This window comes from Azospirillum mesophilum, from assembly GCF_053470405.2.
The window spans coordinates 112030-167154 of sequence record NZ_JBPXMQ020000002.1; the positions used below are offsets into that span (position 1 = coordinate 112030).

Genomic DNA, 55125 nt, shown 5'->3' on the forward strand with positions numbered 1-55125 from the left:
TTGACCAGCGCCGGCTTGTCGAGCGTCAGCACGAAGGCCGCGTAGATCCCGCCGACCAGCAGCGCCAGCAGCGTGCGCAGCGTCAGCACATGGTCGGTCAGCTCCGCCACCCGGTCGCGGTCGCGCGCGATCTCCCGCACCGCGTAGGTGGACAGGCCGAGATTCACGAACAGCGCGGCGTAGGCCAGCATCGAGGTGCCGAATCCCAGCACGCCGAAGGAATCCGGCCCCAGCGCGCGCGCGGTCCAGGCGGTGGTGACGAGCCCGCTGAACAGCGTCGCCACGCGCGCCAGCCCCAGCGCGCGGATGTTCAGGAAAATGCGTCGTCCGGCGGTCATAAACGCCCATTTCTCCCTCTCCCCTCTGGGGAGAGGGTCGGGGTGAGGGGGATCACGGGGGACAAGGACGTCTGGCATCGGCCGGCCCCCCTCACCCTAACCCGGTCGCTCGCAAGTCTCGCGACCACTCTCCGCCTATGATCGCCTTCGGCGCTCATCCCGCTTCGCGGGCGGCTCCGAGCCCCGGAGGGGAGAGGGGATTGACCGATTTGTCAGTTCGCGTAGTACCGGCGGTAGCCGTGGTAGCGGCCGCTGTCGGGGAACTCGTACTGGGCGTGGCGGCGGATATCGACCTGGGAGAACAGGACGCCGACGACCTCGCCGCCCGCCTCTATGATCTCCTTCAGGCCGGCCATGGCGGTCTCCCGCTTGGTCTTGCCCCAGTGCACGATGAAGACCGTCTGGTCGGCCAGCGCCGCCAGCAGCTTGCCTTCCGACACGGCCAGCACCGGCGGGCTGTCCAGGATCACCCGGTCGTACTCCAGCGCCAGCCGGGAGATCAGCTGGTGCATGCGGCTGGACCCCAGCATGTCCTGCGGCAGGGCGGAGCCCCGGCCGGAGGCGATGAAGTGCAGCCCGGTGCGCGGGTCGGTCTGGATCACCTCCGACGGGGCGCATTCGCCGGACAGCACCTCGTGCAGGCCGCGCTGGTTGTTCATGCCCAGCATCTCGTGCAGGCCCTTGCGGCGCATGTCGCAGTCCAGAAGGATCGTCTTCTGGCCGGAGTTGGCGCAGATCCGCGCAAAGGCCGCGGCGATGGAGCTTTTGCCCTCCCCCGGCACGGAGGAGCCGAACAGGATCACCCGCTGGTGCCCGTCGGGGTTCGCCAGCAGCAGGGTGGTGCGCAGGTTCTGCATGGCCTCCGCGAAGGCCGACATCGGCTTGTCGATGGCGTAGGTCGCCGGCGAGGTGGAGAGGCGCCGCCGCCGGCTGATGGCCGGCACGATGCCGAGCGAGCGGATGCCCGTCGCCGTCTCGAACTGGTGCGGGCTGCGGAAGCCCTTTTCCGCCTGTTCGCGCAGCAGGGCCAGCAGGACGCCCAGCGTGGCCGAGGCGACCAGCGCCAGCAGCACGATCATCTTCTTGTTGGGCTGCGACGGGTTCAGGGGGATCGCCGCCTCCGACACGATGCGGGCATCGGGCTGCTGGATGTCGGTCTGGCCCGCGATCTCCTGGAAGCGGGTCAGCATCGCCTCGTACATGGTCTGCGAGGTCTCGGCGTCGCGCTCCAGCGTGCGCAGGGTCACGTTGGACTGCTGCTGCTGGTTGCGCTGCGTCTGGAGCTGGTCGAGGTTGGCCTTCAGGGACGCCTCGCGCCCGCGCTCCAGCTCCACGTCGTTGGCGAGGTTCTGGACGATGCGGCCGACGTCGGCCTTGATCTGGCCTTGCAGGTCGCGCAGCTCGCTTTGCAGGGCGGTCAGCGCCGGATGCTTGGCGCCGTACTTGTTGGAGGCGTCGGCGATCTTGCGCTGAAGCTCCACCTCCTGCTGGCGCAGCGCCTGGATCAGGGGGGAGCCCAGCACATCGCCGATGGCCGACACGCCACGCGGGCTGGCCGCCAGATTGGACACCTCGCGGTACTTGTTCTCCGCCTCCTGCCGCTTGGTGCGGGCCAGGACGTAGTTGGTGTTCAGCTCGGCCAGCTGCTGCGCCAGCACGGTGGTCTCACCGTTGGCGGAGGTCAGGCCGCTTTCGGCACGGTACTTCTCCGCCGCCTCGCCGGTGGTCTTGGCCTCGCGCCGCAGCTCGGCGATGCGCTCGTCCAGCCAGGCGGTGGCGCGCTTGGCGGCCTTGAACTTCTCGTCCAGCTGATCGACCAGATACAGCTCCGCGATGGTGTTGGCGATCAGGGACGCCTTGCGCGGGTCCTCGCTGTCGAAATTCACCGCGATCACGTAGGAGCGGCCCTGCGGCCGGACCGCCAGATTGTCGATGAAGGTGTTGACGACCGAGGTCTTCTCGTTGGCGAGCTTTTCCTCGGGGCTCAGCTGGATCTCGGCGCGGTCGCCGCGCGCCGTGTTCCACCAGGATTCCGGCACCCAGTTCTTCGGGTAGAGATAGGCCAGCCAGTCGGTGCGCGGCGGGCGGAGCGCCAGGTTGAATTCCGGGTCGTTCATCAGGTTGAGCTTGTCGACGACCTTCTCCGCGAAGGCCGGCGACTTCAGGATCGCCACCTCGCTCTGCAGGGCGCCCAGCTCGGTGGACAGGCTGGAGACCAACTCCTGGTACTTCATCACCTGGGCACGGCGATGCTCCACCATGATCAGCGTCTCGGCGGTGTAGAGCGGCGTCATGCGCAACGCAACCAAGGCCGCGAGCCCGGTGCCCAACACGATCACGGTGCCGATCAGGAGCTTGTGCCGCAGCAGCATGCCGGTCGTGCGGCGAACCGCGCTGGCGGCGGCGGCGGACAGGTCGAAGGAGATCGGGCCCGTCTGCCGCCGCGGGGATTGGTCGTGAACTTCCTGGGTGGCCAATGCGGGTCCTCCTCGCGTGCCGAACCGCGCCCCGTTCGGGGCGTTCCGGTGCCTAGAACGCCGCCGTCGTCCCTCCGTTTCACGATGCGCCGAGAGCATCCGGCGAGGAAGACGCGCGCAATGGGTAAGCTGTGCGGGTCGGTCCCTTCGGATAAGTTGGACCCGGCACGTCCCTTGACCGATAATGGCCATTGGAATCTGGTGGTTTTAAATCTGGCAATTTGCCGGGGGAGTGGCCCCGGGGGAGCGACCCATGTCGGCGGTAGGGGCGGTACAGGAGGATTGGCTGGGCGCCTTCCCGGCGCTCGCGGGGCTGGAGCCGGACGCGCTCGCCCTTCTGCGCTCCGCCGGGGCGCGGGTGGCGATGCCGCGCGGCACCGTCCTGTTCCGCATCGGCGACCTGTGCCGCAATTTCCTGATGTTGCTGGACGGAACGGTCCGCGTCCAGATGACGTCGGAGACGGGGCGGGAGATCGTGCTCTACCGCGTGGCGCGCGGGGAGACCTGCATCCTCACCACCGCCTGCCTGATGACGCGCGCCGACTACAACGCGGAGGGCGTGGCGGAAACCGACCTGGAGGCGGTGGCCCTGGGGGCATCCGCCTTCCACGATCTTCTGGCCCGCAGCGCCGTGTTCCGCGACTTCGTCTTCGCCTCCTTCGGCAACCGTCTGCTCGGCATGATGATGCTGGTGGAGGAGGTGGCCTTCGGCCGCATCGACCTGCGTCTCGCCCGCTTCCTGGTGGACCACCGCGACGGGCAGGGCGGGCTGGACACCACGCACCAGGCGCTGGCCGTCGAACTCGGCACCGCGCGCGAGGTGGTCAGCCGCCAGTTGAAGGAGTTCGAGCGGCGCGGCCTTGTCGAGCTGTCGCGCGGCCGCGTCGCCGTCCGCGACCCCGCCGCCCTGCTGGCGCTGGAGGACCGCGAGGCCGTGTGACGGAGTCACAGACGCCGGGCAGGGATCGGGCTTCAATCGGCGGCATAGCCCCGGCCAATCGGCCCCGCCAACCCGGTTTCAGAGGTGTTGCCATGCCCATCAACGTCGGCGCCATCGACCGCGCGCTGCGCGCCATCGTCGGCCTTGTCCTGATCTCCCTCGTCTTCGTCGGCCCGCAGACCCCCTGGGGCTGGGTCGGCCTGATCCCGCTGCTGACCGCGGTGATCGGTTTCTGCCCCGCCTACACGCTGCTGGGCGTCAAGACCTGCGCGATGAAGCGGTAAAATTGGAGTGTTGGGTTTCGCTCCGCTCAACCCAACCTACGGGGCCACAGAGTCCTTTCGTAGGTTGGGTTGAGCGAAGCGAAACCCAACGAACCTCGCAAACAAAAAGCCCCTGTCCGCAAGGCCAGGGGCTTTTTGTTCGTAGACGAACGAAGCGCTCACCCCCGCGGGGCGTGCTTGTTCAAGATGCGTTGCAAAGTGCGGCGGTGCATCTTCAGGCGGCGCGCGGTCTCGGAGACGTTGCGGTCGCACTGCTCGAAGACGCGCTGGATGTGCTCCCACCGGACGCGGTCGGCGGACATGGGGTTTTCCGGCGGGGTGGGCAGGGGGCGGCCATCGGCCAGAAGGGCGGATTCCACGGCGTCCGCGTCGGCGGGCTTGGGCAGGTAGTCCACGGCGCCGGCCTTCACCGCGGCCACCGCCGTGGCGATGTTGCCGTAGCCGGTCAGCATCACGATGCGGGCGTCGGGGCGGGCGTCGCGCAGTGTCTTGACCACGTCCAGGCCGCTGCCGTCGGCGAGCCGCAGATCCACCACCGCGTAGGCCGGGGCCGATTCCTGCGCGACCTCGATCCCAAGCTGCACGCTGTCCACGGCAACGACGTTGAAACCGCGCTTTTCCATGGCGCGCGCAAGGCGGATGCGGAAGGGCGCGTCGTCGTCGACGATGAGGAGGCTGCGGGTAACGTCACCCGTGAACGTCAGCTTGGCGGGTTCGCCCGTTGGACTCTCGTCCGTGGTCATAGCGCTATCCACCACTAGTCCTCTGGTTCTAAGACACCACGGTCCCAACGTACGACAACTCGCGCCCCGCCGCTACGGTTATTACTAAAAGCAACTATGGCGCCGGTTTTCTCTAACAACGTTTGTGCTATAAAGATTCCGAGCCCCATGTGCCCGGACCGTTCGCTGCGCGCGGACAGGTAGGGCTCGCCGATGCGGCCCAGCAGATGGGCCGGGAATCCGGGGCCGTCGTCCATCACCGTCACCGACACCGTGCGCGCGTCCCAGGCGGCCTGGACCGTCACGCGGCGGTTGGCGAACTGGTGCGCGTTCTGGATGAAGTTGCCGAGCCCGTGGATGATCTCCGGGCTGCGGCGGAAGATCGGTTCCTCCGTGTCGCCAGCCATATCGCCCGTGGCGGCGGCGCGCTCCACCGCGAACTGGATGTGGCCCAGCCGGTGCGGGGTGCCGGCGGCCTCGATCAGGGCGGTCAGGGGCAGCCGTTCGAACGGATCGCCGCCGTCGGCCTCCGGCTTGCGGGCGAGATCGGCGAGGATCTCCCGGCAGCGCATCACCTGGCTTTGCAGCAGCGCCACGTCCTCGCCATAGGGGCTGTCGGCCGGCAGGTCCCGCGACAGCTCCTTGGCGACCACCGCGATGGTGCCGAGCGGGGAGCCCAGCTCGTGCGCGGCGGCGGCGGCCAAGGCACCCAGCGACGACAGCCGCTGCTCCCGCGCCAAGGCCACCTGCGTGGCCGACAGCGCGTTGGCGAAGCGCCGCGCCTCCTCCGCCACGCGGAAGACGTAGCCGCTGATGAAGCTGGCCGACACCGACAGCGACAGCCAGATGCCGAAAGCGTAGAGCGGGGCGACGGCCGGCATCGGCTCCGGCCAGGGCAGGGGGAAGTGCCACATCGCCAGCACGGTCAGGCACAGCAGGTTCAGCCCTGTCAGCAGCACCACGCTGTAGCGCGACAGGATGGCGGCGGCCACCGTCATCGGGGCCAGCAGCAGGATGGCGAAGGGGTTGGCGAGGCCGCCGGTCAGGTACAGCAGCAGCGTCAGCTGCAGCATGTCGTAGCCGAGGTAGAGCGCGGCGTCCCGGTCGGCCAGCCGCAGCCGGCCGCCGCGCTGGGCCATCGCCACCATGTTCAGCAGCACCGACGCCCCGATCGCCGCCAGCACCGGCCCCAGCGGCAGCGGAAAGGCCAGGATGAACTGCACCATCGCCACCGTGGCCGACTGCCCGACCACGGCGATCCAGCGGATCAGGATCAGCGTGCGCAGCGTGACGCGCCCGTCCAGGTTGGTCCACTGCGCCGGCCCCAGCCCGGTGGCGTGGCGATGCCGTTGGCGGGGGGCGGGGTGGTCGGTGGTCGCGGCGGTCATGGGCACGGTCTTTCTGGCACACAGTCATTCTGACGGGGCCGCGAGGCTGCGGCCGGGCTGTTCTGCCCCCCAGGTGTTTTGCCCCGGGGTGTTTTGCCACGAGATGTTTTGCCACTCTGGCGATTGCGCGCCAAGCGGCCATATTCTCGCCCTATGACTCAGTATGCCATCAAGGCCGAGGGCCTGACCAAGCGTTTCGGAACCGCCCGCTCCGGCGAGGTCACCGCCGTGGACGCCATCTCCTTCACCGTCGCCAGGGGCTCGGTCACCGGCCTGCTGGGCGGCAACGGGGCGGGCAAGACGACGACCATCTCCATGCTGCTGGGGCTGCTGCTGCCCACGGCCGGCACGGTGGAGGTGCTGGGGGTGGACATGGTGCGCCACCGCCACGCCGTTCTGCCGCGCATGAACTTCTCCTCCCCCTATGTGGAGCTGCCGCACCGGCTGACCGTGCGCGAGAACCTGACCGTCTACGGGCATCTCTACGGCCTCGACGGCGTGAAGCGCCGGGTCGAGGAGCTGGCCGAGCATCTGGACCTGACCCGCTTCCTGAACCGCCCGTCCGGCGGGCTGTCGGCCGGGCAGAAGACGCGCGTGGCACTGGCCAAGGCGCTGCTCAACCGGCCGGAGGTGCTGCTGCTGGACGAGCCCACGGCCTCTCTCGACCCCGATACGGCGGACTGGATCCGCACCTATCTGGAGCGTTACCGCTACGAATCGGGCGCCACCATCCTGCTCGCCTCCCACAACATGCTGGAGGTGGAGCGGCTGTGCGACGACGTGCTGATGATGCGCCAGGGCCGTATCGTGGACCGTGGCGCCCCCTCCGCCCTGCTCGCCCGCTACGGCCGCGACACGCTGGAGGAGGTGTTCCTGGACATCGCGCGGGCGCGGACGGAGGGTGAAGCGATCGACCGGGAGCGCGCCGATGCCGCGGAGTGATGACGATGCTGAAGAACTGCGGCGGCAATCGCGGGCGCTGGCTGGCGATCCGCTGGAAAGAGAAATCCTTCTCTGGATTGAAGAGGTTGCGGACACCGATGAATGGACCGGGAATGTCCTGCCGGCGGCTGCCCTTGAGGCCCACGCGATTCCCTCTCGTCGTCATCCCCGCGAAGGCGGGGATCCAGGGCTTCCCGGCGAGCTTCCAAGTGGTCCTGGATCCCCGCCTTCGCGGGGATGACGGAAACGTTGAAGACATGAAGTGCGCAATCCCATGACCCTTTCCGCCAATCCTCCCATAGCCCCCACCTTCTCCACCCGCCGCGTGGGGGCCATGGTGCTGCGCTACTGGTACCTGCTGCGCGGGTCGTGGCCGCGGTTCCTGGAGCTGGCCTATTGGCCGACCATGCAGATGATCCTGTGGGGCTACATCAACCAGTTCATGGCCTCCTCCAGCGCCTGGGTGGCGCAGGGGGCGGGCGTGCTGGTCAGCGCCGTGCTGCTGTGGGACGTGCTGTTCCGCGGGCAGCTCGGCGTGTCGGTGTCCTTTCTGGAGGAGATGTGGTCGCGCAACCTCGGGCACCTGTTCGTCAGCCCCTTGCGGCCCAGCGAGTGGGTGGTGGCGCTGTTCGGCATGAGCCTGATCCGCACCATCATCGGCGTGGTGCCGGCGGCGCTGCTGGCGATCCCCTTCTTCGGCTATTCGGTATTCAGCCTGGGGCTGCCGCTGGCTGCCTTCTTCGCCAACCTGATCGTGCTGGGCTGGTCGCTGGGGCTGCTGATCGTGGCCTTGATCCTGCGCTACGGCATGGGGGCGGAGGGGCTGGCCTGGATCGTCGTCTTCATGCTGGCGCCGATCAGCGCCGTCTACTACCCGGTCAGCGTGCTGCCGGACTGGCTGCAATGGGTGGCGCTGTCCCTGCCGTCCGCCCACGTCTTCGAAGGCATGCGCGCCGTGCTGTTCGGTGGGGCGATGCGCTGGGACCATCTGGCCTGGGCGGTGGGGCTGAACGCCGTCTACATGGCGCTGTGCTCCGCGGTGTTCCTCTATTCCTTCCGGCAGGCGCGGGTGCGCGGCGCGCTGCTGCAGACCGGCGAGTAAAGCCGCTGAATCGGCGGGGGAGGGCTGAGCGGAAGGCCGCTCGCCTCCCTCCGCCATCCGTGGTAGCGTCCCGGCCTCTTTCGACCCAGAGTCCGAGCGCCGCCATGAAGCCCGTGTCCCTCGCCGAGATCGCCGCCGCCCTGAACGCCCAGCTGGAGGGCGACGGGTCCATCCGGATCGCCCGCGCCGTCCACCCGGCGGAGGCCGAGGGGCCGGACGATCTGGCGCTCGCCATGGAAAAGGGCCTGACGGAGGTTCTGGCGAACAGCCCGGTCCGCGCCGCCGTGCTGGCGGAAGGGGCGGAGGTGCCCGCCAACCTCCAGGGCTGGATCGTCGTGAAGCGCCCGCGCTACGCCATGGCCGGGCTGCTGGACATCTTCGAGAAGCCGGTCCATGCGGAGCCCGGCGTCCACCCCGCCGCCTTCGTGGCGCCGGACGCCGCCTTGGGCGAGGGCGTGTCGGTCGGTCCCTTCGCCTATGTCGGGCCGAAGGCGGTGCTGGGCGACGGTGTCATCGTCATGCCGCACGCCACGGTCGGCGCGGAGGCGGTGATCGGCAAGGACAGCCTGATCCACCCCGGTGCCCGCATCGGGGAGCGCGTGGTGATGGGCGAGCGCTGCATCATCCACCCCAACGCCGCGGTCGGCAACGACGGCTTCAGCTTCGTCACGCCGGAGCCGGGCAGCGTGGAGTCGGCCAAGTCCACGGGCCGCGTCGTCGGCACCAACGTGCTGATCCGCCGCGTGAACTCCATCGGCACGGTGGTGCTGGGCGACGACGTGGAGGTCGGCGCCAACGCCACCATCGACCGCGGCACGGTCACCGCGACCCGCATCGGCTCCGGCACCAAGATCGACAACCTCGTGCAGATCGGCCACAACGTGCAGATCGGCACCAACTGCATGCTGTGCGGCCATGTCGGCATCGCCGGCAGCACGGAGATCGGCGACCGCGTGGTGCTGGCCGGCAAGGTCGGCGTGGCCGACCATGTGAAGATCGGCAGCGACGCGGTGGTGGCCGCCAACTCCGGCGTCGGCACCGACATCCCGCCGAAGGCCGTCTACATGGGCTACCCGGCGGTGCCGCGCGACCGTGCCTTCGACCAGTACAAGGGGCTAGCCCGTCTGAAGCGCCTGTTCGCGGACGTGGCAGACCTGAAGAACCGGGTCCGGGCGCTCGATGACCGCGCTAACGTCTCTGGCGGAACCCCGCCGGAGAGCACGGATGGCCGATCTTAAGAACGACGTTCTGGCGATTGTCGCGGAAAAGGGCCGGGTGGAGCGCGACCGTCTCGCGCCCGACGCCCGGCTGGCGGACCTGGAGATCGCCTCGCTCGACGTGATCGAGATCGTTTTCGCCCTGGAAGAACGGTTCGGAATCGAGATCCCCTTCAACGCCAACGACGCCCGCAAGGAGTTCGAAACCGTCGGCGACGTGGTGCGGGCCGTGGAGGCCGTCGTCGCCAAGCCGGCGGCCTGAGCTTTGCCTGTGCGGCGCGTCGTCGTCACCGGCCTCGGGGTCGTGTCGCCCATCGGCGTGGGCGTGGCAGCGTTCGAGGAGGCGCTGTTCGCCGGCCGCTGTGGCATAGGCCCCCTCAGCCTCGTGCGCACCGATGGCCTGTCGGTCCGCATCGCCGCGGAGGTGCGCGGCTTCGACCCGGCGGCGCATTTCGACGCGCGGCGGATCGGCCTGCTCGACCGTGTCAGCCAGTTCGCCCTGGTCGCCGCCCGGCAGGCGGTGGAGTCCTCCGGCCTGAGCTTCGACGGCCCCCTGGCCGAGCGCACCGCGACCATCCTCGGCACCGGGGTCGGCGGCATCGGCACGCTGGACGACGGCTTCCACCGCCTCTACGCGGAGGGCGCGCAGCGGCTGCACCCCTTCACCATCCCGCGCCTGATGGTCAGCGCCCCGACCTCCCAGGTCTCCATGGAGTTCGGGCTGACCGGCCCCTCCTTCACGGCGGCGAGCGCCTGCGCGTCGGCCGCCCACGCCATCGGCCTCGCCTTCCAGATGGTGCGCGGCGGGATGGCCGACGCCGCCGTCACCGGCGGGGCGGAGGCCAGCCTGAGCTTCGGCGCGCTGAAGGGGTGGGAGGCCATGCGCATCACCAGTCCCGACGGCTGCCGCCCCTTCTGCGCCACCCGCAACGGCATGGTGCTGGGGGAGGGCGCGGCCGTGCTGGTGCTGGAGACGCTGGAAAACGCCACGGCGCGCGGGGCAACCATCCTGGGCGAGATCGCCGGCTTCGGCATGTCGGCCGACGCCAAGGACATCACCGCGCCGGACACCCACGGGGCGGCCCGGGCCATGCGCGCCGCGCTGGCGGACGCCGGCCTGTCGGGCGCCGCGGTGGATTACGTGAACGCCCACGGCACCGGTACGACAGCCAACGACGCGACGGAAGCGCAGGCCATCCACGCGGTGTTCGGCGACCACGCGCGGCGCCTCCCGGTGTCCTCGACCAAGTCGATGGTCGGGCACTCGCTGGGTGCGGCGGGGGCGGTGGAAGCGGCGGCGACGCTGCTGGCACTGAAACGGCAGGCGGTCCCGCCGACCGTGGGGGTGGTAACGCCCGATCCCGACTGCGCGCTGGACGTGGTGCCGGGAGCCGCTCGCGATGCGCGGGTGGAGGCGGCGCTGTCCAACTCGTTTGCGTTTGGTGGGCTGAACGCGGCGCTGGCGTTTCGGAGGGTGTAGGGGGGCGGATGCCCCCTCCCTCCCACGGCTTCGCCGTGGGTCCCTCCCTCCCCCGCTGCGCGGGAGAGGGGTGATTTGCAATGCGGCGGCAGTCCCCTCTCCCGCGCAGCGGGGGAGGGTTAGGGAGGGGGCAAGACGCTCACTGAAACGCGATCTTCACATTCTCGCCCGGATTCGGCGGCTCCCCGGTGATCTTCGCCTTCACATACCCATACGCATAGACCATGGCGCTGGACGGGCTGTCCCAATATTCGGCCTGATCGACGGTGATCTTCAGCAAGGCCACCTCCGGGTCGTCCGGACCCTGCGGGAACCAGGTGGACAGGATGTCCCGCCACAGGAAGCGGATCTTGTCCTTGTCGCGCACCAGCTCCGCCACGCCCGACACGGAGACGTAGTTCTCATCGCTCGGATCAGCGTAGGAGAGGTTGACGCGCCAGTGCTGCTTCAGTTCGTGCACCTTGGGCGAATCGGCCCTGGTGAAGAACCACAGGGTGCCGTCGTCGAATCCCGCGTGCGGCATCGTCGCCATCGGGCGGGAGCGCAGGTAACCGTTGTCGTCCAGCGTCGTCATCATGGCGATGCGGACGCCTTTGATCATATCCCAAAGCTTCTCGGCGGACTCGCGATCATTAGCACTTCTTGCCATGGTCTGCCCCTCGTTCGGTAGTAGCCCAACGGAGTCCGGTCAACGGGTTGCGCTGCAAAAAGTTCCGAGCGCGTTGAGGGCTCCGACCGACCAGGACTCGTCGCCGTAACGGTCGATGCGGGACAGGGACAGCGGGGCGACCGACAGGCGCAACGCGGCCTCCGGCGTGAGGTCGAGCGCCAGGGCCAGCGCGGCGCGGATGGAGCCGCCGTGGATCACCGCCACGATGTCCCGCCCGGCCTGCGCGGCGGTCAGGCGCTCCACCGCCCCGGCCACGCGGGCCATGACGGAGGCGAAGCTCTCCCCGCCGGGCGGGGCCTCGGTGGCCGGGGCGGTCCAGAAGCGGCGGGCCTCCTCGGGGTACAGCTCCGCCACCGCGTCGTGCGACAGGCCCTCCCACCGGCCGAAATGCTGCTCGGCGAGGTCGCGCTCCAGCAGCGCCATGTCGCTGCCGGGCAGGCGCAAGGCTGCCGCCGTCTGGCGCGTGCGGCGCAGGTGCGAGGTCACCCACACCGCCTGCCGGGGCAGATGGTCGGCGAGCGCGGCCAGCGCCGCCGCATCGGACGTGTCGGCGGACGGGTCATCCTGCCCGTAGATCAGCTTGTCCGGGTTCGGGACGGGGGCGTGGCGGATCAGCCACCAGCGGGTGACGATCATCACGCCACCGCCACGAGCGTGAGCAGGACGGCGGCCTCCGTCACTTGCTGCGCCGCCCCGAACACGTCGCCGGTGTGCCCGCCGATCTGCCGCCGCGCCTGCGCCGCCACCGTCCAGCCGGCCACAAGCGCGGCAAACAGCGCTACGGGTGCCGCATGCCCGAGGGCGACGAGCGCGATGCTAACCGCCAGGGCCAGCGACAGAGCGACCGTCGCCGGGGCCGGGCGCCCCTGCCGGGCGGCGAGGCCGTCGGCGCGGGCCGGGTCCATCCATCGGGCGATCACCGCCATCCCCCCGCGCGACAGGGCACCCGACGCGACGAGCGCCACAGCCACGGCCCTCGGCTCGGCCAGCGCCGCCAGGGCCGAGGCGCGGACGGCGACGGAAAAGACGATGGCGAGCACGCCGTAGCTGCCGACCCGGCTGTCGCGCATGATCTCCAGCTTGCGGGCCTTGTCGCGTCCGCCGCCGAAGCCGTCGGCGACGTCGGCCGCCCCGTCCTCGTGCAGGCCGCCGGTGATCCAGACCAGCGCGCCCAGCGCCAGCAGCGCCGCCGGCAGCGGCGGCAGGTGGGCCAGCGCCGCCAGCGCGTAGACCGCCCCGCCCCACAGCCCGACCCCGGCGCCGACCAGCGGGAACCAGCCCATGGCGCGGGCGTGCGCGTCGTCGGCCAGCGGACCGGACAGGCGCAGGGGCAGCCGCGTCATGAAGACGATGGCGAGCGCCAGATCGGCGGTCCAGCGGGGGCGGGGCGGGGTGGGGGAGGCTTCCAGCATGGTGCTTCGGAGTAAGCCAAGCTCCCCGGCCCCGCAATGGACAACCGCGGCATGACAGGTTCCCAAATGACGGGGTCCCGGTTGACTGGCTCCCGAATGACTGGCTCTTTGACACGCGCCCGCGTTTGGTCCAAGGTCGCGCCGCTTTTTCCGACGCCAGTGCCAGGACATTCAGCCATGAGCAACCCGCAGCCCGCCCTCACCTTCGAGGAAATCCGCGCGCTCGTCCGCAATCTTCCGGGGCCGGACCTGGACGCCGGCACGGCCGCCCTGCAGCGCGAACGGCAGCTCACCAAGCCGGCGGGCTCGCTCGGCCGGCTGGAGGAGATCGCGCAGTGGATGGCGACGTGGCAGGGCCAGCATCCGGCCGAGGTGCGCCGCCCGCGCGTCGCGGTTTTCGCCGGGAACCACGGCGTGGCCGCGCGCGGCGTTTCGGCCTACCCGGCGTCGGTGACCGCGCAGATGGTCGCCAACTTCCAGAACGGCGGCGCCGCCGTGAACCAGCTCTGCGAGGTGGCCGACGCCGACCTGCGCGTCTACGAGCTGGACCTGGAAAGCCCCACCGCCGACTTCACCCAGGGTCCGGCGATGGCCGAGGACGACTGCTGCCGCGCCATGGCCTACGGCATGATGGCGGTGGAGATGGGCGTCCATCTGCTGGCGCTGGGCGAGATGGGCATCGCCAACTCCACGGCGGCGGCGGCGATCTGCTGCGCCCTGTTCGGCGGCGAGGCCAAGGACTGGGTCGGTCGCGGCACCGGCGTGGATGACGAAGGGCTGGCCCGCAAGGTCGCCGCCATCGAGGCCGGGCTGGAGGCCAACCCGCAGGCCAAGGACGACCCGTTCGAGGCGCTGCGCCGCTTCGGCGGCTACGAGCTGGCGGCCATCGCCGGCGCCATCCTGGCGGCGCGCATGGCCCGCGTGCCGGTGCTGCTGGACGGCTACGCCTGCACGGCGGCGGCGGCGGTGCTGTTCAAGGCCGACCGCCGGGCGCTGGACCACTGCATGGTCGCCCACCGCTCGGTCGAGCCGGGCCACACCCGCCTGCTGGAGATCATCGGCAAGGAGCCGCTGCTCGACCTCGGCATGCGCCTGGGCGAGGGCTCCGGCGCCACGCTGGCGATCACCATCGTCAAGTCGGCCTGCGCCTGCCACGCCGGCATGGCCACCTTCGCCGAGGCCGGCGTCAGCACCCGCGAGGGCTGATCCGCTCAGGTCGCCTTTGCCGCCGTAGGTTGGGTTAAGCGAAGCGCAACCCAACACCCGCCGTTATGCCGGCGATGTTGGGTTGCGTTTGCACGCAACCCAACCTACGAGGCTCCATTCTTCGGCACGCCCGCCAGGCGGTGGATCAGGTCGTGGAGCGTGTCGGGCGGCACCGGCTTGCGCAGCAGGTGCGACCCGATGCGCCCGACCTCCAGCGCGCGTTCCGCCCCGGTGTCGCCGGTCAGCACGACGGACGGGACCGGGGCGTTGCAGTAGGTGCGAATCCGGCGGATCGCCTCGATTCCGGTGCCGTTGCCGGGCAGGTGGTAGTCGGCGATGATCACGTCCGGCCGGCGGCGGCGCTGGGCGATCCGCTCCAGCGCTTCCTCCGGGGTGGCGGCGGAGATCGTCTCGAACCCCCATTCCTCCAGCATCATGCCCAGCGCCGTCAGGATGGTCGCGTCGTCGTCCAGCATGACGGCGAGCGGCGGGCCATCGGTCCCGGCGGCGACCAGCAGGGGCGGTGGTGGCAGGCTGACGGAGCCGTCGGCGGCGAGAGGCACCATGACGGAGAAGACCGTCCCCCGTCCGGGGCGGGAGCGCAGCATCAACTCGTGCCCCAGCAGGGTGGCGAGCCGCCGCACGATGGACAGGCCGAGGCCGAGGCCCTTGCCCGGCCCCCGGTTGTGGTCCAACCCGGTGGGGCCGAGCTGGACGAACTCCTCGAACACGGCGTCGTGGTGCTCCGGCGCGATGCCGGGACCGGTGTCCCACACCTCGATCCGCACATGGTCGCCGCGCCGGCGGCAGGACAGCAGGACGCCGCCGTGGTCGGTGTATTTCAGCGCGTTGTCCAGCAGGTTGCCGAGGATGCGGCCGAGCAGCACCGAGTCGCTGCGGATCCAGACCGGGCTGCCGGCCAGCCGGAACCGCAGCCCCTTGGCGGCCATGCGCGGGGCGTAGTCGGCGGCAAGCCGCTGCATCAGCGTGACCGCCGGGAAGTCCGCCGGCTCCGCCGACAGCGTGCCGGAATCGAGCCGCGCGATGTCCAGCAGCGTGTCGATCAGCGCCTTCAGCCCCTCCAGCGCCTGCTGGATGGTGGCGACTAGCGGCTGGACCGGGTGGTCGCGCAGCCGTTCGCTTAGCGCATGGGCGAACAGGAACAGCGTCTGCACCGGCTGGCGCAGGTCGTGGCTGGCGGCCGCGAAGAAGCGCGCCTTGGTGGCGTTGGCGGACTGCGCCTCTTCCAGCGCGGCCTGGAGCGCCTCCTCCATCGTCTTGCGCTCGGTGGTGTCGCGGATGATGCCCAGCAGGCGCACCGGACGCCCGTCGGGGCCGTCGACGCTGGAGCCGGTGCACTCCAGCCAACGCACGCTCCCGTCCTCGCGGATGATCCGGTATTCCGCGCTGAGCACGCCGCCGCGCAGGGAGGCGTGCTGCGCCTTGGCCAGCAGGATCTGGCGGTCGTCGGGGTGGACGAAGCGCTCGATGTAGGTGACGAGGTCGGGGCGGACCGTTCCCGGACGCACCCCCAGGATGCGGAAGAAGCCGTCCGACCAGAGGATCCGGCCGCCGGCCAGATCCCAGTCCCAGCTGCCGAGCCCCGCGGCTTCCTGCGCCATGCGCAGCCGGCTCTCGTTCTCCCGCAGCGCCGCCTCGGTCCGGTGCAGGTCGGTGATGTCCACCGTCAGCCCGTCCCACACCACCGCACCGTCCGGCGCGCGATGGGGCGTCGCCACGGTCCGCAGCCAGCGGGTGCCGCCTTCGGCCGTCCGCCCTTCGTGCTCGACGGAGACCGGGGCGAGCGTGGGGGCGGAGGCCCGCAGGGCGGCCTCGACCGGGGGCTTCAGGGCCGGGGGCGTCCGGGTGGACGAACCGGCCGTGGCCGGCGGGGTGCCGGCCGGTTGGCGCGGGAACAGCGTGTCGGGCGGTGGCCCCAGCGCGCCGGCCAACCCGCTGACCGTGATCGTGCCGTCGGGACGCAGGCTGTGCCGGTGGATCAGTCCGGGGATGTGGGCGGCCACGCCGGCCAGCGCGCGGTCGGCGACCCGCTCCGACTTCAGCGCCTCGACCCGGCGCAGTTGGCGGACCAGGACGGAGGCGACCAGCACGGACAGCCCCAGCGCCAGCAGCCCCGACGCCAGCAGCAGCAGGTGGCCCGCGGTCAGCGGCGACTCCAGCGCCGCCGCGGGCTGAACCAGCGCCACCCGCCAGCCCGCCAGCGGCGCCGTGGCGAGCGCGGTCACCATCCGCTCTCCATCCGGCCCCCGCAGGTTCTCCGCGGCATCCGACAGAAGGCTGGCGGAAATCGGCGCGCCCACGCGGGTATCGGACGGGTCGGTCGAATCGGAGGTGGCCACCATGCGGCCGTGCTGATCGATGAGCATGGCGCGGCCGCCCGGCGCCAGCTCCGTCTTTCCAGCCAGCAGCCGGTGGAAGGTCCAGGCCGGCATGGTCGCCACCAGCACATACCGCACCGTCCCCTCGCGCATCACGGGGGCGTTCAGGCTGACGAAGGGCTGGGTCAGTCGCTCCGGCATGCGCTCCAGGGCGGACAGGGTGACGCGGCCGGACTCGAACACGCGCGTCGCTTCCACCGTTGAGCGCAGCGGCGGCAGCTCGGCCCCGTAGGGCAGGCGGGTGTTGACCAACTGCCGGCTGCGGTCGGCGAGCACGACGTTCAGCCAGTTCCGCCGCGTGGCCTCCGTGCGGATGGCAAGGCGGTGGAACTGTTCGACGTTGCCGGTGTCCAACTCGGGGCAGGCGGCCAGGACCGTCAGCGCCGCGCTTTCCTCCGCGATGATCCGGTCCACCTCAAGGGCGAGCGTGTTCGCCGCCCGGGCCAGGCGGGCTTCGGCCTCATGCCGGTCGATTCCCAGGGTCTGGTGCAGCAGCAGGGCGGCCAGCAGAAACACCGGCAGCACCGTCGCCGCGACCAGGAAGGTGGTTTTCCGCCGACCGCTCATCGGCTCTCCCCGACAAAGCCACGTACACTAATGAATACGTGAATATGTCAATGGTAAGCGCAACGTGAACGCGTCGACAATACTCAATAGCGCTTAGGCTTTATTGTTTCACTCTTGAAACAGAAAATCGGGGATTGTGTAAAGGCTGAAAGATAACGCCGGGCATGGAAGGCGTCAGAGCAGCCCGTCGGCGACGTCGGTGACCACGGCCGACAGGAACAGGTCCAGCATGACCAGACCGGCGGCGGTGATGCCGGGGACGTCCAGCGCGGTGCGCAGGACGAACCACTGGTAGGCCAGCATCGCCATCATGGCGGCGAACACCAGCGTTTCGGACAGCGGCTGCGGCAGCAGGCCGGTCGCGGCCAGAATGACGACCGGCAGATAGACAGCCATCTGCACGACCGAGGACCAGTTGTAGGCGCAGACGAAATCCGCGTAGCGCGTGCGGCGGTCCAGCAGGCCGGTCACGCCGTGCATCACCACGGGGAAGGCCGTCCAGCTGATGACGTAGGCGATGGACTCGACCGTGACGACCTGGATCAGCGGCGCGTCCTGCAACTGGTCCCACAGCCGGATCGCCAGCAGCAGCGCCCAGGCCGGCAGCACGATCACGGCCGCGTAGAAGGACTTCAGCGCCCCTTCGGGCGTGCGGTCCATGTACTGCAACCCGGTCGGGTCCAGCCGAGCCAGACGATAGGCGCCGAACACGGAGTAGGCGACGTCCCGGGCGGTCAGCGGCATGGCGGGTTCACCGGAGGGAGGTGGATAAGGTCACCGGCTTTTCCTCAACCGATCCGGCCTCAACGAAGTCGATCGAACACGTCGCGCAGGATCGCACCATAAATGTCGGTCAGCCGCAGCAGATCGTCCACCGCCGCGTGCTCGTCCACCTTGTGCATCGTTTGCCCGACGAGGCCGAATTCCACCACCGGGCAGAAATTCTTGATGAAGCGCGCGTCCGACGTGCCACCCGTCGTCGAATATTCGGGGCGGCGGCCGGTGACCGCCTCCGCCGCGTCGGCCACCAGCTCGGTCAACGGACCGGGCGGGGTGACGAAGCTGTCGCCGGAGCAGTGCATGTCCAGCTCGTAGGCCCCGCCGCCTGCGTCGGAAAGAACCGTGTCGAAGCGGGCGCGCAGCCACGCCTCCAGGCTTTCCGGCGTGTGGGCGTCGTTGAAGCGGATGTTGAAGGTGGCCTTGCCCTGCGCCGGGATCACGTTGGTCGCCGGGTTGCCCACGTCGATGGTGGTCAGCGCCAGGGTGGAGGGCTGGAAATGGTCGGTGCCTTCGTCCAGCGGCTCCGCCGTGATGGCGGCCAGCATGCGGACGAGGCGGGGCAGGGGGTTGTCGGCCAGATGCGGGTAGGCGACGTGGCCCTGCGCGCCGAAGACGGTCAGGTGGCCGGTCAGGCTGCCGCGCCGGCCGATCTTGATCATGTCGCCCAGCGCCTTGGGGTTGGTCGGCTCCCCGACCACGCAGGCGTCGAGCGTTTCGCCGCGCGCCTTCAGCCAGTCCAGCACCTTCTTCGTGCCGTTGATGGCCACCCCTTCCTCGTCGCCCGTGATCAGCAGGCTGATGGAGCCCTTGGGCGCCCCGTGTTGCTGGAGATGGCGGGCGGTGGCGGCGACGAAGGCGGCGATGGCCCCCTTCATGTCCACGGCACCCCGGCCGTAGAGTCGGCCGTTGTGGATCTCCGCGGCGAAGGGGTCGATGGACCAGCCCTTCAGCTCGCCGGGCGGCACCACGTCGGTGTGCCCGGCGAAGCAGAAGTTCGGCCCCCCGGTGCCCAGGCGGGCGTAGAGGTTGTCCACCGGCGCCGTGCCCTCCTGCTCGAACCGCAGGCGGTGGCAGGTGAAGCCCAGGGGCTTCAGCGCCGCCTCCAGCACGCCCAGCGCGCCGGAATCCTCCGGCGTGACGCTGCGGCAGCGGATCAGGGCCTGGGCGAGGGAGACGGCGTCGGTGGTCATGAGGATCAGTCGCGCAGCAGATCGTTGATGGAGGTCTTGGCGCGGGTCTGCTCGTCCACGCGCTTGACGATGACGGCGCAGTACAGGCCCGGACCGGCCGAGCCGTCCGGCAGCGGCTTGCCGGGCAGGGTGCCGGGCACGACCACCGAATAGGCCGGAACGCGGCCGACGAAAACCTCGCCCGTGTTGCGGTCGATGATCTTGGTCGAGGCGCTGATGAAGACGCCCATGGACAGGACGGCGCCGCGCTCGACGATCACACCCTCGACGACCTCGGACCGGGCGCCGATGAAGCAATCGTCCTCGATGATGACCGGGTTGGCCTGCAACGGCTCCAGCACGCCACCGATGCCGACGCCGCCCGACAGGTGCACGTTCTTACCGATCTGCGCGCAGGACCCGACGGTGACCCAGGTGTCCACCATCGTGCCGCTGTCCACATAGGCGCCGACGTTGACGAAGCTGGGCATCAGGATGACGTTCGGCGCGATGTAGGCGGAGCGGCGGACGACCGCACCCGGCACGGCGCGGAAGCCGGCGACCTGGAACTGGGCTTCCGACCAGCCCTCGAACTTCGGCGGGACCTTGTCGTACCAGGACGCGCCACCGGGCGCGCCGGGGATGGTCTCGTTCGCGTTCAGGCGGAAGGACAGCAGGACCGCCTTCTTCAGCCACTGGTTCACGGTCCAGCCGGCGTCCGTCTTCTGCGCCACGCGCAGGTCGCCGGAATCGAGGCCGGCCAGAGCCTCCTCCACGGCGTCGCGGGCGGGGCCCTTGCTGGCGGCGTTCAGGGTGTCGCGGGTCTCCCACGCGGCGTTGATGGCGGTTTCGAGGCTGGCGTGGCTCATGGCGGCATTCGTTGGGCTGTCGATTCGGAAGGCTCGGAACATGAGGCCCGGCGCGCCGCCTTGTCAACGAGGGTTGTCAGCCGACGTGGGTTCTGCCGGAAGGCCGCGCGGCCAGCCACAGCAGCCAGCCCATCAGCACGACCTCGCCGACGAAGGTGACGCTGGACAGGCTGAAGGACCATGCGGGACGGACGACCACCCGCAGACCGTCCACGACGTAGCCCAGCCCGGCGACGGCCAGAAGCACGGCGACGATGCGGCCCATGACCTTGGACACAGCGGGCGCCCGCGCCGCCGCGAGGCCCAGAAGAAGCAGGTGGAGGCCGAACAGGATCAGGGCGAGCGCCCACCCGTCGAAGAACTGGTTCACCAGCGCCAGCGCGTCCGCAAAGGCGTCGGCGTCCCCCTGCCGGCCGCTCTTCACCGCGTCGTACAGGTCGACGGCGGCCTTCAGTTTGACGATCACCGCCAGGAACAGCGCGGCGTACACCACCCGCGCCGCCGCGGCCAGCGCGGAGACCCGCGGGCTGCCGGGCCGGAAGAACAGCCACAGCGCCCAAGCCGCCAGCACGTCGAGCGCCGCCACGGAGGCCAGCATCCACACGCTCGCCTTCGCCTGATCCAAGGCCCCCACCATGGCCCGGCCGGTCGAAAGGGCGTCCTGGCGGTCGACCAGCGGCACCAGCACGCCGAAATTCGCATAGCCGGCCAGCACCGCCATGGTCAGCAGGCTCACCCCGGCGATCAGCGCCAACAGGCGGCGGTTCATCCCCATCCGAAACATCCCCGGCCAATTCCGCCGGGAGAATAGTCCCGCTCACGCCCGGACGGAAAGCGGGAAGGCGGGGAAGGGCGGGGCGGTCGCGTTTGGAGTGAGGTATCCAATCACAGGACTGCCGTCATCCCCGCGAAGGCGGGGATCCAGGGCAACCAAGCACTCAAACGCGGAGTTTTCTGGATCCCCGCCTTCGCGGGGATGACGAATAGGGAAAGCGGCCGCTCCGCGAAAAATGCCTCACCGGACAGCCGCGACGCATAAAATGCACGTTGTCTCCCGATGCGACGACCGCCGGAATTCAGCCCTGCCGGCCGAGGTCGACCAGCCAGCCGACCAGATCGTCCACCGTGTGGTCGATGTGGCTGCCGGTGCCGACGCCGCCCCCCACGCCGCCCCCCACGCCACCAAGGTCTGGGCGCGCCCAGTCGGCCTCGCTGCGCACCCAGACGGTGGTCATGCCCATGGCGTGGGCGGGCACGAGGTTGCGGGCGATGTCCTCCACCATGCAGGCGGTCTTCGGGTCGATGGCGTAATGCTCCGCCAGCGTGGCGTAGGGGCGCGGGTCGGGCTTGGGCACGTAGCCGGCCTCGACGATGCCGAAGATCGCCTCGAAATGGCCGTCGATGCCCAGCCGGCGGGTCACGTTCTCCGCGTGCCGGACGGAGCCGTTGGTGTAGATGATCTTGCGGCCGGGCAGCCGGTCCAGCGCCCCGGCCAGCGCGGGGGAGGGGGCGACCGGCGTCACGTCGATGTCATGGACATACTCCAGGAACGGGTCCGGATCGATGTCATGCTCGACCATCAGCCCGCGCAGCGTCGTGCCATGCTCGCGGAAGAACCGCTTCTGCATGACGCGGGCCTCGTCGCGGGAGATGCCGAAACGGTCGGCGATGAAGTCCCCGATGCGCCGGTCGACCTGAGCGAACAGGTTGCAGGAGGCGGGATACAGGGTGTTGTCGAGGTCGAAGATCCAGACCCCGGTGTCGCGGAGGGAAGCGGTCATGGGCAGAGAATGGGGCGCGGCGCCCGAACCCGCAAGCCGGATCGCCCGCCCGTGTTGGTTGGCCGGTGATGGTTGATTGAAGATTAATGGCGAAAGCGTAGCATTTTTCGGGTATCCTAAAGGATATGCACCCAGAGGTTTCGTCCGTGTCCGCACAGCCTCCCGTGAACCTTCCGCCGCCCGCCGATCCGGCCGCCCCGCCGGCGCTGACCGCCGCCTATCCGGGGCCGGCGCTGCGGCTGGCCGCCGACCGTTCGGTTGCCGAGGCCAACGCCGCGGCGGAGGAGCTGGTGGCCGGCGATTCGCGTTGGCTGGCGGAGGTGCGGGAGTGGCTGACCCAGTCCAGCGTGGCGCCCGGCCTGCGCTCGGTCCCGGTGGAGGCGGCGCGCGGGCTGATGATCGTCGAATGGGCGGCGGTGCCGCTGCCGGACGGCGGGGTGCTGCTGCTGGGGCGCGACGCGACGCTGGAACGCCAGCTCCGCCACACCCTCACCGAGTCGCGGCAGCGCTACAAGGATCTGGTGGAGGTCTCCACCGACTTCGCCTGGGAAACCGGCGAGGACGGGCGATTCGTCTTCGTCACGCCCAAGGGCGCGCTGGGCTACGGCGCCGATGCGCTGATTGGCCGCGACCCGCGTGACCTCGCCATCGACGAATGGGGCGACCTGCCCTTGCCCTTCGACACGCACCGCCCGGTGGACCAGACGGAGCTGTGGCTGAAATGCGCCGACGGGCGCCCGGCCTGTGTGGTCGCCTCCGCCCTTCCGCTGTACGGGCCGCGCGGGGAATGGGCCGGGGCGCGCGGCGTCTGCCGCGACGTGACGGATCAGGTGCTGCGCGCCGCCGAACTGGCCCGCGTGCGGAACCGCGAACGGCTGCTGGCCCACATCGTCCACACGCTGCGCGACCAGATCGACGCGGCCAAGGCGCTGACCGTCGCGTCGGCGGAGATGGCGCGGGCGCTGAGCGCCGACGGCTGCCGCATCTACCGCGCGTCGGACCTGGGCAGCCTTCAGCCGGTGTCCGACTTCGCCGCCGAAATCCCGGCGGAGCTGGAGCCGGACGCCTTCCGGCCGACGCTGGACGCCGTCGCCGCCTCCGACGAGCCGCTGTCCCTGATGCTCGGGTCGAACCGCGTCCTGGCGGCGCGGACGGAGCACCGGCAGGCGGTCAACGGCGCCGTGGTGGTCTGGCGCGGCGACGACTCGGACCCCTGGGACGATGAGGACCGACTGCTGCTGTCCGGCGTGGCCGACCATGTCGGCATCGCCCACGCCCATCTCGCCTACCAGGAGCGGCTGCGCCGCCTGTCGGAGCGCGACGGGCTGACCGGTCTGTTCAACCGCCGCACCTTCTTCGAACGGCTGGACGAGACGCTGAACCGGCCGGAAACCGGCCCGTCGGCCCTCCTCTACGTCGATCTGGACAACTTCAAGGCGGTCAACGACCTGCACGGCCACCAGCAGGGCGACGCCGTGCTGAAGGCGGTCGGCAACCTGCTGACCAACGGCGTGCGCCCCGGCGACCTGCCGGGCCGGCTGGGCGGCGACGAGTTCGTCCTGTGGCTCGGCCGCACGGACGAGGAGCGCGCCATGATCGTGGCCGATCGCCTGCTGGCCGGGATGGCCACGCTGAACCACCTGTCGGCCAGCCCGGAAAAGCCGCTGGGCCTGTCCATCGGCATCGCCGTGCACCGGCCGGGCCGCGAGACGGTGCAGGAATTGACCGACCGCGCGGATTCCGCCATGTACGACGCGAAGAAGCGCGGGAAGGGCCACTACGCCCTCGCCCCCGAACCGAACCCTGTTCCCGTTTCCGAATCCCCCATCCCCGCATCCCCCGTCCCCGAACCCCACGTCATGGAGACCAACCCGTGACCCGCCGCGCCGAGGTCCTCGACCCCAGCGATTTCGAATCCGCCAAGGCCATGGCGCGCAGCGCCGACCCGGCTGTCCGCCGGCGCGTCGCCGAATACCCCCAGACCCGGCCGGAGCTTCTCTACTTCCTGGCGGCCGACGCCGCGGCGGAGGTTCGGCAGGCCATCGCCACCAACGAGGGCACGCCCCGGCAGGCCGACCTGCTGCTCGCCAAGGACCGCGAGGTGGCGGTGCGCGGCGCGGTGGCGCAGAAGGTTTCCCGCCTGCTGCCCGACCTGTCCGCCGACCAGGCGTCGCAGATCGAGCGGCTGACGCTGGAATGCCTGGAGGCGCTGGCCCGCGACCAGGCGACGGAGGTGCGCGGCATCCTGGCGGAAGCGCTGAAGGATCTGCCCGGCGCCCCGCACAGCGTCATCAACCGGCTGGCCCGCGACGTGGAACTGTCGGTCTGCGCCCCGGTGCTCCAGCACTCCCCGATCCTCACCGACGAGGATCTGGCGGACATCATCATGGGCGGGCCGGTCGCCGGCGCCCTGTCGGCCATCGCCGGCCGCAAGACCGTCTCCGCCTCCGTCGCCGACGCCATCGCGCGCTCCGACGACGAGGCGGCGGTGACCGCGCTGCTCGCCAACCCCTCGGCCCAGATCCGCGAGGAGACGCTGGACCGCATCCTGGACCAGGCCCCGCAGCACGAGCCCTGGCACAGCCCGCTGGTGCGCCGTCCGCGCCTGCCGGCCCGCGCCGTGGTGCGGCTGGCCAGCTTCGTGGCCGACAGCCTGCTGAAGGTGCTGCAGGAGCGCACGGACCTTGATCCCGAGGCGGCGCGCGCCTTGGCCGAGGCGGTGCGGGCGCGGGTCAGCAAGGGTGCGTCCGGCCCCGCGCCGATTCGCGGCCTCGTCGATTTCGGGGAGGAGGAGCTTGGCCCCCTGGAACGGGAAAAGCCCGCCGAGCGCCCGACCGAGAAGGCCGCCCGGCTCGCCAAGGAAGGCAAGCTGACCGAAAAGCTGTTGGAAGGCTCGCTGGCCGAGGGCGACCGCGCCTTCGTCATCGCCGGCATGGCGCAGCTGGCGCAGATCCCGCTGGAGATCATCGACCGCATCCTCGGCACCCATGTGCCGCGCGCCGTCACGGCGCTGGTGTGGCGCACGGGCCTGTCGATGCGCTTCGCCCGGCAGGTGCAGTTGCGGCTTGCCCAGATTCCGCCAAAAACGGCGCTTATGGCTCGGGATGGCGTCGACTACCCGATGACCGAGGACGAGATGCGCTGGCAGCTCGAATTCTTCGGGGTCGAGGAGAGAAAGTGACGCCGCATCAGCAAGCGGAACCGTCCATGCGCGTCCTGTTCCTCGTTTTGTCCTTCCTCGCCTTCCTGTTTCCCGCCCTCAACGCCGCCTCCGCCGCCCCGCCCCCGGCCTCCCCGGAGGAGCGGGAGGTCGCGGCCGTGTTCGAGAGCGCTCGCACCGCCCTGTCGCAGAAGCGCGGCTCGGCGGTGGTCCCGCTGCTCTCCCGCGCGTCGGTCGACAAGCTGGAAACCGTGCGCGACGCCGCCCGCAGCGGCAACGACGCCGGCATCGCCAAGCTGGAACCGGCGGAGAAGTTCGCCGCCATGGGCCTGCGCCGCTACGTCGGCCCGTCGGAACTGCGTCGCATGTCGCTGGGCGAACTGGCCGACCACGGCATGCGCAACGGCTGGCTCGGCCCCAACGTGATCGGCAGCAGCGGCCTCGGCCCCGTCCGGGTCAAGGGCGACCGCGCCTCGGCCCTGCTGCTGGTGGACAACCGCCCGGCGCTCGTCCCCGCCGACTTCGTGCGCGAAGGCGGCAAGTGGCGCATCGACCTGACCAACGTCTTCAACTTCGGCAGCCAAATGATGAAGGGCTTCATCGCCATGTCCGGCAAAACCGAGGACGCCTACATCGCCGACCTTCTGGAAAAGCTCCCCGTCAAGCCGGCGATGATGCATCGGTAACTGTTAGAACGGCCCCTCGCCCGGCTCCGCCGGGAGAGGGAGGGGCCCACCGCAAAGCGGTGGGAGGGTGAGGGCAAGGTTTTCCCAAGAATTCTGCGTCCGCATCACTTGGATTCTCGAGGCAACCTTGCCCTCACCCTCCCGCTTCGCGGGCCCCTCCCTCTCCCATCGGGGATGGGAGAGGGGCTACTCGCAGCGAAAGGTGCTCATCCTTCCTTTTCGCATCGACGCGCGAAAGGCCTCACGCGTTCAGGGCGCGGGTTACGCCTCCTGCGACCACGACGACGGTTGCAGGGATTCTACAAATTGCGTTAGAGTCGCGCCGCACGCACTAAGCGTTGGTGCCCGCCCATGACCGCTCCGGATGGATTTCCCCTCGACGCGTTGGACTCGCGGTCCGACGCGCTTGACCATTCGTCCGTCGGCCTTTTTCCGTCGGCCGCTGCGGGGATCGCTCTGCCCTCCACCATCCCGTACCGAGTCCCCTGCGCGCCGCGCTTCGCCGCCGCCGTCCTGAGGCTCGCCGCGACTCGCGGCGTGGACGCTTCGGCGCTGGCCTCGGCGGCGCTGTTGCTGGCGCCGGACCGGCTGCCCGACCCCGGCGCGCCGGAGGAGGGGGAGGAATTCGCCCACCTGGACCTGCGGCTCGCCCCCGGCCTGGACGGCGCGGCCATTCGCCGGGCGCTGGCGGCGGCGCTGGCGTTGGCCGATCCGGAATGGCAGTTGGTTCCCGCCGCCGAGGTGGGCCGGCTGGAGTCCGCCGTGGAGACGCTGAACTACCGCAACAAGGCGCTGGCCCACGCGCTGGAGCGGGTGTCCTTCCAGCCGCTCGACGGGCAGCTGACGCAGGTCCGCGACGCGGCGCAGCTGTTCGGCTTCGTCAACGAATGGTGCTTCGACGAGGACCGGGTGGTGAAGCGGTTCCGCGAACTCGCCCCGGTCTACCACCCGGACACCGGCGTGGTCGCCTGCCGGGAGCGCATGGCGCAGCTGATCGAGGCCCGCAACCTGCTGATCCGCCACGTCCGCACGGCCTACAGCTCCGGCGCATGGACGAAGCGGCGGTAGGCGTTACGCCCCCACGACCTCGGCCATGTTGGCGCCGTCCAGCACCGCGCCGTCCATGGTCGCACCCGTCAGGTCGGCGCCGGTCAGGTCGGCCTCGCTGAGGTTGGCGCCGCGCAGGTCGGCGCCGGACAGGTTGGCGCCCGACAGGTTCACCTTGCGCAGGTCGGCGTTCTTCAGAATCGCCATGCCCAGCCGGGCGCGCTGGAGGTTGGCGCGCCAGACGTGGCCGCTCATCGTCTGGATGTGCACGGGGCCGAGTTGCGCCTCGGTCAGGTTGGCGCCGGTCAGGGTCGCGCGCTCGAAGTTGATGCCGCGCAGGTCGGCCTTGGTGAAATCGGCCTTGCGCAGGTCGGCCAGAGACAGGTCGGCGATGGCCAGCGTCGCCCCGGCCAGCGAGGCGTTGCGCAGCGTGATGCATTGCAGGATGGCCGCCGACAGGTTGATGCCGCCGAGCTTGCGCCCCGACAGGTCGAGCGCGGAGAGATCGGCGCGCTTCCCGTCCTTGCCGCCGCTGTCGATCCAGGCGAGGTGCAGCGTCAGGATCTCCCGCAGGTCGTCGTCCGGGTTGTCCAGCGTCTTGGCGAGCACCGCGCTGGCGAGGTTGGGGGAGCGGAGCTGGGCGGCGTCCAGGATGGCGCCGATCAGGTTGGTGTTGGTGAAGTTGGCGCGCCCGATGGCGCAACCGGTCATCACCGCCCCGGACAGGCGGGCGCCGGACAGGTTCGCCTCCGTCAGGTCGGCGTCGGTCAGGTCGCAGCCGGTCAGGTTGGAGTTGGTCAGGTTCGCGCGCATGAACTTGGTGCCGCGCAGGATGGCGTCGGTCAGGTCGGTCTGCATCACGAAGGCGTTCGCCACCTTCGCGCGCGACAGGTCGGCGCCGCGGATCACGGCGGCCGACAGCTCCGACGTCAGGACCGAGTCCGAGACGTTGTGCTGCACCATCTCGCCGGCGGAATAATGCAGCAGCGTGCCGTCGCGCAGGTCCACCTCGACCAGCACGGCCTCCGACAGCACGGCCCCGCGCAGGCAGGCGCCGCGCAGGTCGGCCCGGCGCAGGTCGGCCTTCTCAAGGTTGGCCAGCCGCAGGTCGGCGGCGTAGAGGTTGGCGTTCGCCAGATTGGCCCCGGTCAGCCGGGCGCTGAACAGCTTGGCGCCGGACAGGTCGGCGTCCGACAGGTCGATCCCCGACAGGTCCAGGTGCGACAGGTCGCGCATCTTCAGGTTGGCGCGCACGCCGCCGGCCTGGCTCTTGCGGAACGCCTGGTGCCGCAGCAGAACCGTGTTGAGCTGACTCTGCGTCAGCTTCGTGCGCGCCGTGTTCGAACCGAAGCCTTGCTCGGACGACATCGAGGGAGACCCTGGTGTTGTGACGCCGATTACTCTGCTGGGAAGCCCCGAACAAACAGTTAACGATCGGTAACGCTTTAATAAAGTACAGGTATAATGCGTTGCACAAACGCCGTCCATTTCCCTTTTCGTCGGAGGGAAGTTCCGCCTTTGGTTCGCCGCTGCAGGCCTATGCCGCTGGGGGAAAACGGGAGCGGACGGGCGGTGTTGACTCCGGTGGTGCGGATGCGTATGGTCCGCCGACCTGCATCCGTCGAGCCGATCGACCGGGTACCGCCGGCCACCGTGCCGGGGACCTCCGCCAGTCCGCGAGTGTCGCGCACTGGCTCTTTTGCGCTTGCGCGGGTGCGGACCGAAACTGAGGACCGCTGACCCATGTTCGAAGGCCTGACCGGACGCCTGGGCGACATCTTCGACAAGCTGCGCCGCCGCGGCGCGCTGAGCGAGGAGGACGTCAACGCCGCGCTGCGCGAGGTGCGCATCGCGCTGCTTGAGGCCGACGTGGCTCTGCCCGTGGTCAAGCAGTTCGTCAGTCAGGTCAAGGAACGCGCCGTCGGGCAGGAGGTTCTGCGCTCCATCACCCCCGGCCAGCAGGTCATCAAGATTGTCCACGACAACCTCGTGGAGATGCTGGGGGCCGGCGAGGACATCAACCTCAACGCCGCCGCCCCCGTGCCGATCCTGATGGTCGGCCTCCAGGGCTCGGGCAAGACCACCAGCACCGCCAAGATCGCGCTGCGCCTGAAGACCAAGGACCGCAAGAAGGTCCTGATGGCCTCGCTCGACGTGCGCCGCCCGGCCGCGCAGGAGCAGCTGAAGGTGCTGGGCGAGCAGGTCGGCGTCGCCACCCTGCCGATCATCCCCGGCCAGGACCCCGTGACCATCGCCAGGCGCGCCATCGAGACGGGCCGCCTGGAAGGCTACGACGTGGTCATGCTGGACACCGCCGGCCGCCTCGCGATCGACGAGGAGCTGATGGCGGAGGTCGCGGCCGTGCGCGACGCGACGAAGCCGGCGGAAACGCTGCTGGTCGCCGACGCCATGACCGGCCAGGACGCGGTGACGGTCGCCACCAACTTCAACGACAAGGTCGGCATCACCGGCATCATGCTGACCCGCGTGGACGGCGACGCCCGCGGCGGTGCGGCCCTGTCGATGCGCCAGATCACCGGCAAGCCCATCAAGCTGCTGGGCATGGGCGAAAAGATCGACGCGCTGGAGCCCTTCCACCCCGACCGCATCGCCGGCCGCATCCTCGGCATGGGCGACGTGGTGTCGCTGGTGGAAAAGGCCGTCGAGACCATCGACAAGGAAGAGGCCGAAAAGCTCGCCCGCAAGATGGAGAAGGGCCAGGGCTTCGACCTCGACGACATGGCCTCCCAGCTGAAGCAGCTGCGCAAGATGGGCGGCATGTCCGGCCTGATGGGCATGCTGCCGGGCATCGGCAAGATCAAGAACCAGCTGAAGGACGCCAACATCGACGACGGGATGATCAAGCGCCAGGAGGCGATCATCTCCTCGATGACGAAGGCGGAGCGCAAGAACCCCGACATCATCAAGGCGTCGCGCCGCAAGCGCATCGCCGCCGGCTCCGGCACCAGCGTGCAGGAGGTCAACAAGCTGCTGAAGCAGTTCGACACCATGCGCGGGATGATGAAGCAGGTTCAGAAGCTCGGCCAGAAGGGCCTGATGCGCCACGGGCTGCAAAGCCTGCTGCCGAAGAATTTCCGGGGGCTGCAATAGCCCTCGGCTTATACCCCGCGTGACGCACGCGATTGTTTCTAACGACCAACCAGGAAAGCGTTTCATCCCATGTCCCTGAAGATCCGTCTCGCCCGCGGCGGCGCCAAGAAGCGCCCGTTCTACTCGATCGTCGTCGCCGATTCGCGCAGCCCGCGTGACGGCCGCTTCATCGAGAAGATCGGCACCTACAACCCGATGCTGCCGCGCGAGCATGAGCAGCGCATCGTCCTGGACGCCGAGCGCGCCAAGCATTGGCTGTCGGTCGGCGGCCAGCCGACGGACCGCGTCGCCCTGTTCCTGGCGAACGCCGGCCTGATCGCCAAGCCGGAAATCCGCGAGACCCCGAAGAAGTCCGCCCCGAAGGCGAAGGCCCAGGAGCGTCTGAAGGCCGAAGCCGCCGCCAAGGCCGCCGCCGAAGGCGCCGAGGGCTGATCTCCCGACCCTCTCCCCTCTGGGGAGAGGGTGGCCCGATAGGGCCGGGTGAAGGGGATGCGCGTGGGCCGGACGTTCGGCATGCGCGGGCCCCCCTCACCCCGACCCTCTCCCCGGAGGGGAGAGGGGGAGAGGATGAAGACCATGTCCACCAAAGTCTGCGTCGGCCAGTTCGCCGGAGCGCACGGGGTCCGCGGCCTCGTGAAGCTGAAGAGCTTCACGGAGGATCCGGACGCCGTGGCCTCCTACGGCCCGCTCTCCGACGAGCGGGGCGGGCGGCTGTTCCGGCTGTCGCTCCAGGGCACCATGAAGGACCTGTTCCTGACCCGCGTCGAGGGCATCTCGACGCGCGAGCAGGCGCAGGAGCTGACCGGTGTCCGGCTCTATGCGGACCGCTCGGCCCTGCCGGAGACGGAGGACGAGGACGAGTTCTACCACGCCGACCTCATCGGTCTGCGCGCGGAACTCGCCGACGGTGCCGTCTACGGCCGGGTGAAGGCGCTGTATGACTTCGGGGCCGGCGACGTGCTGGAGATCCGCACCGAGTCGGGCTCGCTGGAAATGCTGCCCTTCACCAGGGTCTGCGTGCCGGTGGTGGACGTGAAGGGGGGCCGCGTCGTGGTCGACCTTCCCGCCGTCATCGAGGCGCGGGAAGGGGAGGCGCGGGAAGGGAAGGACGACGACGGGGATGCGCCGGAAGGCGCGAATGACGCTGAAGAGGGGGAGGCTGCGCCGTGAATCACGGTGCCTCCGGCCCCCTTGCCTGGACGGTCAAGGTCCTGACGCTGTTCCCGGAGATGTTTCCGGGCCCGCTGGGTCACAGCCTCGCGGGAAAGGCGCTGGAAAATGGAGTCTGGGCGCTGGAATCAGTGGACATTCGCTCGTTCGCGCGCAATAAACATCGCTCCGTCGATGACACCCCCTTCGGCGGTGGGGCCGGCATGGTCATGCGGCCCGACGTGCTGGACGCGGCGCTGACCGCGACGGCGGGTCCTCCCGGGACCCCTGGACGCGGGCGGGCGATCTACCTGTCGCCCCGCGGACGGGTGTTGACCCAGGAGCTGGTCAAGGAGCTGGCGGCCACCCCGGTGGTCACGCTGCTCTGCGGCCGGTACGAGGGGGTGGACGAGCGGGTGCTGGACGCGCACGGCCTTGAGGAGGTCAGCCTCGGGGACTTCGTGCTGTCCGGTGGCGAAACCGCCGCGCTGTGCCTGATCGATGCCGTGGTGCGCTTGCTCCCCGGCGTCATGGGCAACGACGCGACGGCGGGCGAGGAGAGTTTCGAACGGGGGTTGCTCGAATACCCCCACTACACCCGGCCGGCGGTCTGGACCGACGGGCAGGGTGTGGAACGGTCGGTCCCGGACATCCTTTTGTCCGGCCACCACGAGAAGGTTCGCGCCTGGCGGCTCGCCGAGGCGGAGCGGATCACGCAGGCCCGGCGTCCGGACCTGTGGGACCGCTACGAGGCGGGCAGGAAGGCCGAGGGTCAGATTGGGAAACGGGGTCGCCGGCGCGGCCCGAAACCGGAGTGACGGTCCGCCGCGAGGCGCACCGATGAAAAGGGGTAGTGTCATGAACCTGTTGCAGCAGCTCGAGCAGGAGCAGATCGAGAAGGCCCTCGGCGGCAAGACCATTCCGGAGTTCTCGCCGGGCGATACCGTCCGCGTGAACGTGAAGGTGGTCGAAGGCACGCGCGAGCGCGTCCAGGCCTACGAGGGCGTCGTGATCGCCCGCCGGAACGCCGGCGTGAACTCGTCCTTCACCGTGCGCAAGATCAGCTACGGTGAGGGTGTGGAGCGCGTGTTCCCGCTCTACTCGCCGCGCCTCGACTCGATCGAGCTGGTCCGCAAGGGCGCCGTCCGTCGCGCCAAGCTGTACTACCTGCGCGACCGTCGCGGCAAGTCGGCCCGTATCGCCGAGCGCACGACCGGCCGCGGCATGAACGTGAAGGCCGCCGCGGAGTAATCCGGCCCCTTTCGTTCGATCAGGCTTCCAGCGCCCGCCCGGAGACCTCCGGGCGGGCGTTTGGCGTTGCGGCTTTGGCATTGTGGTGTTGCGTCACCGCGCCCGCATCGTCGTGACGATCCCGGCGCCGATCAGGGCGACGGCGACCAGCACGCCGGCTGTCAGCGGCTCGCCCAGGAAGGCGGCGCTCAGCAGCAGGGCGGTGATGGGGACGAGGCAGACGATCTGCCCGGCCTGGGCGGCGGGCATGGCGGTCAGTGACTTCGCCCACCACCAGTAGCAGAGGCCCGTGGCGACCAGCCAGTTGAAGGCCAGCACGGTGCCGAGCGCCGGCGTCCAATGGATCGGCCGCGCGTGCTCCGCCGCCAAGGCCAGCGGAGCGGTCAGGACGGCGCTGACGGCGATCTGCCAGAAGGTCTGCGTCCAGAAGGGAGTCTGCCAGCCGCCCCGGCGGCGGTAGAGCGTCGCCCCCACCGCCCAGCTCAGCGCGCAGCCCAGCAGAAGGCCGTTGCCCAGCAGCACCGACCCGTTGCTCCAGTCCACCAGCGACGGGTTGAAGAAGACCAGCACGCCCGCGAAGGTCAGCATCGCCCCGGCCACGCGCCGTCCGGTAAAGCGCTCGCCCACCAGCAGAACGCCGAGCGGCAGAGCCCACATCTGCATGGTGTAGGCCAGCACCGCCGCCCGTCCCGGCGGCACCACGCGCAGGCCGATGGCGCTCATGTCCAGCATGCCCGCCACCTGCAACAGCCCGACGACGGCCAGCGGCCAGCGCTCGCCCCGCTTCGGCAGCAGCGGAAAGCGCAACACCCGCGACAGGATGGCGAGCACCGAGGCCGCGCCGATGAAGCGCAGGGCGCAGAAGGTCAGCGGCCCGATGTCGGACAGCGCCGTCTTCATCAGGGGCCAGTTGGCCCCCCAGAACAGAACAATTCCCGCAAGCTGCGCGTAGACGGCCGTCCCTGGGCCACTGCGCCCTGTGGCGCGCGGCATGGCCCGGTCTGTTATGGGCTCGTCGGCCATGGGTCCTCCCAACCCTATGTTTTGCGCCATACTACGGTGTGCGCGAGGGCGGGAGGATTGCTTTCCCTGGGCGGCTGGTCCGCGCTCAATCCAACTGGAAGATTTTCTGGCCGACGCCGCTGTCCAGCAGGATGGTGGCGAACAGGGTCAGCATCGGCACGATGAACATCAGCCCGATGACGACGCGGATGAGGATGTCCTTGCGCCGCGCCGACCGGCAGATGGGGCAGTCGTCGGGGCCGTGCCCGTATTCCGAGTCGCAGTTGGCGCAGACGGGGGCGTTTTCCATGGTGAAGGTCCGACCGAAGAAACCGGCGGGCATTCTCACCGATGCACCGCCGCTCCGCGCATTAAAGATTTTTCATTGCCCGAAGCCGGTCAGGACCTGAATCCCGAACCACCCCACCAGCGCCAGGATCACCAGCATGATCACCGTGGTCAGAATGGCGATGTTGGTCTGCCGGATGCGCCGGCAGTTCGGGCAGGACGGCAGATCGGCGGGGTAGGGCGTCTCGCAGCGCTCACAGCGGACAGTGCGGTCCGTCACGGGAACAGCCTTTCTTATGGGCGGAATGGGTGGACGCTAGCACAGGGAACGCGGCGCTTCCAGGCGGGCGGGACATGGTGTCGCTGGGGTCGAATGCGTCTGTACGGGGACGGGTTGCGTGGGGCACAAGCGCGCATCCCTTTCCCCGCAGATGACGCATGCTCCGTCCCGATCTCGATGCGATCCTGACCGAATGGCGCGAGTCCCTCGGGAACGACTTCGCCGCCTACCGCAACCATGCCCGGCGGATGCACCGCTTCGCCGTCGCGCTCGCGGGCGTCGAGGACGACGGGCGGATCGCGGTGGCCGCGGCCTTCCACGACCTGGGCATCTGGACCGACGGCACGCTCGACTATCTCGAACCGTCCGCCCGCCTGGCCGCCGGCTGGCTGGCCCAACAGGGGCTGTCCGGCTGGACGGACGAGGTCGCGGCGATGATCGTCAACCACCACAAGCTGACGCCCGTCCGGGGCGCGCCGCTGGTGGAGGCGTTCCGCCGCGCCGATCTGGTCGACCTGTCGCTGGGGCTGATCCGCTTCGGCCTGCCCGCCGGCCTTGTCGCGGAGGTGCGCCGGGAATTCTCGAACGCCGGGTTCCACCGCCGGCTGGCCCGGCTGCTCGGGCGGCGGCTGAGGACGCACCCGCTGGACCCGATGCCGATGATGCGGTTGTAGGTTGCTCGACCCCGGAGTCACGGCCTTTTCCCGGGGGCCTTGTCCTGGCGGAAAGACACCGCTATTGTGCGGCCCTCTTACCGCACGCTTTGTTCGTCCGGCCTGCCGCTCGCGAGAGAGAATTGCTATGTCCAAGCCGCGCACTCTGTTCGACAAGATTTGGGACAGCCATGTCGTCCATCGCCAGGACGACGGCACCTGCATCCTCTACATCGACCGCCATCTGGTCCATGAAGTGACCAGCCCGCAGGCGTTCGAGGGGCTGCGCCTTGCCGGCCGTCAGGTGCGCCGTCCGGAAGCGACGCTGGCCGTGCCGGACCACAACGTGCCCACGACCAACCGCGCCGAGGGCATCAAGGAAGAAGAGAGCCGCATCCAGGTAGAAACCCTGGACAAGAACGCGCGCGACTTCGGCATCCGCTACTTCCCGATGGACGACATCCGCCAGGGCATCGTCCACATCGTCGGTCCGGAGCAGGGCTTCACGCTGCCCGGCGCCACCATCGTCTGCGGCGACAGCCACACCGCGACCCATGGTGCCTTTGGCGCCCTGGCCTTCGGCATCGGCACGTCGGAGGTGGAGCATGTGCTCGCCACCCAGACGCTGCTGCAGAAGCCGGCCAAGAACATGCTGGTCCGCGTCGACGGCGAACTGCCGCCGGGCGTGACCGCCAAGGACATCGTGCTGGCGATCATCGGCAAGATCGGCACCGCCGGCGGCACCGGCCACGTCATCGAGTTCGCCGGCGAGGCCATCCGCGGCCTGTCGATGGAAGGCCGCATGACCGTCTGCAACATGGCGATCGAAGGCGGCGCCCGCGCCGGCCTGATCGCCCCGGACGAGAAGACCTTCGAATATGTGAAGGGCCGCGCGCTCGCCCCGAAGGCCGGCGCCTGGGAGCAGGCCGTCGCCTACTGGAAGACGCTGCCGTCGGACGAGGGTGCGGTCTACGACACCACCGTCGTGCTGAACGCCGCCGACATCGTCCCGCAGGTCACCTGGGGCACCAGCCCGGAGGACGTGCTGCCGATCACCGCGACCGTGCCGAACCCGGCCGACGTGGCGGACGCCGGCAAGCGCGCCGCCGTCGAGCGCTCGCTGGCCTACATGGGCCTGACGCCCGGCCAGAAGCTGACCGAGGTGAAGGTGGACACGGTCTTCATCGGCTCCTGCACCAACGGCCGCATCGAAGACCTGCGCGCCGCCGCCGACATCGCCAAGGGCCGCAAGGTGGCCGAGGGCGTGCGCGCCCTGGTCGTCCCCGGCTCCGGCCTCGTCAAGGAGCAGGCGGAGGAAGAGGGTCTGGACCAGATCTTCACCGAAGCCGGCTTCGAGTGGCGCGAGCCCGGCTGCTCCATGTGCCTGGCGATGAACGCCGACCGCCTGTCGCCGGGCGAGCGCAGCGCCTCCACCTCGAACCGCAACTTCGAGGGCCGTCAGGGCCGCGGCGGCCGCACCCACCTCGTCAGCCCGGCCATGGCCGCGGCGGCCGCGATCACCGGCCACCTGACCGACGTGCGCGCGCTGTAATCCACGCGCTTTGACGGGAAGAAACGCGAGGGGGCCGAAAGGCCCCCTCGTTCTTTTCGGGGCATTGTTTTCGGGGCTCAATCCCCGCGGTTGCGGTCCTTGCCCAACAGGCCGTGAGGGCGGTAGATCAGGAACAGGGTCAGCAGGCCGAAGGCCACGATGTCCTTGTAGGCGATGGCGAAATAGGCCGACCAGAAGGTCTCCACCAAGCCCAGCAGCGCGCCGCCCAGCATGGCGCCGGGGACCGAGCCGATGCCGCCCACCACGGCGGCGGCCAGCGCCTTGAAGCCCACCAGATAGCCCGTGTAGAAGTTCACCCCGCCGTAATACAGCGCGATCACGGCCCCCGCCGCCGCGGCCAGCGCGCCGCCGACCGCGAAGGTGGTGGCGACGGTGCGGTTGACGTCCACCCCGACCAGTTCCGCCGCCTCCACGTCGTCGGCGCAGGCGCGGTGGGCGCGCCCATAGGCGGTGCGCTGCATGATGGCCCACAGCAGCGCGTAGAGCCCACCGGTCATCAGCAGGATCACGGCTTGGGAAGTCAGGGCGGTCACCGTGAAGGAACCGTCGCTGAACAGCTCGTGCCGGTCGGCCAGGATCGGGGCCGGCCACCAGTCGCGGGCGCCGTGCAGCAGCCGCACGCCCTCCTGATAGGCGATGGACAAGCCCACGGCGGTGATCAGCGGCGTGTGGCTGTGCACCTTGCGCAGGCGGCGGAAGACCAGCCGGTCCATGGTCCAGCCCTGCACGGCGGTCAGCGCCATGACGGTGACCAGCACTCCCAGCACCGCCAGCGGCACGGTTCCCAGCCCGGCCATCGCCAGCGCCGCCGCCCCCATGGCGGTCAGCATGGCGCCGAGCATGGTCAGTTCCCCCATCGCCAGATTGATCTGCCCGAGGATTCCGTAGACCAGCGTGTAGCCGAGCGCCAGCAGGCCGTAGACGCAGGCGACCGTGGCCGCGTTGATGATCTGTTGCAGGAAGAACAGCCAGGGCGCCCAGTCCGTGGGTGCTGCCGGGTGCGACGCGGTGGTTTCCGGCGCCAACCCCGACACCAACGCCATGTGCGCGGCGGGCAGGCGCGCCCAGACGCGCAGCATGGTGAACTGCATGTCGGTCAGCGGCCCGGTGCGGTCGGTCGCCACCGCCTCCAGCTCATGCCGGCGCGTGTCGAAGAAGCGGCCGCCGAAACGGCACTCGATCCAGTGCTCCTCGATTCCGGCCCGGTAGTTCAGCCGGACGGACGGCGCGGCGTCGGGCGTCTGCGTGGCCTCGACCTGGGAGACAGGGCCGGAATCGAAGGCGGGGATCAGCCGGCCGCACAGGGTGGCCTGTTCGCTGTCCACCCCGCAACCGGTTAGCGCCGGCAGGGCCACGCACAGCAGGAAAAAAAGCAGGGCAAGGCGACGCAAGGCGGGTGGTCACCGGTTTGTTCGTCCACCCACCACGCTATCCCGAAAACCGAAGCCTGTCAGTAGCGTGCCGCGACGAAATAAAGCCCGTCCGGTGGCGCGGTCGGCCCAGCGGCGGAGCGGTTGCGGGCCTCCAGCGCCCGGCGCACGTCGTCCGGCGTCCATTTGCCGGCCCCGACCATCTCCAGTGTGCCCACCATGTTGCGCACCTGATGGTGCAGGAAGGAACGCGCCGCCGCGTGCACGCGCACCTCCTCGCCGACCCGCTCCACCGACAGGCTGTCCAGCGTCTTCACGGGAGACTTGGCCTGACAGAGCGAGGCGCGGAAGCTGGTGAAGTCGTGCTGGCCGACCAGGGCCTGCGCCGCTGCGTGCATCGCCTCGGCGTTCAGCGGGCGGGTGACGTGCCACGCGCGTCCGGCGTCCAGCGCCAGCGGGGCGCGGCGGTTGACGATGCGGTAGACGTACGCCCGGCCGAGGCAGGTCATGCGGGCGTGGAAATCCCCGGGCACCGCCTCGGCCAGCAGGATGGCGACCGGCGCCGGCTTCAGGTGGAAGTTCAGCGCGTCCCGCAGCTTCAGCCCGGTGAAGGGCTTCTCCAGGTCGAAGTGGCAGACCTGACCCAGCGCGTGTACGCCCGCGTCCGTACGTCCCGACGTGTGGACACGTACGGTCTCTCCCGACAGGCGCTCGATGGCCTCTTCCAGCGATTGCTGGACGGAGGGGCCGTTGTCCTGCCTCTGCCAGCCGACGAAAGGCCGGCCGTCATATTCGAGGGTCAGCTTCCAGCGCTGCATGCGGCGTTTTCGAGAACGGAGCCGACGGGCAGGGCGAAGCCGCGCAGGAAGGCGGCGCCGTCCACCGGCGCTTTGCCGGGCCGCTGCACGGCGGTCAGGCGCACCGCGCCGTCGGCGCAGGCGATGGTCAACCGGTCGTCCAGCAGCGTGCCGGGTGCCGCTTTACGGGCGTCTGGCGACGGTTCGGCCTTCAGCACCTTGATCCGTTCGTTCCTGATGTCGAACCAGCAGCCGGGCCAGGGGGTGAGGGCGCGCACCTGCCGCTCCACATACGCCGCGTCGCGGGTCCAGTCCAGCCGGCCGTCCTCGCGGGTCAGCTTGGCGGCGTAGGTCACGCCCTCTTCGGGCTGCGGCTCGGCGGTCAGGCGGCCCTCGGCGATGCCGTCCAGCGCCTCCACGATCAGCCGGGCGCCCATGGCGGCGAGGTCGTCGTGCAGGCTGGTGGCGGTGGTATGCGCCGTAATCGGCACCCGGTCCTTCAGCAGCATGGCGCCGGTGTCGAGCCCGATGTCCATCTGCATGATGGTGATGCCGGTCTCCGCGTCGCCGGCCAGAATGGCGCGCTGGATGGGGGCCGCCCCGCGCCAGCGCGGCAGCAGCGAGCCGTGCACGTTCAGGCAGCCCAGGCGCGGCGCGTCCAGCACCGGCTGCGGCAGGATCAGCCCATAGGCGGCGACCACGGCGGCGTCGGCCTTCAGCGCGGCGAACTCGGCCTGCGCTTCCGCGTTGCGCAGCGACTTGGGCGTGCGCACGGGGATGCCGTGCTCCTCGGCGAAGCGGTGGACCGGGGATTTCTGCACCTGCTGGCCGCGTCCGGCGGGGCGGGGCGGCTGGCTGTAGACGCAGGCGACCTCATGCCCCGCCTCGACCAGCGCGCGGAGGCTGGGCACGGCGAAGTCCGGCGTGCCCATGAAGACGAGGCGAAGCTTGGGCATTGGTCAGGTGGTCCGGGAACGGGGTGGTCAGGCGTTCGTACGCTGCATCTTCTGCACTTTGCGCAGGATCATGTTGCGCTTCAGCATCGACAGGTAATCGACGAACAGCACGCCGTTCAAGTGGTCGATCTCGTGCTGGATGCAGGTGGCGAGCATGCCGTCAGCATCCATCTCCCGCAGCTCGTTCTTTTCGTCGAGGTACCGGATGCGCACCGCCACCGGCCGGGTCACCTCGGCGAACTGGTCGGGCACCGACAGGCAGCCTTCCTCGCACACGGCCTTTTCGTCCGACGCCCAGATGATTTCCGGGTTGGCGAGGCGGATGGGGTTCGGCGGCTCGTCCTTCTCGTGCACGTCCACGACGATGACACGTTCCAGCACGCCGATCTGCGGAGCCGCAAGGCCGATGCCCTTCGCGGCGTACATGGTCTCGACCATGTCGTCCATCAGCTTGGCGATGCGCGCATCGACCTTGTCGACGGGCTTCGCCTTCTGCTTCAGGACCGGGTGCGGGGCGACGAGGATATCCAGAACGGCCATGGGAACTCGGCAACGGTGCGGGGGACAGTTACAAAATTCCAAAATATGGAGGGCGGGCCGCGAGGTCAAGGAACGCCGATGTTCCGACATCAACGACCCGCTGCGGACAGATCGCTCAGGTCGGGGAGCGGGTGATCGTCTTGATGGGGCCGCGCGGGTTGCCGGACATTTCGGCGATCTTGCGGTCCTGCTCCTCGATGAACTCGCGGGCCGGCTCGTCGCCGTCCAGGCCGCCGACGAGGGCGCTGGGGACCTTGCGGTTGGAGGTGCGGGCACCGTCCTGGTAGAGAACGTCGAACAGCACGAAGCCGTTGTCGACCGGTTGCTTCTTCTTGGCCATGGGAATTCTCTGACGTCAACGTTTGGAAGGGGCGCAACGGAAAGGGGCACCGGTTGCCCGGTGCCCCTTCGCAACGCCGTGAGCGGTGGCTCAAACGGCCTTGAGGTTCTCCGCCGAGGTCTTGCCGCGCTTCGGGTCGCGCTGCTCCTCGTAGGACACCTTCTGGCCTTCGTTCAGGCCGCGCAGGCCGGCACGCTCGACCGCGGAGATGTGGACGAACACGTCCGCGCCGCCGTTTTCCGGCTGAATGAAGCCATAACCCTTGGTGCTGTTGAACCACTTGACGGTGCCGACGGGCATGGAAAGCTCTCCGATTGAATGAGTGGCGCCGCATCGGCCGGTGCGGCGCATCATACTGTGTCCAGGCATAGCGACGATCTGGGCACCCGAAGGCGGATCGGTCCGGCAGTCCGAAGCAGAATGACAGGAGGGAGATTGGGGCCGCCCTGGGCCATTACAAGGCAAAATGAGGTTGCCGGTTTCCCTTTACGCTCCCACTTTCGCCCGCAGCTCCGGCGCCTGGAGCTGGCGCGGGGCGTGGTCCAGCGGTTCCAGCAGCGGCAGGTCGTCGGTTCCGTCGGGCGTCACATGCAGGTCGCGGAAGCGCCGCGCGCTGACCAGGACGCGCGATTCCAGGCTGCCGACCGCGCCGTTGTAGCAGCCGACGGCCTTCTCCAGCTGCGACCCCAGCCGCTCCATGTGGCCGCCCAGGTCGTGCAGGCGTTTGTAGAGTTCGGCGCCCAGCGCGCTGATCTCCCGCGCGTTGTCGGCCAGCCGCTCCTGCCGCCAGCCGTAGGCGACGGCGCGCAGCAGCGCGATCAGCGTCGTCGGCGTGGCGAGGATCACGCGGTGGTCGATGCCCGCCTCGATCAGCGCCGGGTCATGCTCCAGCGCGGCGGAGAAGAAGTTCTCGCCGGGCAGGAACAGCACGACGAATTCCGGCGTGTCGTCGAACTGGTCCCAGTAGGCTTTGGCGCCCAGCTGCTTCATGTGCTCGCGCACATGGCGGGCGTGGCGGGACAGCCCGTCGCGGCGCGCGCCGTCGTCCTCCGCCTGCACGCCGTCGAGATAGCCTTCCAGCGGTGTCTTGGCGTCCACCACGATGGTCTTGCTGCCGGGCAGCTTCACCACGAGGTCCGGGCGCAGCTTGCCGGCCGCGCCGGCGCCGGTTGAGGCGTCCACGCTCGCCTGCTCCACGAAGTCGCAATGGTCGAGCATGCCGGCCATCTCGCAGACCCGGCGGAGTTGGATTTCGCCCCAGCGCCCGCGCGCCACCGGCGTGCGCAGCGCCCGCACGAGGTTGCCCGTCTCCGCGCGCAGCTGCGTCTGCGTCTCCAGCAGGGAGAGCACCTGCTGCTTCAGCCCCTCATAGGCGCCGGCGCGGGTGCGTTCCATCTCCTGGATCTGGCCGTCCATCTTTTCCAGCGACTGGCGCACCGGGGCGACGATGTCGGAGATGGCCGCCTGCCGCTTCTCCAGGTCGCCCTTCGCCTGCTCCTGGAAATTCGCCAGGGTTTCCTTGGCGAGGTCGAGGAAGCTCTGGTTGTTCGACCGCAACGCCTCCGCCGACAGGGCCTTGAAGCTGTCGGACAGGGTGGCCTGCGCCTGTTCCAGCAGGGCCAGCTTCTCCGCCGTCGCCGCGCGTTCCTTGGCGAGCGTGGTGGTCAGCTCGGCCTGACGCTCGCGGGCGGCGGTCAGCTCGCCGGTCAGGCGGGCGATCTGGTGGTCGCGCGCCTCCACCTCCTCGCGCAGGTCGTCCTCGATCCGCTCCGCGAGGCCGAGGCGGGTCGTCAGCTCGGCCCGGACGCCGTTGGCTTCGGCCTCGGCCCGCGCGGCGATCACCCACGCGACCGCCCCCGCGAGCACCGCCCCCAGCAGGAACCCAAGCGCCAGCGACGCCCCGTCGAACGCGAACTGCATGCGATACCCCGGCTTTCTTCCGTGGTCTTTTTCCCTGGTTCGGCAGCCTACAGGAAGGCAAGCGGGAACGAAACGCGAAAGAGAACGGGTGCGGAACGTGGGCTTGGCTTTATGGATGCGTCGTTTGGCGGGCTTGCCGGCCTCTTCCGCGTGGTCCATATCCGACCCATGTCCGAGGATAAACCCTGTTCCCCTGAAGTTGGCTGCCCCGACAGTGGGTGCCAAGGCCCCCGCGTCCGCGCCATCCCGCCCGGCGAGGACCGGGAGCGGCTGATGTGTCCGGACTGCGGCTACATCGCCTACCAGAACCCGCTGATCGTGGTGGGGGCGGTGGCCGTGTGGCAAGACCGCATTCTGCTGTGCCGCCGCGCCATCGAGCCGCGCAAGGGCTTCTGGACCCTGCCCGCCGGCTTCATGGAGGAGCGGGAAAGCACCATGGAGGGCGCCGCCCGCGAGGCGTGGGAGGAGGCGCGGGCGCGAATCGCGATCGATTCGCTGCTGGCCGTCTACGACATTCCGCGCATCAGTCAGGTGCAGATGATCTTCCGCGCGCGCCTGCTGTCGCCCGACGTCTCCGCCGGCCCGGAAAGCCTGGAGGTCGGCCTGTTCCACTGGGACGAGATCCCCTGGGACGAGCTGGCCTTCCCGACCGTGCACTGGGCCTTGCGGGAACACCGCGAACGGCTGGGACGCGACGACTACGCCCCGGCCGTCAACCCGACCCCGGACCGGCTGGCCCTGTGGGACCGGATGCTCTGAATCGGCAGGGGGCGCGTAGCCGGGGCGCGTAGCGCGTAGGTTGGGTTAAGCGCCAGCGCAACCCAACAAGTGTTGCGATGCGGACCTGTTGGGTTTCGGCTGGGGCCTCAACCCAACCTACGGGCCCTGCTCCGCGGGGAATTTCGCCACCAGCTCTGTCGTTCCCTGCTCGCGCTTGATGGTCAGCGGCAGCCATGTGCCGGGCGCCTGGCGCTGCACCACGGCGGTGAGGTCGGAGGCCTGATGCACCGGCGCGCCGGCGGCGGCCACCACGATGTCTCCGGGGGTCAGGCCGGCGGCGGCGGCGACGCTGCCCTCAACCACGGAGCGGACCTGCACGCCGCCCTCGCCGGGCTCCAGCATCACGCCCAGGCGAGGGCGACTCGGCTCGGGGGAGTCGCTGTCGCCCAGGCCGTAGACCGCGTCGGCAACGCGCCCGTCCAGCCCGTCGCAGGGCCGGTCGGCGTCCCAGGGCAGCAGGACCAGCGAATCGGCGACGCCCAGGTCGGCCAGCTGGAAGGGCACGCCGTCGTGCCCCTCGATGTGGCCCATGCCCAGGATGGCGACCACGGTGCGGCCGGTTCCGCGGTGGGTCGCGGCGATGCGCTCCGCCATGGCGCGGTCCCAGACCGATTGCGCCTCCACGAAGCGCTGGAAGCTCGCCGACTCGCGCTCCTTCGGGCCGTGGGCGGCCATCGCCTCGCGCAGGCGGTCGGTGTAGCTGGCGGGCGGCGGGGCCGGGTTGCCGACGCCCGCGCGCTCGGCGGCCGGAATGGCGGCCCAGCCCTCCCGCGCGGTGCGGCTGACCAGCCCGCGCTCCACGTTCAGGGCGATCACCGGCAGGCGGTTCATGCGCGCGAAATGCAGGATGGGCAGATAGAACTGCGCGTCGAAGCCCCAGACCTTCGGCCAGTTCGTCTGCTTCAGGAGTTCGGCCTCGGACAGATGGCCGGCGCTCCAGCGGTCGAGCACCGGCTGGGCGCTGCGCGGCAGCATCTCCAGCCCGACGGCGAGCTTGGGGTTCAGCGCGTATAGCTCGATCAGCGTGTGCAACTGCCAGCGGTGATGCTCGGCGCTGTCGTGCTGCTCGCCCAGCAGGACGGCGGGGGCCTTGGCGGCGCGGCGCAGCAGATCGGCGGCGTCCACCGGGCGGGCCGAGGCGTCCGCCCAGCCTCCGGGCTTCACGCAGGCGGCGGCGGGCGGCGGGGGCTGGTCGGGCGCGGCCGCCCGCCCGGTGGACGCCGCCGCGCAGCCGGCGAGCAGCAGCGCAGCCATCATACGGGGGAGCACGTCGTCAGCCCTCCTCGACCCATCAGCGAAGCGTGTCGTTGTCTGTCCTGAAGGTTGGTCGCAAACGCATGGCCGTCAACCGGTTGTAAACCGATGGCCCCGCTGGCGCCCTACGGGGAAGCGCGCTATCCTTCGCGTCATGCCGCACCGTAAAACCGTCATTCTCACCGGCGCGAGCCGGGGCATCGGCCACGCCACCGTCCAGCGCTTCAGCGCCGAGGGCTGGCGGGTCATTTCCTGCTCGCGCGAGGATGTGCCGGCGCACTGCCGGCGCGATCCCAACTGGACCCACCACATCGCGACCGACCTGTCCGACCCGGACAGCCGCGCCCGCTTCGTGGAGGAGGCCAACCGCGCGCTGGATGGGGCACCGCTGCACGCGCTGGTCAACAACGCCGGCATCTCGCCCAAGACGCCGATCAAGGAACGGCTCGGCTGCCTGAACGGCGCCATCGAGGGATGGCACCGGGTGTTCGAGCTGAACTTCTTCGCCCCGCTGGTGCTGGCCCGCGGTTTCGCGGCCCCGCTGTCGCGCGCCAAGGGGGCCATCGTCAACGTGACCTCCATCGCCGGCCACGCGGTGCACCCCTTCGCGGGCTCCGCCTATTCCACCTCGAAGGCGGCGCTGTCGGGTCTGACCCGCGAGATGGCCGTGGAGTTCGCGGAGATCGGCGTGCGCGTCAACGCCGTGGCGCCGGGCGAGATCGAGACCTCCATGACCGGCCCCGAATACGACGTGCTGATTCCGCGCATTCCCCTGAAGCGCATGGGCACGCCGGAAGACGTGGCGGCGGTGATCTTCTATCTGTGCGGCCCGGATGCGGGCTACGTCACCGGGACGGAGATGTTCATCACCGGCGGGCAGCATTTGTTCTGATGGCGTGATTGGTTGTTCGCGTGTCGATCGTCGTGTGGACAACCAAATTCACACGGATTGCACGGATGTGAGCACGGATTTCACGGATTTTTTGAGCTTGCTCAGCGGCGGCTTTTTCGAGAAGCGCGGGCTGGGCAAGCATCAAAAAAAATCCGTGTCATCCGTGCTTAAATCCGCGAAATCCGTGTAATCCCTGTTGTCCCCCGAGAATCCAACCCCTCAGCCGAGGTTGTGCTTCGCCACCACCGCCGCGAAGTCGTCGCCGAAATGCTCGCCGACGCGGATGACGGACACGCCCTGCGGGATTTCCTTCAGGGCCGGGTTGTCCAGGCTCATGGAGGTCAGCAGCGCCATCGGCACGTCGCGGGTCACGCTCATGGCGCGCAGGCCGCGGATGAGGTCCAGGCCCGACAGGCCATCCATCACCATCGACGCGATCAGCATGTCCGGCGGCACGCGCACGGCAAGGCTGATCGACTCGATGGGGTCGCTGACCGTCACGGTGCGGAAGCCGCAGGCTCCCAGCTCTGTCCCCACCTTCTTGGCGACGACCTTGGACGGGGTGACCAGCATGATCTCGACGTTGCGGATCTCGACGTCGGTGATCTCGAACTGGTAGCGCACCGGCAAGGCGCGGATGATCCGGTTGGTCTCGGCCAGCTGCGGCTGCTCGGCGCGGTCCACCAGCTCCGCGATGCGGTCCACGAAGACCTGGGTGTCGGCGAGCTGGCGCAGATCCAGCTCCTTCAGCCCGGCCAGATAGTCTTCCATGCGGTGCGCGACGAGGCTGACCGTCGGGTAGCCGAAGCTGGTCCCCATGCCCTTGAAATTGTGGGCCTCCAGCCGCAGGACGCCGATCGCCTCCCCGTGGTCGCGGGTGCCCTTGCTGGCGCCGTCGATCGCCGTGTTCATCACCTCCAGCCGGTCACGGGCGTCATCGATGAACTCGACGCGCAGGCGGTCTTCAAGATCGTCGGGCGACAGGTTGGAGGCCATGGCACGTATCCGCGTTGGGTGACTGGAGGATTCTTGCAATCCCAAAGGTACACCAGAACCCGAACGCGAAACAAACGCTCACGTATGCCAGGGATAAATCGCCGCGCCGCTTACAACCGGGACAGCAGGTCGTTGAACCAGGCAAGCCGCTGTTCGGCCTGCGCGATGTCCAGGTCCAGCCATTCGGAGAAGTGGCCGTCGGTGCCGGCGCTGGCCTTCTTCAGGTCGCCCAGCCGCGCCAGCTCCGTCTCGCACAGCGAGGCGAGGTGGTCGATCTGGTCGCGCTGCGATTCGATGTCCAGCAGGTGCAGGAAGCGCAGCTTCAGCGCGATCACCAGCTTGTTCAGGCCGTCCGCCGACGGCGCGCGCACGTTGGCGCGCATCAGCGTGTCGAACTCCGTCCGGCCGGCCTCGGTGGCGCCGAGCAGGGCGTTGTCCTCCATGCCCGTGCCGTCCAGCGCCTCGATCAGCCCCTCGTAGCGCAGCATCTCCAGCGACGTGCCCATCAGGTCGAGCGACGGCCCGACGATGCGGTCGAGGAAATGGCGGAGAGCGCCGGCGAGGTCGGCGTAACGCTGCGGCCCGTTCTGGATCAGCGTGCCCAGGACGGCGAGGCGCACGGCCTCTTTCGGCATCAGCGAGTTGTCACGGTACATGGCGACCCCCTGGGCATCGATTGATGTGGATCAAGGCAATGCCTGAAGGTAAGGCGGCGGGGCCGCGAAGTCCAGGGCGCGTATGGTCGGACGGCGAGAGGTCACCGGGCGAGAGGTCACCGGGCGAGAGGTCTGGGGGCGAGAGGTCACGGGGCCAGAGGTCACGGGGAACGGCGGGTCGGGCACCCTGTTGGTCCGGGCAAGGATTCCGAACTTCCATCAGGGGAGACGCACACCGTGACCAAGCTTGCAGCACTCGCCGCCGCGCTGGCGCTGGCCGCCGCCCCGGCGGCGCTGGCGCAGAGCCAGGGGCAGCTCGAAACCCAGAAAGGTCCCCAGGACAAACCCATGCAAAGGGCCACGCCGCAGGACACCGCCGGCCCCGGCCGCAGCTACGGACAGGGTGAGAAGGGCGTGGGCGAGCAGTCCGGGCAGCCGCCGGGCAACCGTCTGGCCCGCCCGGCCGATCCGTCGAAGCCGACGCGCGGCGACGCCATGCAGCCCAACACGAAGCGCAGCGACACCACCGCCACCAACGCCAAGCCCGGCGAGACCCTGACCGACAAGGGCCGCAAGCGCCCCGAAACCGCCGAACGGCCACCGTCAGCCGGCCAGCCGACGCTCGACCGCAGCCACGACACCGACCCCGGCGGGCGCACCCCGATCAAGCGCGCCGACGACGCCAAGAACAACCCGCCCCCGGATCCCAACAAGTGATCCCAACCGTCAGCGCGGCGATCCGCCCGCCATCATGATGAAGCCGCCCGCCGGCAGCGGAGGGGAGGGATGCGCGCCGTGGGGCGAACTGCCCCGTTGCCAGCCGGCGTAAGCGGCGGCATAAATCGGCGCGCGGCCCTCCCCGCTGGACGGGATGGCTTTTGGCAAACACAAAAATGGCGGAAGGAAAGCCCCAATGGCTGAAAGCACATTCGACGTCGTCGTTGTCGGCGGCGGTCCCGGCGGTTATGTCTGCGCGATCCGCGCGGCCCAGCTCGGCTTCAAGGTCGCTTGCGTGGAGAAGCGCACGGCGCTCGGCGGCACCTGCCTGAACGTCGGCTGCATCCCGTCGAAGGCCCTGCTCTCCGCGTCGGAGAAGTTCGAGGAGGCCAAGCACGGCCTCGCCAAGTTCGGCATCAAGGTCGGCGGCGTGGAACTGGACCTGCCGGGCATGCTGGCCCACAAGGACAAGGTCGTTAAGGAAAACACCCAGGGCATCGAGTTCCTGTTCAAGAAGAACAAGATCACCTGGCTGAAGGGCGCGGGCCGCATCACCGCCCCGAACACGGTCGAGGTCGAAGGCGTCGGCACCGTCACCGCCAGCAAGGCCATCGTGATCGCCACCGGCTCCGAGGTCACCCCGCTGCCGGGCATCGAGATCGACGAGCAGAAGATCGTCTCCTCCACCGGCGCGCTGGAGCTGCCGGAGGTGCCGAAGCGCCTCGCCGTCATCGGCGGCGGCGTGATCGGGCTGGAGCTGGGCTCGGTCTGGGGCCGCCTCGGCGCGCAGGTCACGGTGATCGAGTTCCTCGACCGCATCCTGCCGACCATGGACGGCGAAGTGTCCAAGCAGATGCAGCGCATCCTGGGCAAGCAGGGCATGACCTTCAAGCTGGGCGCCAAGGTCACCGGCGCCAAGGTCACCAACACCGGCGTCACCCTGTCGGTCGAGCCCGCCGCCGGCGGCACCGCCGAGCAGATCGAGGCCGACGTGGTGCTGGTCGCCATCGGCCGCCGTCCGTTCATCAACGGCCTGGGCCTCGACGCCGTGGGCGTGGAGCTGGACAACCGCGGCCGCGTGAAGATCGGCAAGCATTTCGAGACCAACGTGCCGGGCATCTACGCCATCGGCGACGTGGTCGAAGGCCCGATGCTGGCCCACAAGGCCGAGGAGGAGGGCGTGGCGCTGGCCGAGCTGCTGGCCGGTCAGGCGGGCCACGTCAACCACGACCTCGTCCCCGGAGTCGTCTACACCTGGCCGGAAGTCGCCGCGGTCGGCAAGACCGAGGAGGAGCTGAAGTCGGCCGGCGTCCAGTACAAGGCCGGCAAGTTCCCCTTCACCGCCAACGGCCGCGCCCGCGCCATGGGCATGACCGAGGGCTTCATCAAGATCCTGGCCGACGCCCGCACCGACAAGGTGCTCGGCGTCCACATGGTCGGCCCGAACGTGTCGGAGATGGTCGCCGAGCTGGCCGTCGCGATGGAGTTCAGCGCCTCCGCCGAGGACATCGCCCGCACCTGCCACGCCCACCCGACCCTGTCGGAAGTGACCAAGGAAGCGGCCCTGGCCGTCGACGGCCGCGCGCTGCACATGTAAGGCCCCCCGTCAATTCCCTCTCCCACCCCCGGTGGGAGAGGGAAGGGGCCCACGAAGTGGGAAGGGTGAGGGCAAGGTTTTCCCGAGAATCCAAAGCATGCGTACCCTGGATTTTTGGATTGACCTTGCCCTCACCCTCCCACCGCCTTGCGGTGGGCCCCTCCCTCTCCCGCCGGAGGCGGGCGAGGGGGTAAAGGGAAAGCCGGCTACTTGCTCTTCGCCCTTGGGTGAGCGGCCCGGTAGACTTCCATCATCTGCTCGCTCTCCACGTCCGTGTAGCGCTGCGTCGTGGACAGGGACGCGTGGCCCAGAAGGTCCTGGATCGCCCGCAGGTCCCCGCCGTCGGCCAGCAGGTGCGTGGCGAAGCTGTGCCGCAACGCGTGTGGCGTGGCCGTTTCCGGCAGACCGATCAGGCGGCGCAGGTCGCGCATCTGCTTCTGGGCGACGGCCGGAGCCAGCTGGCCGCCCCGCACGCCGACGAACAGCGGCGCGTCCGGTCCCTGCCTGTAGGGGCAGGCGTCCATATAGGCCCTCACCGCCTCCGCCACCGCCGGCAGCACCGGGACCATCCGCTCCTTCTGGCCCTTGCCCTTGACTCGCAGGGTCTCGCCCAACGGCGCGTCCTTGCGCGTGAGGTTCAGCGCCTCCGAAATGCGCAGGCCGCAGCCGTAGAGCAGGGTGAACAGCGCGCGGTCGCGCTTGCCGATCCAGGGATCGTCCGGCTCCTTCTCCGACGCTTCCAGCAGGCGGTCGGCGTCCAGCACGGTCAGGGGGCGCGGCATCGGGCGCTTGACCTTGGGCGTGGACAGCGTGCCGATGGCCGGGTTGTGCAGCCGGCCGCTGCGGTCCATCCAGCGGAAGAAATTGCGCACGGCGGCCAAGGCCCGCGCGCGGCTCGCCGCGATCAGCCCCTCGTTGGCGAGGTGCGACAGCCAGGCGCGGAAGGCCGCCGCCTCCAGCCCGCCCAGGTCGTTCATCGACGGCGGGCGCGCCTGATAGCCGGTCAGGAACTCCAGGAACCCGGCCACGTCGCCGATGTAGGCGGTGAGCGTGTGGGGGGAGACGTTGCGCTCGCTCTCCATCCAGCGGCGCCAATGGACCAGCACGTCCTGCACGTCGGGCTGGGCCGAGAAGCCGAGCACGGCTTCCTTTTTTCCGGTCATGCTTGTCCGGTCATTCTGGTCTGGTCACGCAGGCAGTTCGAGCCAGCCGCGGATCACCCGCTCCACCACGCGGGCGAGGAAGCCAACCAGCTCCGTCCCCTGGCCGGTGTGGAAGGTGTCCGGTTCGCGGCTGCCGAAGGCGAGCATGCCCTCCGGCGTCTCGCTGGAGACCTGAAGGCGGATCAGCGCTTCCGACCGCACCAGCCCCGCGCCGGGTCCGTAGAGTTCCGGGTCGCCGTGGATGTCGGCGTTCAGCGCCACGTCGGCCTTGCCGAGCCAGCGATCGACGGTCCCCGACTCCACCACCCGCACGCCGGAGGTCTGGACGTGCGGCGTGTCCTGCCCGTTCGACTCGACGATCAGACAGGCCACGTCCAGGTCCAGCAGCACGGCCAGATCGGTCGTGATGGTCTGGATCAGCTGCTCGAAGCTCTGCGCGTCCAGCAGGAACAGCACGGCCGCGTGGATGCGGTTCTGGCTGTTCAGATTGGCGCGGGAGGTGCCGATCAGCTCCCGCTGCTGGTCCTTCAGGTGGCGGATCTCGCCGCGCAGGCGCTCCACCATGTAGGCCTGCAGGTCCACCACCCCCCGGCCGCGGTCCTGGGACGGCGGCGTCAGGTGGTGGACCAGCTCGGCGTGCTGGACCAGGAAGTCGGGATGGTCCCGCAGGTAGGCGCACACGTCCTCGGCGGTCAGCGTGTCCTTCAGGCGGTGGGTGTGTCCCGGCTCTCGGCCCATGATGGCGTTCCCGTGTCCTTGTCCTTCAGGATGGCCCTTACAGGATCGGCCCTTTACAGGATGGACTGGCCGGTCTTCTTCCAGTCCTCGACGAACTGGGCCAGGCCCTTGTCGGTCAGCGGGTGGTTGAACAGCTGCTTCAGCACCGACGGCGGGGCGGTCACGACATGGGCGCCCAGGCGGGCGGCCTTGACGATGTGCATCGGGTTGCGGATCGAGGCGACCAGAACCTCGGTCTTGAAGTAGTCGTAGTTGCTGTAAATCTCGCAGATGTCGGCGATGATGCCCATGCCGTCCTGGCCGACGTCGTCCAGGCGGCCGACGAAGGGCGACACGAAGCTGGCGCCGGCCTTGGCGGCCAGGATCGCCTGCGCCGGCGAGAAGCACAGCGTGACGTTGACCATCGTCCCTTCGGAGGACAGGATCTTGCAGACCTTCAGGCCCGCCGGGGTCAGCGGCACCTTGACCGCGACGCGGTGGGAGATCTTGGCAATCTTGTGGCCTTCGGCCAGCATGGTTTCGAAGTCGGTGGAGGCCACCTCGGCGCTGACCGGGCCGTTCACCACGTCACAAATTTCGGCCACAAGGTCCAGGAAGCTGCGACCGGTCTTGGCGACGAGGGAGGGGTTGGTGGTAACACCGTCCAGCAGGCCGGTGTCGGCCAGATCGCGGATCTCGGCGATATCGGCGGTGTCGACGAAGAACTTCATGACCACGAATCCATACTTGCTGAGGAAGTCCGGGCCCTGTCGCCCGGGATATGTTGCCCGGCGTTTCGGCCAGGGGGCACTCTAGCCCATGTGTGCCGCTTCCGCCAGTTCCGGGGTCCCCCTTCAGGCTGATCTTCTGGGGGCGGACCCGCGCGTTCGCGTGCTTTTGCCCCTGCCGCTGCCGGAGCCCTACGACTACCGCGTGCCCGCCGGGACGACTCTCAACCCGGGGGACTATGTGGAAGTTCCGCTGGGTCCGCGCCGCGTGCTCGGCGTGGTGTGGGGGGAGGGGGCCGGCGTGGTCGAGTCCGCCCGGCTGAAGCCGGTCGTCCGTCGCTTCGATGTGCCGCCGATGCCGGAGGTGGAGCGGCGCTTCATCGACTGGGTCGCCGCCTACACCATGACTCCGCCGGGCTTTGTCCTGCGCATGGCGATCAGCGTCCCGGCGGCGCTGGAGCCGCCCAAGCCCACGCTGGCCTACCTGCGAAAGCACGATGCCGAACCGCCGCCCGGCTTCAAGATGACCGACCCCCGCCGGCGCGTGCTCGCCCTGCTGGACGACGGTCCCCCGCGCACCCCCGCCGAACTGGCGGAGGAGGCCGGCTGCGGCGTCACCGTGGTGCGCGGGCTGGCCGAGGCCGGCCTGCTGGAGCCCGTGCTGCTGGAACCGACCAAGCTCGGCCGCCCCGACTGCAACCGCCCCGGCCCGACCCTGTCCGGCGACCAGGAGGCCGCCGCCGAGGATCTGCGCACGCGCGTCGCGTCCGGCGTCTACTCCACGGTGCTGCTGGACGGCGTCACCGGCTCCGGCAAGACGGAGGTCTATTACGAGGCGATCGCAGCCGCGCTGAAGCAGGGCAAGCAGGCGCTGGTGCTGCTGCCGGAAATCGCGCTGTCCGCCCAATGGCTGGAGCGCTTCGCCCGCCGCTTCGGCGCGCCGCCCGCCGAGTGGCATTCGGAGCTGACCGGGGCGCAGCGCCGGGACACCTGGCGCGCCGTGGCGAAGGGAGAGGTGCCGGTGGTGGTCGGCGCCCGCTCCGCCCTGTTCCTGCCCTACAAGGACCTGGGCGTCATCATCATCGATGAGGAGCACGACGCCGCCTATAAGCAGGAGGAGGGCGCCATCTACCACGCCCGCGACATGGCGGTGGCGCGGGCGCATCTGGGCGGCATCCCCATCGTGCTGGTCTCGGCGACCCCGTCGCTGGAAACCAAGGTCAACGCCGACAGCAACCGCTACGCCCGCATTCACCTGCCGGGCCGCCACGGCGGCGCCGTGCTGCCCGACGTGGAACTGATCGACCTGCGAAAGGACCGGCCGCCGGCCCGCCACTGGCTGGCGCCGACCCTGAAGAAAGCCATCGAGGAGACGCTGGCGGAGAAGGAGCAGGTCATGCTGTTCCTGAACCGCCGCGGCTACGCGCCGCTGACGCTCTGTCGGGCCTGCGGGCACCGCCTGCAATGCCCGAACTGCACGGCGTGGCTGGTCGAGCACCGGCTGGCGCGCAAGCTCCAGTGCCACCACTGCGGCCTCTCCCAGCCGCTGACCCCCACCTGCCCCAACTGCGGGGAGGAGGGGACGCTCGCGGCCTGCGGCCCCGGCGTGGAGCGCATCGCGGAGGAGGTGGCGGAGCTGTTCCCCGACGCCCGCGCCGCCATCATGGCCTCCGACACGCTGTTCGGCCCCCGCGCCATCCAGGAAATGGTCCGGCGGATCGCCGACCACGAGCTGGACCTCCTGATCGGCACCCAGGTGATGGCGAAGGGCCACCATTTCCCCATGCTGACCCTGGTCGGGGTGGTGGACGCCGACCTCGGGCTGGCCGGCGGCGACCTGCGGGCGGGGGAGCGGACCTACCAGCTTCTCCATCAGGTGGCCGGGCGCGCCGGGCGCGGCGAGCGGCCGGGACGGGTCATGCTGCAAACCTACATGCCGGAGCATCCGGTGATGCAGGCGCTGGCCGCCGGCGACCGCGACGGCTTCTACCAGCTGGAGGCGGAGATGCGGCTGGAGGCCGGCATGCCGCCCTTCGGCCGGCTGGCCGCGCTGATCGTGTCGGGCGAGGACCCCACGGCGGTGGAGCGGGTGTCCATGGCGCTCGGCCGCGCGGCGCCGCGCAGCGACACGGTCCACATCCTGGGGCCGGCCCCGGCGCCGCTGGCCCTGCTGCGCGGCCGGCACCGGCGCCGTCTTCTGCTGAAGGCGCCGCGCACCGTTCAGGTGCAGCCGCTGATCGCCCGCTGGCTGGAGCAGGTGGAAATCCCGCCGAACGTCCGCGTGCAGGTGGACATCGACCCCTACAGTTTTCTGTAGAGGGAGGCGTCTATGAAGCCGTCGCGCTCTTGTGAAGGGGGACTGCGACCGATTGTCCCTGCGCGCTCCGCAAGGCTCCTGTGACGATTGGATCGTTGCAGTCTCTAAACCTTGGTACTACCAGACTGTCGTCGTCGTTCCATTCCGAGTCCCCCCATGCCCAGGCTGCCCGGCCGCCTTCACCTTCAAACGCTGCTGACGGTGCTTCCCGTTCTGCTCCTGCTGCTCGTCATCGCGGTGGCGGCGGGCGTGCCCGCGGGGACCCGCGGGACGGAGGCGGAGGCCAAGGCGCTGCTCGACAAGGCCGCGACCTTCCTGCGCGGGCACGGCGCCGCCGCCGCGGCGGACGCCTTCTCGCGCCGCGACGGGGCCTTCATCGACCGCGACCTGTACCCGACGCTGATCGACCGGGACGGCAACATGGTGGCCCACGGCTGGACGCCGACGCTGAACGGCGCGAACCTGATGGATCTGAAGGACGTGGACGGCCGGCCCTTCATCCGCGAGGCGCTGGACCTCGTCGCGGAGAAGGGGGCGGGGGCGGTGTCCTACAAATGGACGGACCCGCTGTCGGGCCAGATCGCACCGAAGACGATGCATGTCCGCCGGATCGACCTGGACGGGGCGCCCTATATGCTGTCGGTCGGGGTGTACCGGTAAAGCGGCGACTCGGGCGGGCTTTTCAGGAAAAACGACGCCTGGAGCGCCCCGAATCAGAGAACGGGAATCAGAGAACGGAAAGGCCGCGTTCGGCGCGCGGGCGGGGGCGCCAGATCGACAGGCACTCGGCCGCCGTGGCGCCGGTCCCGATGCCGTACCAGCCCGAACGGTCGTTGAAGGACAGGCTGTAGCGGCCGCGCCCATCGCGCTCGAACCGGAAGACGGGGCGGTCCACGCCCGGCAGAAGGACCAGAAGGCGGTCGAACTCGCGGCCCGTCTCGCGGACGACGCCGGCCCAGTGGCCCAGGCGCAGCTTCGGCTCCGCCACCGATTCAAACTCGGTGAGATCGGCGGGCGTGAAGCGGGCGCAGGAGAAGGCGACGACGGTCATGGCTGGCCTTGGTCTTTTCTGGTCTGACGGGCGATTCAAGACGCGCGAATTGAAGAAGCGCTTTTGGATGGGGTGCGTCGACGGTCGAGTCTTGTCGATGCAACGCGATGGGGGCACGGTGGGCTTGAATGGTTAAGCGGATGTTAAACGACCGCTAAGGTCACAGCCTCGTCCTCTTGACGCCTCTTGCGTCTGCAAAGTGGTATGTCCATTTTACGGCGGCGTCCTTTGCCAACCCCGCATGGCGCTTGATCAAATAGCCGCACTCAAATTGTCCAGACCCCGTTGCGCGGGGGCTAATCCTGTGATATTGGACCGCTCGCTTTCGCGGGCTGGGCCGACGCGATGTGGGTTTACGACCCTTTAAGGCCCTGAAAATTCACCGTCTACC

57 protein-coding genes (1 of these 57 only partly in view) are annotated in these 55125 nt (G+C 69.6%); 26 read left to right on the forward strand and 31 right to left on the reverse strand.

The window, feature by feature from the left end; translation table 11 throughout:
- A protein-coding gene (locus ACSVC7_RS02660; protein ID WP_448202719.1) for a flippase crosses the window boundary here: on the reverse strand, positions 1-338 show its beginning. It extends 1108 nt beyond the left edge of the window; only the first 338 of its 1446 coding nucleotides appear in the window; the start codon lies at positions 336-338; the stop codon falls past the left edge of the window.
- 212 nt (positions 339-550) lie between these two features.
- Positions 551-2815 carry a GNVR domain-containing protein gene (locus ACSVC7_RS02665; RefSeq protein WP_448202718.1) on the reverse strand — a complete coding sequence of 755 codons (2265 nt, stop codon included), beginning with the start codon at positions 2813-2815 and terminating at the stop codon, positions 551-553.
- A gap of 253 nt (positions 2816-3068) precedes the next feature.
- Between ACSVC7_RS02665 and ACSVC7_RS02670 the strand changes: the two genes are divergently transcribed.
- Both ACSVC7_RS02670 and ACSVC7_RS02675 read left to right on the forward strand, forming a co-directional pair.
- Positions 3069-3755 (forward strand): Crp/Fnr family transcriptional regulator, encoded by a 687-nt coding sequence (locus ACSVC7_RS02670; protein ID WP_448202717.1) that lies wholly within the window; start codon positions 3069-3071, stop codon positions 3753-3755.
- Positions 3756-3847: 92 nt separating this feature from the next.
- Positions 3848-4039, forward strand: a complete 192-nt coding sequence (locus tag ACSVC7_RS02675; protein ID WP_448202716.1) for a YgaP family membrane protein — start codon at positions 3848-3850, stop codon at positions 4037-4039.
- A 158-nt stretch (positions 4040-4197) separates the two neighbouring features.
- Here ACSVC7_RS02675 and ACSVC7_RS02680 read toward each other — a convergent pair whose 3' ends face one another.
- On the reverse strand, positions 4198-4782 hold the full coding sequence (locus ACSVC7_RS02680) for an ActR/PrrA/RegA family redox response regulator transcription factor (protein ID WP_448202715.1): 585 nt from the start codon (positions 4780-4782) through the stop codon (positions 4198-4200).
- Positions 4783-4796: 14 nt separating this feature from the next.
- Entirely contained in the window at positions 4797-6149 is a 1353-nt protein-coding gene (locus ACSVC7_RS02685; protein ID WP_448202714.1) for an ActS/PrrB/RegB family redox-sensitive histidine kinase, read from the reverse strand.
- Between the two features lie 153 nt (positions 6150-6302).
- On the opposite strand from ACSVC7_RS02685, the gene ACSVC7_RS02690 reads away from it, so the two are divergent.
- The 6 genes from ACSVC7_RS02690 (at position 6303) to ACSVC7_RS02715 (ending at position 10890) form a co-directional block, all read left to right on the forward strand.
- Positions 6303-7091: an ABC transporter ATP-binding protein gene (locus ACSVC7_RS02690; RefSeq protein WP_448202713.1), complete on the forward strand. Its 789-nt coding sequence runs from the start codon at positions 6303-6305 to the stop codon at positions 7089-7091.
- Positions 7078-7332, forward strand: coding sequence for an antitoxin MazE-like protein (locus tag ACSVC7_RS02695; protein ID WP_448202712.1), 255 nt, complete (start codon positions 7078-7080; stop codon positions 7330-7332). Before ACSVC7_RS02690 ends, ACSVC7_RS02695 begins: the two co-directional genes overlap by 14 nt.
- Before the next feature lie 33 nt (positions 7333-7365).
- The gene (locus tag ACSVC7_RS02700) at positions 7366-8193 is read left to right on the forward strand and encodes an ABC transporter permease (RefSeq protein WP_448202711.1); all 828 of its coding nucleotides are present in this window, start codon (positions 7366-7368) and stop codon (positions 8191-8193) included.
- Positions 8194-8297: 104 nt separating this feature from the next.
- Positions 8298-9431 (forward strand): UDP-3-O-(3-hydroxymyristoyl)glucosamine N-acyltransferase, encoded by a 1134-nt coding sequence (gene lpxD, locus ACSVC7_RS02705; RefSeq protein ID WP_448202710.1) that lies wholly within the window; start codon positions 8298-8300, stop codon positions 9429-9431.
- Positions 9418-9672, forward strand: coding sequence for a phosphopantetheine-binding protein (locus ACSVC7_RS02710; protein ID WP_448202709.1), 255 nt, complete (start codon positions 9418-9420; stop codon positions 9670-9672). The genes lpxD and ACSVC7_RS02710 overlap by 14 nt, the downstream gene beginning before the upstream one ends.
- A 9-nt stretch (positions 9673-9681) precedes the next feature.
- Positions 9682-10890, forward strand: coding sequence for a beta-ketoacyl-[acyl-carrier-protein] synthase family protein (locus ACSVC7_RS02715; RefSeq protein ID WP_448202708.1), 1209 nt, complete (start codon positions 9682-9684; stop codon positions 10888-10890).
- A gap of 139 nt (positions 10891-11029) precedes the next feature.
- Here the strand turns inward: ACSVC7_RS02715 and ACSVC7_RS02720 are convergent, their stop codons facing one another.
- The 3 genes from ACSVC7_RS02720 to cobS are packed head-to-tail and all read right to left on the reverse strand — an operon-like array spanning position 11030 to position 12972.
- Entirely contained in the window at positions 11030-11539 is a 510-nt protein-coding gene (locus ACSVC7_RS02720) for a pyridoxamine 5'-phosphate oxidase family protein (RefSeq protein WP_448202707.1), read from the reverse strand.
- A gap of 39 nt (positions 11540-11578) precedes the next feature.
- Positions 11579-12196, reverse strand: coding sequence for a histidine phosphatase family protein (locus ACSVC7_RS02725; RefSeq protein ID WP_448202706.1), 618 nt, complete (start codon positions 12194-12196; stop codon positions 11579-11581).
- Positions 12196-12972, reverse strand: coding sequence for an adenosylcobinamide-GDP ribazoletransferase (cobS, locus tag ACSVC7_RS02730; protein ID WP_448202705.1), 777 nt, complete (start codon positions 12970-12972; stop codon positions 12196-12198). Before cobS ends, ACSVC7_RS02725 begins: the two co-directional genes overlap by 1 nt.
- 177 nt (positions 12973-13149) lie before the next feature.
- Here cobS and cobT point away from each other — a divergent pair, with 177 nt between their 5' ends.
- Positions 13150-14178, forward strand: a complete 1029-nt coding sequence (gene cobT, locus ACSVC7_RS02735; RefSeq protein WP_448202704.1) for a nicotinate-nucleotide--dimethylbenzimidazole phosphoribosyltransferase — start codon at positions 13150-13152, stop codon at positions 14176-14178.
- Between the two features lie 104 nt (positions 14179-14282).
- Here cobT and ACSVC7_RS02740 read toward each other — a convergent pair whose 3' ends face one another.
- The 6 genes from ACSVC7_RS02740 to ACSVC7_RS02765 all read right to left on the reverse strand — a co-directional run bounded on the left by ACSVC7_RS02740 (position 14283) and on the right by ACSVC7_RS02765 (position 21743).
- On the reverse strand, positions 14283-17144 hold the full coding sequence (locus ACSVC7_RS02740) for an ATP-binding protein (protein ID WP_448202703.1): 2862 nt from the start codon (positions 17142-17144) through the stop codon (positions 14283-14285).
- A 174-nt stretch (positions 17145-17318) separates the two neighbouring features.
- Positions 17319-17888 (reverse strand): hypothetical protein, encoded by a 570-nt coding sequence (locus ACSVC7_RS02745; protein ID WP_448202702.1) that lies wholly within the window; start codon positions 17886-17888, stop codon positions 17319-17321.
- 59 nt (positions 17889-17947) lie between these two features.
- Entirely contained in the window at positions 17948-19114 is a 1167-nt protein-coding gene (dapE, locus tag ACSVC7_RS02750; RefSeq protein WP_448202701.1) for a succinyl-diaminopimelate desuccinylase, read from the reverse strand.
- A gap of 5 nt (positions 19115-19119) precedes the next feature.
- Entirely contained in the window at positions 19120-19962 is an 843-nt protein-coding gene (gene dapD, locus ACSVC7_RS02755) for a 2,3,4,5-tetrahydropyridine-2,6-dicarboxylate N-succinyltransferase (protein ID WP_448202700.1), read from the reverse strand.
- A 76-nt stretch (positions 19963-20038) separates the two neighbouring features.
- On the reverse strand, positions 20039-20737 hold the full coding sequence (locus ACSVC7_RS02760; protein ID WP_448202699.1) for a DUF4386 family protein: 699 nt from the start codon (positions 20735-20737) through the stop codon (positions 20039-20041).
- A gap of 301 nt (positions 20738-21038) precedes the next feature.
- On the reverse strand, positions 21039-21743 hold the full coding sequence (locus ACSVC7_RS02765; protein ID WP_448202698.1) for a pyrimidine 5'-nucleotidase: 705 nt from the start codon (positions 21741-21743) through the stop codon (positions 21039-21041).
- Between the two features lie 146 nt (positions 21744-21889).
- Between ACSVC7_RS02765 and ACSVC7_RS02770 the strand changes: the two genes are divergently transcribed.
- The 4 genes from ACSVC7_RS02770 (at position 21890) to ACSVC7_RS02785 (ending at position 26657) form a co-directional block, all read left to right on the forward strand.
- Positions 21890-23620 (forward strand): sensor domain-containing diguanylate cyclase, encoded by a 1731-nt coding sequence (locus tag ACSVC7_RS02770; RefSeq protein WP_448202697.1) that lies wholly within the window; start codon positions 21890-21892, stop codon positions 23618-23620.
- Positions 23617-24924: a DUF2336 domain-containing protein gene (locus tag ACSVC7_RS02775; protein WP_448202696.1), complete on the forward strand. Its 1308-nt coding sequence runs from the start codon at positions 23617-23619 to the stop codon at positions 24922-24924. The genes ACSVC7_RS02770 and ACSVC7_RS02775 overlap by 4 nt, the downstream gene beginning before the upstream one ends.
- A gap of 26 nt (positions 24925-24950) precedes the next feature.
- Positions 24951-25589, forward strand: a complete 639-nt coding sequence (locus ACSVC7_RS02780) for a hypothetical protein (protein ID WP_448202695.1) — start codon at positions 24951-24953, stop codon at positions 25587-25589.
- A 351-nt stretch (positions 25590-25940) separates the two neighbouring features.
- Positions 25941-26657 (forward strand): hypothetical protein, encoded by a 717-nt coding sequence (locus tag ACSVC7_RS02785; RefSeq protein WP_448202694.1) that lies wholly within the window; start codon positions 25941-25943, stop codon positions 26655-26657.
- 3 nt (positions 26658-26660) lie between these two features.
- On the opposite strand, the gene ACSVC7_RS02790 is transcribed toward ACSVC7_RS02785, so the two are convergent.
- Positions 26661-28004, reverse strand: coding sequence for a pentapeptide repeat-containing protein (locus ACSVC7_RS02790; protein WP_448202693.1), 1344 nt, complete (start codon positions 28002-28004; stop codon positions 26661-26663).
- A gap of 375 nt (positions 28005-28379) precedes the next feature.
- Between ACSVC7_RS02790 and ffh the strand changes: the two genes are divergently transcribed.
- From ffh to rplS, 5 genes are all read left to right on the forward strand, one after another.
- Positions 28380-29747, forward strand: a complete 1368-nt coding sequence (gene ffh, locus ACSVC7_RS02795; protein WP_448202692.1) for a signal recognition particle protein — start codon at positions 28380-28382, stop codon at positions 29745-29747.
- A gap of 69 nt (positions 29748-29816) precedes the next feature.
- Complete coding sequence (rpsP, locus tag ACSVC7_RS02800; RefSeq protein ID WP_448202691.1) at positions 29817-30179, forward strand: 30S ribosomal protein S16; 363 nt, start codon at positions 29817-29819, stop codon at positions 30177-30179.
- Positions 30180-30323: 144 nt separating this feature from the next.
- Complete coding sequence (gene rimM, locus ACSVC7_RS02805; RefSeq protein WP_448202690.1) at positions 30324-30917, forward strand: ribosome maturation factor RimM; 594 nt, start codon at positions 30324-30326, stop codon at positions 30915-30917.
- Complete coding sequence (trmD, locus tag ACSVC7_RS02810; RefSeq protein WP_448202689.1) at positions 30914-31714, forward strand: tRNA (guanosine(37)-N1)-methyltransferase TrmD; 801 nt, start codon at positions 30914-30916, stop codon at positions 31712-31714. The genes rimM and trmD overlap by 4 nt, the downstream gene beginning before the upstream one ends.
- Positions 31715-31754: 40 nt before the next feature.
- On the forward strand, positions 31755-32147 hold the full coding sequence (gene rplS / locus ACSVC7_RS02815; protein WP_448202688.1) for a 50S ribosomal protein L19: 393 nt from the start codon (positions 31755-31757) through the stop codon (positions 32145-32147).
- A gap of 93 nt (positions 32148-32240) precedes the next feature.
- Here the strand turns inward: rplS and ACSVC7_RS02820 are convergent, their stop codons facing one another.
- The 3 genes from ACSVC7_RS02820 to ACSVC7_RS02830 all read right to left on the reverse strand — a co-directional run bounded on the left by ACSVC7_RS02820 (position 32241) and on the right by ACSVC7_RS02830 (position 33717).
- Complete coding sequence (locus ACSVC7_RS02820; RefSeq protein WP_448202687.1) at positions 32241-33170, reverse strand: DMT family transporter; 930 nt, start codon at positions 33168-33170, stop codon at positions 32241-32243.
- An 85-nt stretch (positions 33171-33255) separates the two neighbouring features.
- Positions 33256-33459 carry a hypothetical protein gene (locus ACSVC7_RS02825; protein WP_448202686.1) on the reverse strand — a complete coding sequence of 68 codons (204 nt, stop codon included), beginning with the start codon at positions 33457-33459 and terminating at the stop codon, positions 33256-33258.
- Between the two features lie 72 nt (positions 33460-33531).
- Positions 33532-33717, reverse strand: coding sequence for a hypothetical protein (locus ACSVC7_RS02830; RefSeq protein ID WP_448202685.1), 186 nt, complete (start codon positions 33715-33717; stop codon positions 33532-33534).
- Positions 33718-33875: 158 nt separating this feature from the next.
- Between ACSVC7_RS02830 and ACSVC7_RS02835 the strand changes: the two genes are divergently transcribed.
- Both ACSVC7_RS02835 and leuC read left to right on the forward strand, forming a co-directional pair.
- Complete coding sequence (locus tag ACSVC7_RS02835; RefSeq protein ID WP_448202684.1) at positions 33876-34391, forward strand: hypothetical protein; 516 nt, start codon at positions 33876-33878, stop codon at positions 34389-34391.
- Positions 34392-34518: 127 nt separating this feature from the next.
- The gene (leuC, locus tag ACSVC7_RS02840) at positions 34519-35922 is read left to right on the forward strand and encodes a 3-isopropylmalate dehydratase large subunit (protein ID WP_448202683.1); all 1404 of its coding nucleotides are present in this window, start codon (positions 34519-34521) and stop codon (positions 35920-35922) included.
- Between the two features lie 77 nt (positions 35923-35999).
- Here leuC and ACSVC7_RS02845 read toward each other — a convergent pair whose 3' ends face one another.
- From ACSVC7_RS02845 to ACSVC7_RS02875, 7 genes are all read right to left on the reverse strand, one after another.
- Positions 36000-37334: a branched-chain amino acid ABC transporter permease gene (locus ACSVC7_RS02845; RefSeq protein WP_448202682.1), complete on the reverse strand. Its 1335-nt coding sequence runs from the start codon at positions 37332-37334 to the stop codon at positions 36000-36002.
- 59 nt (positions 37335-37393) lie between these two features.
- Positions 37394-38131, reverse strand: coding sequence for a tRNA pseudouridine(38-40) synthase TruA (truA, locus tag ACSVC7_RS02850; protein ID WP_448202681.1), 738 nt, complete (start codon positions 38129-38131; stop codon positions 37394-37396).
- Positions 38113-39066: a methionyl-tRNA formyltransferase gene (gene fmt / locus ACSVC7_RS02855; protein WP_448202680.1), complete on the reverse strand. Its 954-nt coding sequence runs from the start codon at positions 39064-39066 to the stop codon at positions 38113-38115. The genes truA and fmt overlap by 19 nt, the downstream gene beginning before the upstream one ends.
- 27 nt (positions 39067-39093) lie before the next feature.
- A complete protein-coding gene (gene def / locus ACSVC7_RS02860) occupies positions 39094-39606 on the reverse strand; it encodes a peptide deformylase (protein ID WP_448202679.1) in 513 nt (170 codons plus the stop codon).
- Between the two features lie 115 nt (positions 39607-39721).
- Positions 39722-39946 (reverse strand): hypothetical protein, encoded by a 225-nt coding sequence (locus ACSVC7_RS02865; protein WP_448202678.1) that lies wholly within the window; start codon positions 39944-39946, stop codon positions 39722-39724.
- 90 nt (positions 39947-40036) lie between these two features.
- The gene (locus tag ACSVC7_RS02870) at positions 40037-40246 is read right to left on the reverse strand and encodes a cold-shock protein (protein ID WP_448202677.1); all 210 of its coding nucleotides are present in this window, start codon (positions 40244-40246) and stop codon (positions 40037-40039) included.
- A 186-nt stretch (positions 40247-40432) separates the two neighbouring features.
- Positions 40433-41866, reverse strand: a complete 1434-nt coding sequence (locus ACSVC7_RS02875; RefSeq protein WP_448202676.1) for a DNA recombination protein RmuC — start codon at positions 41864-41866, stop codon at positions 40433-40435.
- A gap of 168 nt (positions 41867-42034) precedes the next feature.
- On the opposite strand from ACSVC7_RS02875, the gene ACSVC7_RS02880 reads away from it, so the two are divergent.
- Entirely contained in the window at positions 42035-42625 is a 591-nt protein-coding gene (locus tag ACSVC7_RS02880; RefSeq protein ID WP_448202675.1) for an NUDIX hydrolase, read from the forward strand.
- Positions 42626-42742: 117 nt separating this feature from the next.
- On the opposite strand, the gene ACSVC7_RS02885 is transcribed toward ACSVC7_RS02880, so the two are convergent.
- Positions 42743-43915, reverse strand: a complete 1173-nt coding sequence (locus tag ACSVC7_RS02885) for a ChaN family lipoprotein (protein ID WP_448202674.1) — start codon at positions 43913-43915, stop codon at positions 42743-42745.
- Positions 43916-44054: 139 nt separating this feature from the next.
- Between ACSVC7_RS02885 and ACSVC7_RS02890 the strand changes: the two genes are divergently transcribed.
- Entirely contained in the window at positions 44055-44792 is a 738-nt protein-coding gene (locus ACSVC7_RS02890; RefSeq protein ID WP_448202673.1) for an SDR family NAD(P)-dependent oxidoreductase, read from the forward strand.
- Positions 44793-45011: 219 nt separating this feature from the next.
- On the opposite strand, the gene ACSVC7_RS02895 is transcribed toward ACSVC7_RS02890, so the two are convergent.
- Complete coding sequence (locus ACSVC7_RS02895) at positions 45012-45788, reverse strand: Hpt domain-containing protein (protein ID WP_448202672.1); 777 nt, start codon at positions 45786-45788, stop codon at positions 45012-45014.
- Positions 45789-45898: 110 nt separating this feature from the next.
- Positions 45899-46444: a hypothetical protein gene (locus ACSVC7_RS02900; RefSeq protein WP_448202671.1), complete on the reverse strand. Its 546-nt coding sequence runs from the start codon at positions 46442-46444 to the stop codon at positions 45899-45901.
- A gap of 237 nt (positions 46445-46681) precedes the next feature.
- On the opposite strand from ACSVC7_RS02900, the gene ACSVC7_RS02905 reads away from it, so the two are divergent.
- Positions 46682-47161: a hypothetical protein gene (locus tag ACSVC7_RS02905; RefSeq protein ID WP_448202670.1), complete on the forward strand. Its 480-nt coding sequence runs from the start codon at positions 46682-46684 to the stop codon at positions 47159-47161.
- A gap of 196 nt (positions 47162-47357) precedes the next feature.
- Positions 47358-48758, forward strand: coding sequence for a dihydrolipoyl dehydrogenase (lpdA, locus tag ACSVC7_RS02910; protein WP_448202669.1), 1401 nt, complete (start codon positions 47358-47360; stop codon positions 48756-48758).
- A 206-nt stretch (positions 48759-48964) separates the two neighbouring features.
- On the opposite strand, the gene ACSVC7_RS02915 is transcribed toward lpdA, so the two are convergent.
- From ACSVC7_RS02915 to fsa, 3 genes are read right to left on the reverse strand one after another with little or no spacing between them, the layout of a single operon-like run.
- Positions 48965-49921 (reverse strand): tyrosine recombinase XerC, encoded by a 957-nt coding sequence (locus tag ACSVC7_RS02915; protein ID WP_448202668.1) that lies wholly within the window; start codon positions 49919-49921, stop codon positions 48965-48967.
- A gap of 24 nt (positions 49922-49945) precedes the next feature.
- The gene (locus tag ACSVC7_RS02920) at positions 49946-50659 is read right to left on the reverse strand and encodes a DUF484 family protein (protein WP_448202667.1); all 714 of its coding nucleotides are present in this window, start codon (positions 50657-50659) and stop codon (positions 49946-49948) included.
- Between the two features lie 53 nt (positions 50660-50712).
- The gene (gene fsa / locus ACSVC7_RS02925; protein ID WP_448202666.1) at positions 50713-51369 is read right to left on the reverse strand and encodes a fructose-6-phosphate aldolase; all 657 of its coding nucleotides are present in this window, start codon (positions 51367-51369) and stop codon (positions 50713-50715) included.
- Positions 51370-51457: 88 nt separating this feature from the next.
- Here fsa and ACSVC7_RS02930 point away from each other — a divergent pair, with 88 nt between their 5' ends.
- Entirely contained in the window at positions 51458-53683 is a 2226-nt protein-coding gene (locus ACSVC7_RS02930; protein ID WP_483507948.1) for a primosomal protein N', read from the forward strand.
- 156 nt (positions 53684-53839) lie between these two features.
- The gene (locus ACSVC7_RS02935) at positions 53840-54343 is read left to right on the forward strand and encodes a cache domain-containing protein (protein ID WP_448202664.1); all 504 of its coding nucleotides are present in this window, start codon (positions 53840-53842) and stop codon (positions 54341-54343) included.
- Positions 54344-54410: 67 nt separating this feature from the next.
- Here the strand turns inward: ACSVC7_RS02935 and ACSVC7_RS02940 are convergent, their stop codons facing one another.
- A complete protein-coding gene (locus ACSVC7_RS02940) occupies positions 54411-54734 on the reverse strand; it encodes a hypothetical protein (protein ID WP_448202663.1) in 324 nt (107 codons plus the stop codon).
- Between the last annotated feature and the right edge of the window lie 391 nt (positions 54735-55125).

Coding starts and splice junctions, on each gene's coding strand:
- ACSVC7_RS02670 (WP_448202717.1), top strand. CDS start 3,069: ATGTCGGCGGTAGGGGCGGTACAGGAGGATTGGCTGGGCGCCTTCCCG.
- ACSVC7_RS02675 (WP_448202716.1), top strand. CDS start 3,848: ATGCCCATCAACGTCGGCGCCATCGACCGCGCGCTGCGCGCCATCGTC.
- ACSVC7_RS02680 (WP_448202715.1), bottom strand. CDS start 4,782: ATGACCACGGACGAGAGTCCAACGGGCGAACCCGCCAAGCTGACGTTC.
- ACSVC7_RS02685 (WP_448202714.1), bottom strand. CDS start 6,149: ATGACCGCCGCGACCACCGACCACCCCGCCCCCCGCCAACGGCATCGC.
- ACSVC7_RS02690 (WP_448202713.1), top strand. CDS start 6,303: ATGACTCAGTATGCCATCAAGGCCGAGGGCCTGACCAAGCGTTTCGGA.
- ACSVC7_RS02695 (WP_448202712.1), top strand. CDS start 7,078: ATGCCGCGGAGTGATGACGATGCTGAAGAACTGCGGCGGCAATCGCGG.
- ACSVC7_RS02700 (WP_448202711.1), top strand. CDS start 7,366: ATGACCCTTTCCGCCAATCCTCCCATAGCCCCCACCTTCTCCACCCGC.
- lpxD (WP_448202710.1), top strand. CDS start 8,298: ATGAAGCCCGTGTCCCTCGCCGAGATCGCCGCCGCCCTGAACGCCCAG.
- ACSVC7_RS02710 (WP_448202709.1), top strand. CDS start 9,418: ATGGCCGATCTTAAGAACGACGTTCTGGCGATTGTCGCGGAAAAGGGC.
- ACSVC7_RS02720 (WP_448202707.1), bottom strand. CDS start 11,539: ATGGCAAGAAGTGCTAATGATCGCGAGTCCGCCGAGAAGCTTTGGGAT.
- ACSVC7_RS02725 (WP_448202706.1), bottom strand. CDS start 12,196: ATGATCGTCACCCGCTGGTGGCTGATCCGCCACGCCCCCGTCCCGAAC.
- cobS (WP_448202705.1), bottom strand. CDS start 12,972: ATGCTGGAAGCCTCCCCCACCCCGCCCCGCCCCCGCTGGACCGCCGAT.
- cobT (WP_448202704.1), top strand. CDS start 13,150: ATGAGCAACCCGCAGCCCGCCCTCACCTTCGAGGAAATCCGCGCGCTC.
- ACSVC7_RS02740 (WP_448202703.1), bottom strand. CDS start 17,144: ATGAGCGGTCGGCGGAAAACCACCTTCCTGGTCGCGGCGACGGTGCTG.
- ACSVC7_RS02745 (WP_448202702.1), bottom strand. CDS start 17,888: ATGCCGCTGACCGCCCGGGACGTCGCCTACTCCGTGTTCGGCGCCTAT.
- dapE (WP_448202701.1), bottom strand. CDS start 19,114: ATGACCACCGACGCCGTCTCCCTCGCCCAGGCCCTGATCCGCTGCCGC.
- dapD (WP_448202700.1), bottom strand. CDS start 19,962: ATGAGCCACGCCAGCCTCGAAACCGCCATCAACGCCGCGTGGGAGACC.
- ACSVC7_RS02760 (WP_448202699.1), bottom strand. CDS start 20,737: ATGGGGATGAACCGCCGCCTGTTGGCGCTGATCGCCGGGGTGAGCCTG.
- ACSVC7_RS02765 (WP_448202698.1), bottom strand. CDS start 21,743: ATGACCGCTTCCCTCCGCGACACCGGGGTCTGGATCTTCGACCTCGAC.
- ACSVC7_RS02780 (WP_448202695.1), top strand. CDS start 24,951: ATGCGCGTCCTGTTCCTCGTTTTGTCCTTCCTCGCCTTCCTGTTTCCC.
- ACSVC7_RS02785 (WP_448202694.1), top strand. CDS start 25,941: ATGACCGCTCCGGATGGATTTCCCCTCGACGCGTTGGACTCGCGGTCC.
- ACSVC7_RS02790 (WP_448202693.1), bottom strand. CDS start 28,004: ATGTCGTCCGAGCAAGGCTTCGGTTCGAACACGGCGCGCACGAAGCTG.
- ffh (WP_448202692.1), top strand. CDS start 28,380: ATGTTCGAAGGCCTGACCGGACGCCTGGGCGACATCTTCGACAAGCTG.
- rpsP (WP_448202691.1), top strand. CDS start 29,817: ATGTCCCTGAAGATCCGTCTCGCCCGCGGCGGCGCCAAGAAGCGCCCG.
- rimM (WP_448202690.1), top strand. CDS start 30,324: ATGTCCACCAAAGTCTGCGTCGGCCAGTTCGCCGGAGCGCACGGGGTC.
- rplS (WP_448202688.1), top strand. CDS start 31,755: ATGAACCTGTTGCAGCAGCTCGAGCAGGAGCAGATCGAGAAGGCCCTC.
- ACSVC7_RS02820 (WP_448202687.1), bottom strand. CDS start 33,170: ATGGCCGACGAGCCCATAACAGACCGGGCCATGCCGCGCGCCACAGGG.
- ACSVC7_RS02825 (WP_448202686.1), bottom strand. CDS start 33,459: ATGGAAAACGCCCCCGTCTGCGCCAACTGCGACTCGGAATACGGGCAC.
- ACSVC7_RS02835 (WP_448202684.1), top strand. CDS start 33,876: ATGCTCCGTCCCGATCTCGATGCGATCCTGACCGAATGGCGCGAGTCC.
- leuC (WP_448202683.1), top strand. CDS start 34,519: ATGTCCAAGCCGCGCACTCTGTTCGACAAGATTTGGGACAGCCATGTC.
- truA (WP_448202681.1), bottom strand. CDS start 38,131: ATGCAGCGCTGGAAGCTGACCCTCGAATATGACGGCCGGCCTTTCGTC.
- fmt (WP_448202680.1), bottom strand. CDS start 39,066: ATGCCCAAGCTTCGCCTCGTCTTCATGGGCACGCCGGACTTCGCCGTG.
- def (WP_448202679.1), bottom strand. CDS start 39,606: ATGGCCGTTCTGGATATCCTCGTCGCCCCGCACCCGGTCCTGAAGCAG.
- ACSVC7_RS02865 (WP_448202678.1), bottom strand. CDS start 39,946: ATGGCCAAGAAGAAGCAACCGGTCGACAACGGCTTCGTGCTGTTCGAC.
- ACSVC7_RS02870 (WP_448202677.1), bottom strand. CDS start 40,246: ATGCCCGTCGGCACCGTCAAGTGGTTCAACAGCACCAAGGGTTATGGC.
- ACSVC7_RS02875 (WP_448202676.1), bottom strand. CDS start 41,866: ATGCAGTTCGCGTTCGACGGGGCGTCGCTGGCGCTTGGGTTCCTGCTG.
- ACSVC7_RS02880 (WP_448202675.1), top strand. CDS start 42,035: ATGTCCGAGGATAAACCCTGTTCCCCTGAAGTTGGCTGCCCCGACAGT.
- ACSVC7_RS02890 (WP_448202673.1), top strand. CDS start 44,055: ATGCCGCACCGTAAAACCGTCATTCTCACCGGCGCGAGCCGGGGCATC.
- ACSVC7_RS02895 (WP_448202672.1), bottom strand. CDS start 45,788: ATGGCCTCCAACCTGTCGCCCGACGATCTTGAAGACCGCCTGCGCGTC.
- ACSVC7_RS02900 (WP_448202671.1), bottom strand. CDS start 46,444: ATGTACCGTGACAACTCGCTGATGCCGAAAGAGGCCGTGCGCCTCGCC.
- lpdA (WP_448202669.1), top strand. CDS start 47,358: ATGGCTGAAAGCACATTCGACGTCGTCGTTGTCGGCGGCGGTCCCGGC.
- ACSVC7_RS02915 (WP_448202668.1), bottom strand. CDS start 49,921: ATGACCGGAAAAAAGGAAGCCGTGCTCGGCTTCTCGGCCCAGCCCGAC.
- ACSVC7_RS02920 (WP_448202667.1), bottom strand. CDS start 50,659: ATGGGCCGAGAGCCGGGACACACCCACCGCCTGAAGGACACGCTGACC.
- fsa (WP_448202666.1), bottom strand. CDS start 51,369: ATGAAGTTCTTCGTCGACACCGCCGATATCGCCGAGATCCGCGATCTG.
- ACSVC7_RS02930 (WP_483507948.1), top strand. CDS start 51,458: ATGTGTGCCGCTTCCGCCAGTTCCGGGGTCCCCCTTCAGGCTGATCTT.
- ACSVC7_RS02935 (WP_448202664.1), top strand. CDS start 53,840: ATGCCCAGGCTGCCCGGCCGCCTTCACCTTCAAACGCTGCTGACGGTG.
- ACSVC7_RS02940 (WP_448202663.1), bottom strand. CDS start 54,734: ATGACCGTCGTCGCCTTCTCCTGCGCCCGCTTCACGCCCGCCGATCTC.